Raw genomic sequence first — 57,671 nt, forward strand, 5'->3', positions numbered from 1 at the left:
ATGCGAGGCTCCTGTACCTGCAGGATGAAAAAGAAAGAGCCAGGGTATTAGTAGAACAACTGACTGAAGATTCGCTGGACACAGATGACTTCGAAGACTTACTCGATAAAGCCAAGGTATTCCATGCTCTGGGATTACATGAGCGCAGCCTTCAGGTTTTAGACGAGATAGAAGTGCGCTGTAAAAGAGACCCAGAGCAAGGCGATCTCTTTATGCGCTATATCAGGCAAGAGAAGAAAGAGAAAGCCTCGATAAAACAAACGCCGAAGGAGCTCAATAACAGCGCAGTAGATTACTATCAAAAAGGTGAACTGGACAGCGCCATGCGCAGTTTCCGACAGGCCTACACACTGATGCCCAAAAATGCCTCCATTGCCCTGAACCTGCTGCAGGCCATAGTCATGAAAGCGAAAGAACAAGGCATATCAGAACATGCCAATATGCTCGTCAAACGTTGTATTGGCACTGTTGAGAATGGTCAGCTCAATGAAGAGCAGGAACAACGTTATATTCGTGTTAAGTCCTTTTTAGAAGAAGTGGTTTAATGCCACTCTGCGTCAATTTTTCCAATGCGTCGTAATAAATTTCCTGTAGATCCGGACCAGCCTGTCCCGTGGGCTGTAATCTGGCAACTATTGCCTTACCTGCGTGAATTTAAAGGCAGAATTGTTCTCGCCCTGCTGTGTCTGGTTGGTGCTAAGCTGGCCAGCGTCGGCATGCCTTTTATTCTGAAGCACGTTGTCGATGATCTTAACCTTGAAAACACAACACAGGCGCTGCTCGCCATTCCGCTGTTTCTGATACTCGCCTATGGCCTGTTACGACTTTTTAATGTGCTCTTCGGTGAACTTCGGGACACTTTGTTTGGCCGGGTTACCGAGCGGGCCATGCGTCGTCTCGGATTAAAGGTCTTCGAACACCTGCACCGTCTGGATCTCGACTTTCACCTGAACCGCCAGACCGGCGGACTATCAAGGGATATTGAGCGGGGCACCACCGGCATCGGCTTTCTGATGCGCTTTATGGTGTTTAATATCGTACCCACTCTGCTAGAAATTGCCATGGTGGTAGGCCTGCTGTTTTATAATTACGGTGCGGGTTTTGCTGTGATTATCCTGGCTTCAGTAGTCTGCTATGTGGGTTTCTCCGTCAAGGCCACTCACTGGCGCACTCAATATGTGCGCGAAGTAAATCAGGCCGATTCCTCAACCAACTCCAGAGCCATAGACAGCCTGCTGAACTACGAAACGGTAAAGTACTTTAATAATGAGGACTATGAAGCCCACCGTTATGATCAAGATCTTGCCGGATGGGAAACCGCCCGCCGTAAAAACCGGCTGTCACTATTCGTACTCAATGGTGGCCAGGCCTTAGTCATAGCCAGTGCCATGACTGCTATGATGTTAATGGCAGCCAATGGAGTGGTAGTTGGGGAAATGACCATCGGTGATTTTGTCCTGATCAATGCTTTTACCATGCAGATATTTATGCCGCTGAATTTCCTCGGCTTTGTTTATCGTGAAATTCGAGGCGCGCTGGCCAATATCGAAAACCTGTTTAAGCTACTGGATAAACAACCGGCCATTGACGATGCCCCCGGCGCTCAGCAACTTAAGGTAAAAGGTGGTGAAATACGTTTTCAGCACGTCAATTTCAGCTATCAGCCCGACCGCCCTATTCTCAGACAGGTTGATTTTACTGTCAGCCCGGGCCAGAAAGTCGCCATTGTGGGTGAGTCCGGTGCCGGTAAGTCCACTCTGATCAAACTGCTGTTTCGCTTTTACGACACCATCGAGGGTAAGATTTTGATTGATGGTCAGGATATTGCCGCCGTTACCCAACAATCCCTGCGGCAGGCCATCGGCATCGTGCCACAGGACACCGTACTGTTTAATGAGAGTATTTATGAAAATGTCCGCTACGCCCGTCCCGATGCCAGCGAACAGGATGTGCTGGATGCCATACGCATGGCTCACCTCGATACCTTTATTCGTACTCTGCCAAAAGGGCATCATACCCTGGTCGGTGAACGGGGCCTGAAACTCTCAGGCGGAGAGAAACAACGGATCGCCATTGCCCGGGTGATCCTTAAAAAGCCCCCTATTCTGCTGTTTGACGAAGCGACTTCATCGCTCGATAGTCAATCAGAACAAGCCATACTTAAAGCATTCAGGGAAGTTTCCAGCGGCCATACCAGTTTAGTGATCGCCCACAGGCTCTCAACCGTAGTGGATGCAGACAACATTCTGGTAATGAGTGAAGGAAAACTGGTTGAACAGGGAAATCACGCCCAATTATTGCAAAAACAGGGGTACTACGCCCGACTCTGGTATGCTCAGCAGCATCAGCGTGAACATGACGGGTCTGGCCAGTAATGGATAACAAACATCTTGTAGATGCCATCAATCAAACCATGCCCTTTGGTAAGTATGCTGGCAGAAAACTGCTGGAGTTGCCGGAACCTTATCTTGTCTGGTTTGCGCAGCAGGGTTTTCCAGACGGCAAACTGGGCCAACAACTGGCGTTGATTCATGAAGTCAAAGTCAATGGGCTGGAAGGAATGCTTCGCCCACTGATGAAATAGATTCGTCATAGATTCTTGAGCTAAGCCAATGAAAAAAAGTCAGCAACGCTCCTATCACATCCGTAAAAGTGGAATTAAAGACAAGAATATTGATAAACAGATCCTGGTGTTGCATAAAGCCATGCTGGATAAACTTTGCAAACAGCCGGAATTAGTTATCCAGGTGCTGGAGACTCTTGAACAGCGCAGAGAAACCGGACGCCTTCGCCACGGGGCCTATCTGACATGGTACTGTGCTCTGGAGCAATTACATCACCAACCTGAAGTGATGTATCGCACCCTGCTCGAAGACAGCCCACGGATGCGAAAGCTCAGAAGGAATACACCACTCGCCGGAATCCTAAGCGAAGCGGAACGCCAACAGGCGCTGTTGGAAAGCGCCTGTGGAACACTCAACATAGAACAGCTGTTTAGTTAAGCCACTCGCTTAGCGACATCATTACATCCTGACACTTAATCCTCTGGCCAGAGCGCGGCGATATGACAACCAGGCAGGAAACAGCGCCAATACTCCCGCCAGAGACACGATAAGCGCCAGATACCCTAATGTAGATAACGATAAAGGAACAACGCCGATAAACAGCCCATACTCACTGGTGATCCACTCTCCTAATCCGGCAAGTACCCCCGTCAGAAGCAGGTATCCTAATACTGCACCGGCCAGAGCAATCAGAACGGCTTCCAGTTCAATGATCAACAGCACAAAACTGGCATGAGCACCGATTGCACGCAATACCGCAATTTCTCTTTCCCGCTCCCGCATGGATGCCAGTAACATGGTCGTCATACCCAGCATACTGGCAACCAGCACGAGTAAGGCAATCAGCGCCAGTGCCCGTTCAGCCATACCCATCATCTGCCACAGCTGTGATAACGCCACGCCCGGAATAATTCCCAGCAATGCTTCTTGCTGATATTGGTTAACCTTACGCTGAAAGGTCAGCACGCCGATTCTGGATTTCAGTCCCACCAACATAGCGCTGACCGAATCAGGAATTAGATTCTCATCAACCCTGTGCTCGCTTTGGTTATCACTATGCTGATGGCTGCCACTTTCCTCTTTCGGGTGCTGATGATCGGTGTCAGCAGATGAATGATCGTGCTTATGTTCTTGCTCGCTTTGTAAGGATTTTTGTGGACGGGATAACGCCGTTCGCTGAGGTTTCTCATGTATCACTTCAATCGAACTTAACGACACATGCACCGTCTGATCTACAGGCGTACCGGTCGGTGCCAGTATACCCGTGACCCTGAAAGGGTGCGCATCATGATGAGTGAAACTGACATCTCCGGTGCCATGGGAAATCACCACCTCACTGCCAACCTGGTAACCCAGTCGGTCCGCCACCTCAGCACCCACAACGGCCTGTAATGCCCCTTCAAATAGTTGACCTTCTTTCAGCACCAGGGACTGAGACTGGCCATATTTAAAATGCTCAAAATAGGCCGCTGTGGTACCCAACACCCGATAACCTTTATGGGAGTCGCCCAGCGAAATAGGTACTGTCCATGCCACTTCCGGCGACTGACTAAGCTGCTGATAACTCTGCCAGGAGATATTGTTGGTGGGATTGCCAATACGAAATACCGAATACAGTAACAGATTGGTTGGGCCGGTTCTGGCTCCTACTATCAGATCCACTCCCGATACGGTGCGACTGAAGCTGGATTTCATTTCATTTTTGAGATGATCTACGCCCAGAACAATAAAAGTACTTACGGCAATAGAGAGTACTGTCAGGATCACAGTCAGTTTGCGATTCCACAAACTTGCTCTGGCAAGACTAATCAGCATACCTGCTCCTTGGTGACACAATTGAGTTCAGAAAGGCTTTGTTGTTGATCGAAATGTCCCGCAAGTGACTTATCATGACTGACAAACACAACACTTGCCTGGTTTCGGTCACAGCATTGGAGTAGTAAATCCACGAACTGATCGCGCAACTCTGAGTCCAGTGCTGATGTGGGCTCATCGGCGATAATAATCTCAGGATGATTGAACAGTGCCCTCGCTACAGCAACCCGCTGTTGTTGTCCGACACTGAGTTCACCGGCTTTACGCTCCAGCATTGCAGAATTTAGCTGCAACTGATCAGTAATCTGTTGCAAATGATCAGGCTCAACAGACTCCGTTCGGCCAAAGTGCGCTGCCAGCAGAATATTTTGCCGCACACTGAGATAAGGTAATAAATTAAACTGCTGGAATATAACCCCAATATGCCTGGCCCGAAAACGATCCCGCGCACCGGCTCTGATACTGCTCAGCTCTTGTGAAAGCACTCTGATACTGCCCTCTTGTGGCGTAAGAATGCCACACAGCAGATTCAGCAACGTGGATTTTCCACTTCCTGATGGCCCGTACAAAAACACCTTCTGGCCTTTTTCAACCTGCCAGTGTTCAATATTCAGTACAGCCTTGTCTTGCCAGGCAAATTTTACCTTATCAAGCTGAATTACCGGGTCCATAGCACCTCGCCCTGAATTGATTTTGTTATAATATAACCTTTACTCGAATAGGTGTCAGCAAAGCGGGGAAGACTTATTTGGTTATAACCACGGAGGCACAGAGCGCACAGAGATTTGAATGATTAACCGCTTTGACCTTTTTCGTGTTTTTCGTGGCCAGAGGTCAGTTCCTGAAAACTGAAAGCTGATAAATTTTCTGACTCTGCGACCTCAGCGACTCTGCGAGATCTTAAGCTTTTATTCGTTTGATCTCGCTGAGGCGCGAAGGCGCAGAGATGTTAACACCCTTTCCACGCTCTGTGGCTCGATGGTGAAGTTCGCTTTTCGTGTGGTTGGTCATCAAGAACAAGGCGCTGGATTCCCGCTAACTACATGCGGGAAAGACGCCCGGTCATGCCCGAGTGCCGTTAGCGGGCATCCAGTGACCTTTACGAAAGACATGATTAACCACGGAGGCACACTGAGAACAGAGATTTGAATGATTAAGTGCTTTGACTTTTTCGTGTTTTTCGTGCCTTTCGTGGTCAAAAGCTTTTAAACCACAGAGACACGGAGGACACAGAGGTATCATAATTTAAGCCTTTAGTTCTCAGATCAAGCGCAGGGCAGAAACTAATTCGCCTGACAACGCAGCGTAGCCATACAAGTCCAATAAATTGGAATCTACATGGTATTGCTCTTCTCTGTGCTCTCTGTGCCTCTGTGGTTAAAATGGCGTTTGAGGAGTGTTTTCGTAGACCTTTACTGTCAAAACCCGACCTACATTGCGGGAGAATTTTAGAACAGCTTTAGCTGGCCTGCGCAGCAGGTTAACTACATGGATGTAGTTAACAAAAAAGCCGCTGAAATCAGCGGCTTTTAAAGAATTCGTCATTTGGCTTGTAAACAAGCCTGTCAGAATTTACTGGGGAACTACGTTAACGGCCTGAGGACCTTTTTGACCTTGTTCTACTTCAAAAGAAACAGATTGGCCTTCTACCAGTGTTTTGAATCCGTCACCAGAGATTGCGCGGAAGTGAACAAACACGTCCTTACTGCTGTCTGCAGGTGTAATGAAACCAAAACCTTTATCTTCGTTAAACCACTTAACGGTACCAGTTGTTTTTGACATTTAAGTCTCCAAAAAACATATATATATAACTAACGCTCAACACATAATGTGATGAGTAATAATGCCTGCGAATCTGATTAATTATTTGGGCAACACGCAAAGACTTAATGACAAAAACGTTTGAGGTAAATGTAGCAATAGATCTTAAAGCATAACTATGTTGTAAATAACGGGTCTGACGCTGCAGGCCGGGATCTACAATAACAGCTTTTCCCCCTTTGTACAGCTTTAAATAACAATTAAACGAATTACTTAGCGATTTCTCAGCGTATTTGCACCTGCTGCAAGGCCTGTTCCAGTGAGTCAAATTCATTTTCACTGTCGCTGATACACTCCAGGCGACTATCCAGGCCCTCAGTCAACTCACTGGTACTGAGAACACCGTCAACCTGATTAAACACAAACCAACCCTTGTCCGTGTACATAATGGCCTTAACACGCTGCATATCCAGTCCTAAAAGCAACGACATCAATGCAGTAAAATTAAAGCACGCAGAGGGCGCGAATACCCAGCCGCAGCTATAAAACCCATCAGCACGAGCCTGACGGCGAATAAAACCGGTATCAGGTGCACTGAGGGCCTCCAGTGCTTCGGTACTGTCTTCTGTCCGGTCTCGTTGTGCATTTATCAGCGACTGGCCAAATCCGGCCTTACCCTGTAACCAGTTCGGCTCCAGCTGTCCCTGAGTGACAGAAGTAATCTCCCCCTGATACCCCAGCTCCATTGCCAGTGCTTTTAGTGAATCAGGATCATCAGGCTGGTAAAGATCCGACTTATTGGCAACTAATCTGTCTGCCACCTGAATTTGCTGACGAAAAATCGGATGTTCACTGTAGCGCTTATCTTTGGCTTTGCGGGCATCCACCAGTGTCAGGGTCTGACGCAGATCAAGAATGCCGCGATAATGCTCTGCACTTAAGCTTTGCAGGACCTCAAGGGGATGACCCAGGCCTGTGGGTTCGATTAACAGGCGATCGGGCTTGCTCTGGGCCAGCAATAAATTCAGCGCTATTTGCATCGGCAGACCAGAGGTGCAACACATACATCCCCCCGGCACCTCTTTGATATACAACTGCTTGTTATCACCATTTTGTCTGAGCATATTGCCGTCGATGCCAACCTCACCGAATTCATTCACCAGCACCGCCCAGATTTCACCCTCTGGTTTGTGACTGAGTAAATGCTGTATGGCAGTAGATTTTCCAACGCCAAGAAAGCCGGTAATGATATTAGTAGGAACCGCCTGCTTAATTATCTTCACTTAATACCTCCTTGCGCGAAAACCTCATCCGCTCAGACCTGCTAATGCCAGCCCAAACCTGCGGCTACAGCACAAAACAGTACCACCAGGTAAGGCGGAACCTTCCAGAACATCAACATGGCAAAAGCCAGCAATGCCAGAGAAAAGTCCAGAGCAGTAAGGATTCCACTTTGCCAGACCGGTTGATAGAAAGCCGCCATCAGGATCCCCACCACGGCGGCATTGATACCTTTGAGTGCCTGCTGCACTGAAGAAAAACGCCGTAGTGATGACCAGAAAGGTAACGCCCCCATCACCAGTAAAAAGGCCGGCACAAATATCGCTATCAGCGCCACTGCAGCTCCTGAAACACCGCTAATCGGCCCCTGTGCTGACCCGCCAAGAAACGCTGCAAAGGTAAACAGCGGACCGGGCACCGCCTGCACCGCACCATATCCGGCCAGAAAAGTGTCATTACTGACCATTCCCGTTGGCACGACTTCGGCCTGTAACAGGGGCAGCACCACATGACCACCGCCAAACACCAGTGCCCCGGCCCGATAAAAGCGGTCAAAAAGTTCCAGCAGCGGATTGCCGGTACTGTTTGCCAGTAGCGGCAACAATGCCAGAAACAGGGCGAAAATAAGCAGCAGTAAACCACCGGTTCGTTTGCTCAGTGGTACTGTCATTGCATCATGCTGTGGATGATGCTCAGAGGTACCCAGCAGCCACCACCCCGCCAGACCGCCGGCAAGGATTAACGCCTTCTGAGCTCCCACACCCGGCAGCATCAACAACACCACGGCGGATAGCACCCCAATACTGATACGGGGCAGATCAGGGCATAAATTCCGCCCCATGCCCCAAAGGGCCTGCGCGACGACGGCCACCGCCACCACTTTCAGGCCATGCAGCCAGTCATTGCCAAAATATTGCGTTATTTCGCCGGAATACAGCGCAAATAGCAGCATGATAACCGCAGATGGCAAGGTAAAACCCAGCCAGGATGCCAGTGCACCGCGGATGCCGCCCCATTGCAAACCCAGACCGATCCCCACCTGGCTACTTGCGGGTCCTGGCATAAACTGACACACCGCCACCAGCTCAGCATAGGCCTGTTCACTCAACCATTTGCGCTTTTCGACAAATTCGTGCCGAAAATACCCCAGGTGTGCCACCGGGCCACCAAAGCTGGTTAACCCCAAGCGTAAAAATATGCCTAAAAGGGTAAAAAAGCCAAGTCTGGGGATTTTCTCTGAAGCCATCTCAAATATCGCTATATATCCGGATATAGTTAACAAAACAGACTAAACGATTAACCGCGTCCAATCACTAAAATTCCGGGAGAATTTTAGGACAGCTTTAGCTGGCCCTCTTAGAGGGTGAGTCTCAGGGAAGAGGTGAACAAAAAAGGTGACCTGCACCACCTTTTGTTATTCAACGTAAAGCAGGATCAGTGATCGTGCCCCTCTTCTTCTGCACCAATCCCCAACCAGAGGATCTTATCCGGGGTAAAATCCAGTTCCAGCTCGGCGGTGATTTCGGCACTGTCCAGATCCACGGTAACGATATGCCCGGCGATAAGATCTGAGATATAAATCACATCCTGGCTATGGGATATTGCCATTGAAAAGCCGCTGCCTTCAGGCATCGAATCCGCTTCCTCACTGACATGCACTTTGGCGCCAAATTCCCAGGGAGACGCTTCTTCGCCAGCATCATGGTCATGATCGTGATGCTCAAGGATACTAAGATGACCGCTGTCATCCAGCACCACAAAGCCTTCACCATGTTCGACAAAGCCATATCCTACAGGGCGCGCATTATCTTCATTCTGCCAATCGATGCTCAACATTTCTCCATCTTCAGGGTCAATGGAAAACAGCGTTGTACCTGCGATACCGATAAAAATCTCGTTATCATGATGGCCTGCGAGAGTACCAATCCGCATACCTTCCGCAAAGTCATCGGTATTAACAATTTTACTGGCGGTAAAATTATTGCCGCTTTGTTCGATCAACACTACGCCGTCTGTACAGGCAAAGCTGATAAAGTCATGATTCTGAGCACTACCATGTAATCCCGGGCAACTGACATCAAAGACCAGCTCTATATCGAAATGATCATCATGCTGATGATAAAGGGCAATCTTATCCGGTAGCGTACTATCGCTGTCTGCGTCACGAACAGTTGAGAGCAGATACTCACCGCGAACTTGTGCTGCACCATGCATATGGGTGTTGTAACTTAACAGCGGATATTCACCATCATCTTCGACAGTGTGTTCATCGAACACTGCAACCCCGGCGGGAATGCCCGTAACAGCGTTGCCATCAAAAAATACTGCGGTTTGTCCTTCGCCATAGGTAATATGGGTGGGGCGACTGTCATTAAGGGTAAAAGCGGCCAAGGCCGGATCCTGTTCAAACGCGTCAAAGTGGTCACCATGTTCTTCCTGCCAGAGTCCACCGTCCAGAAATTCCACCAGGTCCTGGTTACGTTGCACCAACATGGCATATCTTGAGCCTGAAGTGGCATATAAAGCACTAACCGGATTCACCGTAGTAAAGTCAGCCATCAGATCGTTATCATTTAGATCAAAAACACTAACCTGGTTGGCATCTTTTGCACTGACAATCAGGCGGCCGGCACTGCTATGTTCATCACCGTGATCATCGTCATGGTCGTCTTCAACGATTGGCTCTTTTTCCACTATTGTGGTGGTAGCATCACCACAACCACCCAGTAGTGCGGCAGATACCATCAGGGCCAATAAACTTACTTTGGATTGCATCATTCTTATTCCCTTGTATTTTCGACTGAATATTTTGACGCAGAGAGCATTGCACTCTCTGCCTGAACTAAATCAGAAGTAACCGCGCACGCCGACGGCCAGAGAACGGCCCGGTAACGGTGCGATGTCTTTTAAGAAAGAGGTATGTACCCTGGCCTCTTCATCGGTCAGGTTGCTGCCTTTAAGATAAAAAGCGAGCTCATTGCCGTTCAGCGGCAGGTGATAGGTGACACTGGCATCGAGCAGGGTATAACCGGCAGTTTCCGTTTCCAGCTCTGCTATCCTGTCCTGTTTAAAGTAGCGGGTCAGACCAATATCAGCGCTAATCTGATCCTGCTCGTATTTAAGGTTGGCACCCAGGCGAAGAGGTGGAGTTCTTGGCAGATCACCACCCTGCTTTAATCTGGCACGGATATAATCTCCCTGTACCACCAGCTTAAAGGGTGCATTAATCTGCCAGCTTAGCTGAGCCTCAAAGCCATGCAGGATGACGTCTTCCTGAGCGAAGATAAATACCGGCAATTCATCAGCATGCAACTCCTCTTCAGCGCCATGTTCTTCCTCGTCATGACCATGCTCATCTTCACCGTGATCATGTCCGTCGCCGGCAAAGAGTCCGGTTGCCTGCTGATAATAAAAGTCATCAGCCTGGTTATAAAAGGCATTGAGAATAAAACCAAAATCCCCGCTGATTTTGCGCAAACTGATGTCCAGATTAGTGGAAGACTCCAGATCCACCTGCTTATCGGTTATATCAAGATAGGGTTCGCCATGTTCATCTTCAAACAGTCCAAAAATAGCGCCCACTTCAAAACTGTTAGTGCCGATATGCGGGCCGAAAGAGAGTAACTCCGCCGCCGAAGGTGCCCGCTGAGACCGTGACAGTGATAACCCGAGGTTATATCCGGGATGAAAATCCCACACCAGCCCGGCGGACAAGCTGTAAGGCTCGAATTTATGTTCTGCGCTGAACACCCTGGTCAGTCCTTCAGAATGTTCCTCCTCATGAGCAGATTCATTACCATGGTCTTCTTCATGAACTTCATCACCATGCACCGCAGATTGGGGAAACATTACTCTGTCGGCACGGACTTCAACACGCTCTATACGGGCACCAAGCTGAACCAGTACATCACCAAAATGCCGTTCTTCCATCCAGCCAAGCGCCAGCATCTCGGTGTCGGAGGGCGGGGAAAAGGCTTCGGCGCCCTGCGCTTCAAAATCACTTTGCTTATAATGCAGACTCAGGCCACCACGCCAATCATGATAGTGCTGATGTAAAAGCTCAACCCGGGCTTCTTTGCTGGTATTCTTAAATAAAGTCCCTACCTCACCCGCTTCGATTTCTGCATGCTCATAATCGGTATAGGCAAACCTGGTATTAACGCCGCTGATAAAGGCATGATCGAAGCTTAGTTCGCTCAAAAGCTGAAATCTGTCCTGCTGCATATCGGCGTAAACGGCTTCCTCGCCCTCTGCTTCCTCATCATGGTCATGCTCCTCTTCATCGCCATGTGCATGACCGGGAATGCCATATTCGCGATCCATGCGGCCATAGGAGAATCCAACAAAGCCATTATCCAGCAGGTAACTGCTACCCAGAGTAAAACCCTGGGATTCCGATCCGGTATTCTCTACCCGCCCGTACCCTTCTTCTTCATGTTCATGAGCATGATCATCGTGCTCTGACTCTGTTTCTGCATGGCCGGGAATACGGTAATCATCACTCTCACGCCAAAAACCATCCACATACAGGCCAACGTTTCCACTGCCGGTATTCAACGATGCCGAAGCCAGTTTCTGGTTGTTGACCGAGTCTCGCTCCAGTGTTGTTTCCCCGCGGGTAACAGTGTCTTTGGGAACACGATTGTCCACCACATTCACCACGCCGCCTATGGCGCCACTGCCATAAAACAATGTGGAAGGACCACGCAGCACTTCAATTTGCGTAGCTGTGCTGGTTTCAGACGAAACCAGATGATCGGGCCCCACCCGGGAGGCATCACCGGCATCCAGGCCATTCTGGGTAATCATCACCCGCGGCCCGTCAAGGCCACGAATGATGGGGCTGCTGGCAACAGAAGCGTAAAAACTACTATGCACTCCCACTTCGTTTTTCAGGGTATCGCCTAAGGTTGAGGCCTGGCGCATTCTTAAAGAATCTCCTGCCAGAACGCTGACGGGTATGGAAGACTCCAATGCCGAGGAATGAAAAGGTGTGGCGGTAACATCCACCACTTCGATGCTGGTGTTAAGCATGGTCAGGTTCAGGTCTTTTAAGCCTTGTTCAGGAACCTGAACATCCTGATTCAGATGCGCAAAACGCCGGGCTGATAAGTGTAACTCCAGAATTCCGGTGCGAACCTTATCAAACTGGAATCTGCCTTGCTGATCAGACACTTGTGTCTGATTGGTACCCATAATCTGTACCCTGGCCCCTGCCACGGGTTCTCCGGCAGAATCTGTGATACGCCCCTGAAGAGACTGAGCCGCAGCAAGAGGTGAGAGCAAAGCTCCGATAGTGGCCGCCAATATTGTTAGTTGTTTCATTTCACTCCCGAATAATGTTATATCATAACCAAAGTAGTTGTGACGATGTTCTTCCCGTCAGCACAAATATAGAAATGGCTACGCACTTGTTCAATGTCATTATGTTATATTATAACATTTACAATGTTCAAGCCTTTTTATTAAAACGAGACAAACAGCACAATACCTTGGGTAAGTAACAGTTACCCGGTGAGTAATACCCCCTTCCGAATAGAGAAACAAAAACGGCGCCAGAAGGCGCCGTCAGGGAACTATTATCAAAGGAGTTAGTGGCTAAACATACTTCACATCAACAATTTCATATTCCACCACACCTGCCGGTGTATTAATGGGAACAACATCATCCACTTCTTTACCAATTAAACCGCGAGCAATGGGTGAGTTCACCGAAATCATATTCTGCTTCAGGTCAGCTTCGTCATCACCTACTACCCTGTAAGTCGTTTCCTCATCGGTTTCCAGATTGAGCAACGTCACCGTCGTACCGAAAATCACCTTACCATTATTGGGTAGTTTGGTGACATCGATGATCTGCGCATTTGAAAGCTTTGCCTCAATATCCTGGATTCGTCCTTCACAGAACCCTTGCTGCTCCCGGGCAGCATGATACTCAGCATTTTCTTTCAGATCTCCATGCTCACGTGCTTCCGCGATGGCCTGAATAATCTGCGGCCTTTTAACTGATTTAAGTTCATTCAGCTCTTTGCGCAGCATATCTGCACCTTTGGCTGTCATAGGAATTGATTGCATTAACGAGTCACTCTCTCATGTAGTTCTTGTAATGAATTTACGCGGGCCCTGTCGTCGGCCTCCTGCGCATTCATGGTTGCAAAGGCTGCATTCATTGTGGTGGTGTATGCCACCTTATTCAACAGGGCTTCCCGCCTTATATACACGGAATCATTAATAGCCTGTCGGCCTTCGGTTGTATTAATAATGTAGCAGTACTCACCATTTTTGATCGCATCGACAATATTTGGTCGTCCTTCGGCAAGTTTGTTCACCACGGCACAATCCAGGCCCGCTTCATTGAGTACCAGCGCCGTGCCTTTTGTGGCTTCGAGTTTAAAGCCCTTGGCCAACATCGCTTTGGCCAGCTCTATAACACGACGTTTATCGTTTCCACGCACAGATAACAGCGCCTTGCCCTGTCTGGGCAGGGGCGCACCCGCGCCCAGATTAGCTTTGGCGTAAGCTTCCTCAAAGCTCTCCCCTACCCCCATTACTTCGCCGGTACTGCGCATCTCAGGGCCAAGTAATGGATCCACACCCTGGAATTTGGCAAAGGGAATAACCACTTCTTTAACCGAGAAATATGGCGGGATCACTTCGCTGGAAAAACCCTGCTCAGTGAGTTTCTGACCCGCCATGGCCCGGGCGGCGATCTTTGCCAGTGGTACCCCGGTTGCTTTTGAAACAAAAGGAATGGTGCGCGCGGCGCGTGGGTTAACTTCAATCAGATAGACTTCACCATCTTTCACCGCAAACTGGGTATTCATCAGTCCGACAACACCAAGCTCCAGCGCCATGGCTCTGACCTGATCGCGCATCTTATCCTGAATATCCTGTGGCAGCGAGTAAGGTGGTAAGGAACAGGCCGAATCACCTGAATGCACTCCGGCCTGTTCAATATGCTCCATAATGCCACCCATGACCACGGTCTCACCATCACTGACAGCATCCACATCCACTTCGATAGCATCATCGAGGAAGCGATCCAGCAGTACCGGAGATTCGTTGGAAACCTTAACCGCTTCGTTCAGATAGCGTTTCAGGTCTTTAACATCATAGACAATTTCCATGGCCCGGCCACCCAGTACATAGGAGGGGCGCACCACCAGTGGAAAGCCGATACGCTTGGCCTGATCAATGGCCTCATCAATATTGCTGACCGTCGCATTAGCAGGTTGCTTCAGATCCAGCTTATGTACCATCTGCAGGAAGCGCTCTCTGTCTTCTGCCCTGTCGATGGCATCCGGCGTGGTACCGATAATGGGTACCCCATTGGCCTCCAACGCCCGGGCCAGTTTCAGTGGCGTCTGCCCACCGTATTGCACAATCACGCCTTTAGGCTTTTCAACCCGCACAATTTCCAACACATCTTCTAACGTCACCGGCTCGAAATACAGCCGGTCGGAGGTGTCATAATCGGTAGATACCGTCTCGGGGTTGCAGTTAACCATAATGGTTTCGTAACCGTCTTCGCGCATGGCAAGGGCTGCGTGTACGCAGCAATAGTCAAATTCTATGCCCTGCCCTATACGGTTAGGCCCGCCGCCCAGTACCATGATCTTATCGCGGTTACTGGGGTCTGCTTCACACTCTTCATCGTAGGTGGAATACATATAGGCGGTACTGGTAGCGAATTCCGCTGCGCAGGTATCCACCCGCTTGTAAACCGGTTTAATATCCATTTTATGACGCTGACTGCGCACATCGGCTTCCGCCACGCCCAGAATATCCGCCAGTCTGGCATCGGAGAAACCTTTGCGCTTAAGTGTGCGCATCAGCGTTGCATCGATACCGGCTAAGCCTAGTTTTTCGACCTTAGCTTCTAACTGCACCAGTTCTTCGATCTGAACCAGGAACCAGGAATCAATATTGGTTAGCTCAAACACCTCTTTTACACTCATGCCCAATCGAAACGCATCGGCCATATACCACAGACGTTCGGCTCCTGCTTCACGCAGTTCACGGACAATTTTGGTTCTGGCATCAGAGTCAGATAAGTCCACCACAGGATCAAAACCTGAGACATTCTGTTCCAGTCCGCGCATGGCTTTTTGCAAAGATTCCTGCTGATTACGACCGATGGCCATCACCTCACCCACAGACTTCATCTGCGTGGTTAAGCGATCGTTAGAACCGGCAAACTTTTCAAAATTAAAGCGCGGTATTTTGGTCACCACATAATCTATGGCCGGTTCAAAGGAGGCTGGTGTAAGGCCGCCGGTAATTTCATTGGAAAGTTCATCCAGGGTATATCCCACGGCCAGTTTGGCCGCAACTTTCGCAATCGGGAAGCCGGTGGCCTTGGATGCGAGTGCCGAAGAACGGGATACCCTGGGATTCATCTCAATAATCACCAGACGACCGGTTTCAGGATCGACACCAAACTGCACATTGGAGCCGCCGGTTTCCACACCGATTTCACGCAATACCGCCAGTGCCGCATTACGCATAATCTGGAATTCTTTATCGGTCAACGTCTGTGCCGGGGCTACAGTAATGGAGTCACCGGTATGAATACCCATAGGATCGATATTTTCAATGGTACAGACGATAATGCAATTATCGTTTTTATCCCGCACCACTTCCATTTCGTATTCTTTCCAGCCTATCAGAGACTCGTCAATCAACAGCTCTTTGGTGGGTGATAAGTCCAGGCCGCGGCGACAGATCTCCTCAAATTCTTCAACATTGTATGCGATGCCGCCACCGGAGCCGCCCATGGTAAAAGAAGGACGAATAATACAGGGAAAACCAATTCGACTTAGTACATCGTGGGCCTGGTCCATACTCTGGGCAATTTCGGCTCTGGGGCACTCCAGACCAATGGCTTTCATAGCCTGATCGAAACGGTCGCGATCTTCAGCTTTGTCGATAGCATCAGCCGTGGCTCCGATCATCTCTACGCCAAACTCTTCCAGTACACCGTATTTATCGAGTTCCAGCGCACAGTTAAGGGCTGTCTGCCCTCCCATGGTCGGCAATACTGCATCGGGGCGCTCTTTCTCGATAATTTTCTTTACCACTTCCCAGTGAATAGGCTCGATGTAGGTGGCATCGGCCATTTCCGGGTCGGTCATGATAGTGGCGGGATTTGAGTTCACCAGAATCACCCGGTAGCCTTCTTCGCGAAGCGCTTTACAGGCCTGCGCCCCGGAATAATCGAATTCACAGGCCTGGCCAATAACGATGGGGCCAGCGCCGATAATAAGAATACTTTGTATGTCTGTACGTTTTGGCATGCTCTTCCCCGTTACTTGTTTGCTTGGATAAGTTCGATGAAATGATCAAACAATGGTGCGGCGTCATGGGGACCCGGACTGGCTTCAGGGTGCCCCTGAAAACTGAATGCCGGCTTGTCAGTGCGATGAATACCCTGAATTGAATCATCAAATAACGAAATATGGGTCACGTCGAGGTTATCCGGCATGCTGTCTTTAGCCACCGCAAAACCATGGTTCTGACTGGTGATCATCACTCTGTTATTGGCGATATCTTTTACCGGATGGTTAGCACCATGATGACCGAACTTCATCTTTTCGGTTTTTGCGCCGCTGGCCAGGGCCAGAAGCTGATGACCCAGACAAATACCGAAAACCGGCAGATCATTTTCAAGCAGGGTTTTAATCGCTTCAATGGCATAAGTACAGGGCTCAGGATCACCCGGGCCGTTGGATAAGAAGACGCCATCAGGGTTCATCGACAGCACCTCTTCAGCAGAGGTTTGTGCCGGTACCAGCGTTAACTTGCAGCCTCTGTCTACCAACATACGCAATATATTGCGCTTGGCGCCAAAATCGTAAGCCACTACATGATAAGGCAGGTCCTGACGGTTTTCCTGATGACCTTGTTCTAATTGCCAACTGCCATGGTTCCACTCATAGGCCTTATCGGTACACACCACTTTAGCCAGATCCATACCTTTCAGACCGGGAAAAGCTTTCGCTTTTTCCAGCGCCTTAGCTTCATCCAGATTATCACCGGCCACAATACAGCCGTTTTGCGCGCCGGTTGTACGCAGAATTCGGGTCAGTCTGCGGGTATCAATATCGGCGATGCCGAGAATATTGTTCGTTTTAAGATAGTCAGACAAACATTGTTGATTACGAAAGTTACTGGCTATCAGGGGTAAATCGCGGATCACCAGCCCCCTAGCCATGATTTTGTCTGATTCAGTGTCTTCGTCGTTGGTACCGGTATTGCCGATGTGGGGATAAGTGAGGGTTACGATCTGTTCGGTGTATGAGGGGTCGGTTAGTATTTCCTGATAACCTGTCATGGCGGTATTGAACACCACCTCCCCAACTGCAACACCTTCAGCTCCAATGGCGGTACCTTTGAAAACTGAACCGTCTTCAAGGACCAAAAGGGCGGATTTAGTCAAGTCAACCTCCTATTCGCTGCCCCCGCGACTTATAAGCAGGGGTAGACTGGCAACTCAAAAAAAACGGGCGTAATCAGCTAAAAAATGAAAGCTGGCTACATCCCGTCTACTTGTTTTTGCTGACTATACAAGCCGGACACTCCGGTCAAATGCAAAAATTTGGCAAATTCTGGCTAGTCTATATTAAAACCCTTTTTACGTCCATTATGATTTATTAAACAATACAAAATAGAGCTTACTAACACATTTCACCCTCTAAGCGCTAAAACTCATTAACTTCTAATGCGCAGTTTCGTCATTCCTCTGTCACCACAGAGTCACGAATCAATTAGCAGCACACCTACAATCACACCTGAATACTAAATGGCCGTTTTGTCAACCTGGTGTGGCACATTTGAGTGAAACGTCAGTTTAAGCCTCGATGGTTCTGGCAGCCAACAGGATGCTCACAGTGCTGTCACAAGATCGCTGATAACGACCAGGTACAGGACAAAAAACACCTGCAAAACCCGGTGTTTAAAGCTGAGCTCGCCGAAGCGTTAAAGCTGCCAGAAAAGACCAGACAAAGCCATCAACTGGCCTGGCCCATTGCAAAACAATGTGCCACTCGCAGAAATATCACTAACGCTCCGAAACGATGGGGTGAAGAAAAAACAGCGCTCAAAGTTCGGGCCGTCCCTCATCAGCGGGTATGTTACTCCAGCCCCAACACCTGTTGCATTGAATAGAGTCCGGCAGGTTTGTCTTTTAACCATATGGCGGCTCTGACGGCGCCTTTGGCAAAGGTCAGACGGCTACTGGCTTTGTGGGTCAACTCAATGCGCTCACCGATATCGGCAAACATAGCAGTGTGTTCACCGACGATATCTCCGGCCCTGATGGTAGCAAAGCCAATTTGTTGTTGTGGCCGCTCGCCTGTATGCCCCTCTCGCCCATAGACAGCGTCTTTGCCCAGATCCCGCCCCAGTTCATCGGCAATCACCTCACCCATCGCCACGGCAGTGCCGGATGGCGCATCCAGCTTATGTCGGTGGTGAGCCTCCCAGATTTCAATATCACATTGCTGCCCCATGACTCTGGCGGTCTGTTTAAGCAGGTTCAGCAGCAGGTTAACGCCGACACTATAATTGGCCGCAAAGACAATGGGAATTTGTTCTGCTGCCCTTTCCAACTCGGCCTTTTGCTCATCATTCAGGCCTGTGGTTCCAATCACCACAGGCTTATTATGTGCCCGACACCAATCCAGATTCGTTTTCAGGGCTTCAGGCAAGGTGAAATCGATCATCACGTCCAGCTCATCTGCCTGTCGCTCCGGCCTGTCTGTTACTGTCAGCCCCTGCTCGCCAATACCGGCCAGTTGCCCAGCATCCATGCCCAACCAGTTCGAGCCTGAACGCACAATTGCGGCGCTAAGCTCAGCCTGCGGCTCCTGCGTCACAGCATCGATTAATACGCGGCCCATGCGGCCATTCGCACCAAAAATACCTGTTTTCATAGTTTTCCTGTGTGACTCATTTTATGTTGTCAATTCTGCACTAAATGGCCATAAATAATCAGCCCGTAATGGCCTGTATAAAAAGATCTGTTTAGGCTGTTTGGCTATAAACCATATCAACTGCGGGTTTTGCTGTGATACTTCTTCAACAGACCCGTTTTACGCATTTTAATCAGTATTTCATTGAATGCTTTTGCCAGTTCTGCGTCCCAGAACACGCCGGGATAATTGGTGTGTGGAAAAATTTCATGCACCTCTATACTGCCTTCTCCGTAATTCTTGGTGCTGAAATACTCCAGAACGCTGCGGTCACCGACTACCACATCAACTTTCAGATGTTTCAACAAATCCAATTGCCGCTCTCTGTCGGCCATTTCCATATAGGCACCTTTGGCAACAGCTGCAGCGAACTCCTGTCCCAGCACCTCGGTGGCTTTTTGATAGGCAACTACGGCTTTACCCTCCAGGTCTTCTATCTTTTCCAACTTGATCGCTGTTTTAACCGATGTCACCGCCACATCCTGAATTTCCAGATAGTCTTCGGTCAGATGTGCTCCGGGCAATTCAAACGCCATAGGGCTGATATAGTCCAGTTCCTTATCGCGAAACTTCTGCACCAGTCTTTCATAGGCAAACAGCTCGATATCCACTTCAAAACCCAGCTCGTTAAAAATATGGCGGACAATATCGTAATCAATACCCCGCAGCTCCCCCTCATCATTCGCGTATGCCCAGGGTGCAGAATAGTGCAGCCCGACTCTGACTGTTTCCGCCTGCACATTGGCAGCATTTAGTACTATCAGCGCTATGATAATTACAAACAGTCTCATCGGTCGTTATTCATCCAGTCGTTGTGTAAACAGCCATGGCAACAGGGCTGGCTCGGCAAAGGCCTTGTCCCAACTGTTGTGGTTGGTATCTTTGTACAGAGTCAGTCTGGCATTACCACCATGCTGGTTAATTGCCGCGACCATTTCTTCAGACAAGCTGGCATCCACCACCTTATCTTCAGTTCCGTGGAAAGCCCAGATGTGCAGCTCTTTTTGATAGTGAGCAGCATTGTTCACATTGCCACCGCCACATATCGCTATCGCGGCGGCAAATAAGTGAGGACGTCTGGCCAGTATTTCATAGGTTCCCATCGCCCCCATAGACAATCCCCCAACGTAAACCCGTTGTTTGTCGACAAATGGCTCTGCACTCAGCACATCAGTCAGTGCCAACACCAATTGCATGGCATCAGTAGGCTGCGCCGAAATATCAGCAAATTGTAACTGATAGGGCTGGCTTTCCCTCAACACATCAACATTCGCCCAATAGTCATTCTCAGGCGCCTGTGGAAAAACGACAATGGCCGGATATTCACGACGGACATCCTCACGGGCGAATAATTCTGCGCCATGAGTAAGCTGGGCAAGATTATCGTCCCCACGTTCACCAGCGCCATGCAGAAATAACACCAATGGGTACGTTTTTTGAGGCTCAAAATCAGCCGGATAAAGAATACGGTAGTTGAGGCTTTGACCACCATGAGAATACGTCTTCGCCTCAAACCCGAAAGAATCTCCGGCATGAACAGAAGTGCACAGACACAATAGCATTGCCAGAAGTAAAACTGACTTCATGATTTTACTCAGTTGCTTTAGATACAGATATTCCACCATACCATTGGGCAATATACCAATCCGTATAGATGATGCAGGCTAAAGAAGGAGCTGTTTCAGCGGTAAGTCAAAATTTCTGGCTGTTACTTTGTCGGGTTCCAGATTCAACTCAATAATAACTGGCCCCGTTTCACTGATAGCCATATCCAGTCCGGCAAAGCTTATGTGAGGATAGGTAAACCCCTTTTGATGATTAAAAAAGCCTACAAAAGCAGGGGTAGGAATTCCCGCCAGTTGAAGCAGAGCTTTCTCCGCCACTTTATGCTGAGACAGCTTTCGATAGGGAACAGGATTAAGCTGCGCAAGTCGTTGTTGATATTGTTCGGCATTCAGAAAGCCCAGCTTATCTTTAAAGGACAGCGAGGGCCTCCAAAGCTCAGCTTCATAATACATCAGGGGGCCAAGTCGTTTTACAATGAACAACATGAGTAACTCTGAATATTGCCTTACACGACTGACCCCGCTCTCCTGACTGATCTGCAGTGACGCTGAGGCGATCTGCGCAGCTATCCTGTACCGGAAGATTATCAAAATCACCAATTAACCGGGTACAATCATCTGACTCAGGGCAATGCTTTGCGAACTCAGACGTGGTTTCTATAAAAATAAGGTCTGTTGTGGGATCCTGAATATACTGTTTAAGATAGCCTCCTCCGGAAGGCATATCGACTATCGACTGCCCTGTTCCTGGCTGCAGATAATCCAGCGCAATCTCGAACTCCAGTCTGCGGGCATCTGGTGCAGATTGCATGGCCTGATGGTAACTCCACGCACGATTGTTGAATATCTCCTGATAAGTATTAAACATTTGCTTCCGGCCCCCCAATTTCCCGACCCAAAGTCATCTGGTTTTAAATTAACGCTATTGATGATTACGCGGAACTTAAAGAAGTAATGACTTTTAGCAAAGAATATCTGCCTGTTTTATGTAATTTTATACAATGCCAGATAACAAAAAGCCACGAAACTGTAATGTTTCATGGCTTTTTATAGCGGGAATCTAATGGAAAAGACTTAACCGGTCAGATCATCAAAGAACTTTTTCACTCCGTCGAAAAAGCCCTTTTCCTTGGGCCGATATTTGGCGGCTTCATCGCCGGTACCCATAGACTTGTCCAGCTCTTCAAGCATCTCTTTTTGCTTGCTGTTAAGGTTTACCGGCGTTTCCACCACCACCTTACACATCAGGTCACCAACGGCACCGTTACGCACCGACTTAACGCCTTTTCCACGCAGGCGAAACATACGTCCGGTCTGAGTTTCAGGGGATACCTTCAGTTTAACCTTGCCATCCAGGGTTGGAACATGCACATCACCACCAAGCGCTGCGCGGGTAAAGCTGATGGGTACTTCACAATAAAGATTATTACCATCACGGACAAAAATCGGATGTTCTTTAATATGCACCTGCACATAAAGGTCGCCCGCCGGGCCACCCATTTCACCCGCTTCACCTTCACCGGATAAGCGAATTCTGTCACCGGTATCTACGCCTGCAGGCACTTTGACAGACAGGGTTTTGCTCTTCTCTGTACGACCCTGACCATGACACTTGCGGCACGGATCGGAGATTATTTTACCGCGCCCGGAACAGGTGGGGCATGTCTGCTGTACAGCAAAAAAACCCTGACGCATCTGCACCTGCCCCTGGCCGTGACAGGTGGGGCATGTAGTGGGGCTGGACCCTTTCTTGGCGCCGGAACCATCACATTCCTCACACCCGACCAGAGTTGGAATACGAATCTCTACATTCTTACCACGAACGGCCTCTTCCAGGCTTAATTCAAGGTTATAACGTAAATCCGCCCCCTGACGTGCCCGTGACTGCTGACGGCGCCCACCGCCAAAAATATCACCAAACACATCGCCAAAAATATCGCCAAAATCAGCATGACCACCGCCATGACCGCCACCGCGATTAGGATCCACCCCTGCATGGCCATATTGATCATAGGCCGCACGTTTCTGGGGATCGGTTAAGACTTCGTAGGCTTCCTGCGCTTCCTTAAACTTTTCTTCCAATGCCTTATCGCCCTGATTACGATCAGGGTGATATTTCATTGCCAGGCGTTTATAGGCCTTTTTTATATCGCGCTCAGAGGCATCTTTGGCTACCCCTAACGCTTCATAATAGTCTCGCTTCGACATACTGTTTGCTTGCTCCCGAATACAAATTCGGGCGCAAAAGAATTGATCCTCTGCGCCCGACGTGATCGGCAATCACACTGTGACCGCGCTAAAGATGACTTAAGAGGACTTTTTATCGTCGTCTTTGACTTCTTCAAACTCGGCGTCCACCACATCATCATCCGCTTTAGATGAAGAAGATTGTGCATCACCGTCAGCGGCACCTTCAGCACCTTCTGCAGCCGCTTTCGCCTGGGCAACTTCCATCAGCTTGGAGGAAGCCTGAATCAACTCCTGAGTTTTAGCCTCAATCTCTGCCTTGTCGTCACCTTTAATGGCGGTCTCCAGCGCAGACACTGCCGTTTCAATCTGAGTCTTGTCTTCTTCACTCAGCGCATCACCGGCTTCTTCAATCTGCTTACGGGTGGAATGTACCAGTCCGTCAGCCTGGTTGCGGGCCTGCACCATTTCCTCAAACTTCTTATCTTCTTCAGCGTTCGCCTCAGCATCCTGCACCATCTTGTTGACTTCATCTTCGGATAAACCCGATGAGGCCTGGATGGTGATTTTCTGTTCTTTGCCGGTGTCTTTATCTTTGGCAGACACATGCAAAATACCGTCGGCATCCAAATCGAAGGTCACTTCAATCTGAGGTGCACCGCGCATCGCCGGGCGAATACCTTCAAGGTTAAACTGCCCCAGTGACTTGTTACCGGCAGACTGCTTACGTTCCCCCTGCATCACATGCACAGTTACCGCAGACTGATTATCTTCTGCCGTTGAGAACACCTGCGACTTTTTGGTCGGAATAGTGGTATTTTTCTCAATCAGCTTGGTCATCACACCGCCCATGGTTTCGATACCCAGAGACAATGGTGTCACATCCAGCAGCAGTACGTCTTTTACATCACCGGCCAGTACACCACCCTGGATGGCAGCACCAACAGCAACCGCTTCATCAGGGTTAACGTCTTTACGTGGTGCCTTACCAAAGAAGTCGGTTACATATTTTTGCACCAATGGCATACGGGTCTGACCGCCCACCATGATGATGTCCTGAATATCAGACACTGACAGATCGGCATCAGCCAAAGCTTGCTTAACCGGGCCCAGTGAATCCTTCACCATGTCTTCTACCAGAGACTCCAGTTTGGCACGGGTCACTTTAATAGTCAGGTGCTTAGGACCTGAACCGTCAGCGGTAATATAAGGCAGGTTCACTTCGGTCTGCTGAGCGGAAGACAATTCAATCTTCGCCTTCTCTGCCGCTTCTTTGAGTCGTTGCATGGCCAGCGGATCTTTACGCAGATCCATACCCTGATCTTTCTTAAACTCATCAACCAGATAGGTGATCAGGCGATTGTCAAAGTCTTCCCCACCTAAGTGGGTGTCACCATTGGTAGCCAGTACTTCGAAGGTGTGCTCGCCTTCCACTTCATCAATTTCGATAATGGAAATATCAAAGGTACCACCACCGAGGTCATAAACGGCAACCACGTTGTCGCCTTTTTTCTTGTCCATGCCATAAGCAAGGGCTGCAGCTGTGGGTTCGTTGATAATACGTTTTACTTCCAGACCAGCGATACGGCCTGCATCTTTAGTGGCCTGACGCTGAGAGTCATTAAAGTAAGCCGGCACGGTAATAACCGCTGCAGTGACTTCTTCACCGAGGTAATCTTCAGCGGTTTTCTTCATCTTTTTCAGCACTTCGGCCGAAACCTGCGGCGGTGCCATCTTTTTGTCGTTCACTTCAACCCAGGCATCGCCATTATCGGCTTTGATAATTCCAAAGGGCATGATGTCGATATCTCGCTGCACTTCTTTATCTTCCCAGCGACGACCGATCAACCGCTTGATGGCAAACAGGGTGTTTTTCGGGTTAGTAACCGCCTGACGTTTAGCCGGCTGTCCTACCAGTGTTTCACCGTCTTTCGTGAATGCAATAATCGAGGGGGTGGTACGATCCCCTTCTGCATTTTCGATTACACGAGGTTTATCACCATCAAGTACGGCGACACATGAATTTGTTGTACCTAAGTCAATACCAATGATTCTGCCCATTAGTCCACTCCAAAAATTTCGTTAATACCAGTTGCTACTTTTGTGGGGATGCCCGAGCTTGTTTTCAATAACAAGGGCAAAAAAATCCCCAGTAAATTTGTGTCTATTAGGCTTCTGTATCCACTCCGGCTTCCGGAGCACGGGAAACCATCACCATGGCCGGGCGTAACAGACGTCCGTTTAGCTGATAACCTTTTTGCATGACTGCAATAACGGAATTCGGCTCCACTTCATCGCTTTCCTGCATCGACATGGCCTGATGCAGATCGGGGTTAAAGCTCTCTCCCTGCGGATCGATGACCTGCATGCCGAATTTCTCGATGGTGGAGATAAATGACTTATGTGTCAGTTCCACACCTTCGATTAATGGCTTCACGGCTTCATTGCTGGCATCAGCCACCTGCAATGCGCGCTCAAGGTTATCGATCACGTTCAGCAGTTCACCGGCAAAGCGTTCAAGTGCAAACTTTCTGGCCTTATCAATTTCAGCTTCGGCTCGTTTGCGCGCATTCTCCATATCGGCCCGAGCCCTGAGCACAGAGTCTTTCTGATCCCTGACTGTGGTTTCCGCTTTTTCAAGGGCCAATTCCAGTTCAGCGATTCGTTGCTCCTCCGGGCTCAGCTTCTGCTCTTGCTGAGCATCTTGCTCAGCCTGAACATCCTGTTGTTTTTCAGTCTCCGGCTGCTGCTCGTCTTGTTGTGGCTGCTGCTCGTTGCTCATTCGGCTCTCCGTCTAACTAAGTCTGTAAATCAGGTTGCAGCAGTAAATGGGGTTGGTTTACAGCGATTCAAGGGGTTTTTCCAACTTTCCATCACAGCAATGGCTATTGCATTATTTACCGCGACAGTTACTCTCTTTGTGATTAGGATAAACAGATACTCTATTCGCCTCAGATGCCCCGCATCTGACCGCGTTTACGATTACCAAGCCGCAACTGATAATGGGCCTGTAGCCATGCAAGAACGCTTTAAAACCATAGGGTTGATTGGTAAACCCGATCATCAGGGAGCGAATGAGAGCCTCAGGGCAATCTATGAATACCTGATACAGAACGGCTATCGTGTACTGGTTGAAGAACAGGTTGCTACCCGATTCGATAACGACAACCTTGAAGCAATGGATATTGTCGGCATTGGTAAAGTCGCCGATCTGGCTATTGTGGTAGGCGGCGACGGCAATATGCTGGGCGCGGCGCGGGTACTATCGCGCTTTAATGTCGGCGTGGTTGGCGTCAACCGGGGTAACCTGGGCTTTTTAACCGACATCCATCCGGATAATATTGAAGCCCAGTTAGACGATATTTTTGCCGGTAACTATGTGACTGAGCAACGTTTTTTACTTGAAGTAGAAGTTTACCGACATGATCAGCTAAAAAGCAGCAATGCCGCAGTTAATGAAGCCGTAGTGCATCACAGCGAAGTAGCACATATGATGGAATTTGAAGTGCATGTTGATGCTCAGTTTGTGTTCAGCCAGCGCTCTGATGGCCTGATTATCGCCACGCCAACAGGCTCAACCGCCTACTCCCTCTCCGGTGGTGGTCCCATACTGATGCCCAATCTCGATGCGCTGACGCTGGTGCCCATGTTTCCTCATACCCTGAGTAGCCGCCCTATTGTATTGGATGCCAACAGTGAGATCCGGCTGGTGATCTCCCAGGACAACACCGAAACCCTGCAGGTCAGTTGTGATGGCCATGTAGTATTAAGTGTATTGCCCGGCGATGAAATTCGTATTCGCAAAAACCCCTACACCCTGCGTCTTATCCACCCTAAAAGCTATAACTATTTCAGCGTATTACGGGCCAAACTGGGCTGGGGTAGCAAGCTTTATTAGTGAAGTGTGAGGAATTGTAGGGCCGAATTTATGCGGACGATCGCGTCAGCCGGTTAAATTCAACTCTGTATCAGTAAGGGGTGAGGAGATAGGAGAGAAGGATCAGGAAAAATTTTTATCAGATGCTGGACAGAAATATTTAACTGTATATAGTTACAGCGACCTGTATAAATAAACAGAGGTTTACAATGCTGGTACAACTTTCTATCCGACATTTTGCAATTGTTCAGTCCCTCGATATCGACCTGGCGAAGGGGATGACCGCGGTCACCGGGGAAACCGGTGCGGGGAAATCGATCGCCATCGATGCTCTGGGCCTGTGTTTAGGTGACCGGGCCGAAGCCAGCATGGTGCGAAAAGGGGCTAAGAAAGCCGAGATCACTGCCAGTTTCACTCTGGATGATTTACCGGCGGCAACACGCTGGCTCACTGAGCAGGATATGGATACTGAAGAATGTATCATCCGGCGGGTGATCTCCGCAGAAGGCCGCTCTAAAGCTTATATAAACGGTATACCCGCTTCACTTCAGCAGTTAAAGATACTGGGTAACCTGCTTATCAGTATCCATGGCCAGCATGCCCATCAACAATTACTCAAAGCAGACAATCAGCGCCGCATTGTCGATGACTTTGCTAAACACTCGCCGTTACTGGACAAGGTCAGGCAGGCCTTTAATATATTGCAGGAAAGTAAGCAGGACTATCAGGCCCTGTTGCAAAACCAGGAGCAGCGTGAGGCCCGGCGTCAGTTGCTGGAGTATCAGGTACAGGAGCTGAATGACTTTGCCATTGAGGAAGAGGAGTTTGCCAGCCTTGAGAAAGAACATAAACGCCTGAGTCACAGCCAGAGCCTGCTGGAACAGTCACAACTGAGTTTTCATCAGCTTTATGATGACGACGATATCAATGCCCTGTCATTGATCCAGCATGCCGTAGACAGGCTTTCTGAGTTACGTGAGCAGGATGCCAGCCTGGTGCCGATTATTGAGCTGCTGTCTGAAGCCACCATTCAGGTTGATGAAGCTGCCGTGCAGTTACGTGACTATGTAGAAGGGCTGGAGATCGATCCATTGCGAATGCAGCAGGTTGAAGAGCGCTTCTCCAAAGCCATGGAACTGGCACGCAAACATCAGGTAGTACCGGAAAACCTGTATCAGCACCACCAGCAGTTGCTGCATGAATATGCACAGTTGCAACAGGATGATGATCGTCTTGAGCAGCTCGCCGATAAACTGGACAATCTTAAGCAGGATTATGTGCATCATGCACAGGCACTGAGTCAATCCAGACAACAGGCCGGTAACAAACTGGCCCGCGAAATAGAACAGCGTATTCGCAAAATGAATATGGCCCAGGCTAAAGTTGAGGTGCAGGTAGCGTTCGACCCCAGTGCTACTATCAGCCGCTATGGCCTGGATCAGATTCACCTGCTGGTTGCCACTAACCCAGGACAACCACCAGAGGTACTCGAGAAAGTCGCTTCAGGCGGTGAACTGTCTCGAATCGGCCTCGCCGTTCAGGTCATTACCAGCCATCAGGTACCCACCTTGATATTTGATGAAGTCGATTCAGGCATCAGCGGGCCTACCGCTTCTGTTGTCGGCCAGTTATTGCGTAAACTCGGCGAAAAGGCCCAGGTACTTTGTGTAACGCATCTGCCACAGGTAGCCGCCAGTGCCCACAATCAGATGTTGGTGACCAAATTCAGTGACGGCACAACTACCGAAACCCATATGCAGACACTTGAGCAGGAACAACGAGTGGAAGAGCTGGCACGTTTGCTCACCGGTGACAAACTCACCGAAACGGCTATGGCGAATGCCAGGGAACTTCTCGCTCATTAGAGGCTCTTAGCAGCGGCCTGTCAGATGACAACGTTCTGGATGAAGGCCGCCGATTTCCTGACTTATTGTCACCCTGCTTAGATCTGCCATAGACAGTTCTACGGCAAACAGTTAGGATGCAGCCACTCAGTGAAGACCGAATAACTATGACCTATAAAAAACTCTTAATCAGCCTCATTATTCTTACAAGCTTGCAAGCCTGCCAAAGCTGGATTTACCGTATTGATATTCCTCAGGGCAACTACCTGGATCAGGATGATATCGACAAGTTACGGGTACAAATGAGCAGGGAACAGGTAGCTTTTATTCTTGGCAAGCCTGTAATTGAAGATACCTTTAGTGATGACAAATGGTATTACGTTTACACCATGAAACGTGGCATGGGTGGTAAGGATGTGCGTAAAGATCTTGTGCTTGAGTTTAAAGACGACGCACTGGCGACCATGCAGGGCGATTTTGAGCAGCCAGAAAACTTCAATACGCCTTTAAATCAACAGCCAGAATAATATTTATCAGAATCAATGCAGGCGGAATTACACTCCGCCTGTATTTAATCACTGCCTTGTTCTGGTGCTTTGCGTTTTAACGAATTCACCCGCCCCCCGGTGACTTTGTCGGCACGGCCTTCTTGTTTTGCTTTTTCGGCCCGGCGCCGTCTGACTTCTTTCGGGTCTGCAATTAATGGCCTGTAGATAGCGATTCTGTCACCTTCTTTGGGCTGATCATCAAGCTTACAGGTTTTGTACCAAATACCGACCTTACTGTTTGCAAGATCAATGTGCTCAAAGCGGCGCAGAATACCTGAGGCTTTAATGGCCTGTTCTACCGTGGCGCCCTGCTCCACTACCACTTCCATCAGTGCCTGTTGATCCGGCAATGCATAGGTCACTTCAAGACGAATCTGCTTATCGGTCACCGTACACCTCCCTGGCCCGCTGCGTAAAAGCTGACACCATATTGCTGGCAATACTGCTGAATATTTTTCCAAAGGCCGCCTGTGCCAGGCGACTGGCAAATTCAAACTTCAGATCTAATTCAATTTTACAGGCATCGGCAGACAACGGCGTAAACCGCCAGCCACCGCTTAAATGACTGAAAGGCCCTTCAATCAACTCCATCTGAATATACTCTCCCCGCTTCAGCTGGTTCTGGGTAGTAAACCACTGACGTAAACCGCCTTTACTGATCAGAATTGAGGCCTTCATGCGGTCTTCATCGGCGTTATGCACCTGTGTCTCGGCGCAGCCAGGAAGGAACTGGGGATAGGCATCAACATCGTTAACCAAATCAAACATGGATTCAGCACTGTAACTGACCAGTGCACTGCGATTCACATTCGCCATCAAGACTCCTTCATTGTGCCCCACCAGTACAGGGACATTACGGATATGGCGGCATGTTTGCCAGCCGCCATGAAAAATTCGTTGCAGTATACCCCCAAGTCACCTTAAAGTGCAGGCCCGTCACCCTTTTACGGGTGTGCAAAGCGCTGCAATAAGACAACCTGAGCATATATTGACCAGGTAACCTGAAACTCGCATATTAAGGCCATTTGGGTATAATACCGCCGATGAATAAGAAGACGAACAAATCTAAACAAAGCAGCACTATTGCGCTGAATAAGAAGGCCCGCCACGAGTACTTTCTCGAAGACAAATTCGAAGCAGGATTGTCACTACAGGGGTGGGAAGTCAAAAGCATCCGTGCCGGTAAGGTTAATCTCTCAGACAGCTATGTGATCATTCACAACGGCGAAGCTTATCTGCTTGGCTGCAGTATTCAGCCAATGAAAGAGGCCTCGAGCCACGTGGTGTGCGACCCGGACCGCTCCCGCAAACTATTATTAAAGCAAAGAGAAATAAATCGCCTGATCGGTGCCCGCGAACGCCAGGGCTATTCGATTGTGGCCACCGCCATGTACTGGAAAAAGTGCTGGGTCAAAGTTGAGGTTTACCTGGCTAAAGGTAAACACAATCAGGACAAGCGGGATACAGTGAAAAACCGCGACTGGGAACGTCAGAAAGAACGGATTATGAAGCACAGTGCCTGACAGAACCTGAAAACTGATTTCTGTCACCCACAACACTGGCAACCATCTCAGATTATCAGGAAAGATTAAATTTTTACTGCGCAGCTCTTGAATATGGTACACTTGAGGCGCATATAGAGATTGTGTGAACGATTTCGGGGCTGATTTTGGATTCGACAGGATTCTGGACGCCTGAGGTGCATGCAGAGGAGCGGTTGGCCTCTTTAAAAAGCCGCACTTAAAGTAGTCGCAAACGACGAAAACTACGCTCTCGCCGCTTAATAACCGGCCGTGAGCCCTTCCACTCAGACTTCGTTCATGGGTAGAGGTTCGGAAGGTCATCCACATGAACTAGCGAGGGAAACCCGCCTGGGGTTGAACCGCGAAATATAAGCAGGACCGCTATGAGAAATCCTGTTTGTCGGAGTTCGAAATAGTTAAATAAAAGACAAAATAAGCATGTAGTACCAACGGTAGACGCTTTCTGGACGCGGGTTCGAGTCCCGCCAGCTCCACCAATTCTAAGAGGCCACCCTGCAGGGTGGCCTTTTTTATTTGTGTTCGGGACGAGAACCCGCAGGGTTCGACAAATTTGTCGGGAGCGAATTTGAACATAGGAGGCACGACGATGGCCCTTAGGGCGGAGGACAGAATGTCCGGAATAATCCCGCCAGCTCCACCAATACAAACCCTGTGCCGCAAGGCATGGGGTTTTTTATTGGCCGCTTTATACCACCTGCCTGTTTGTTGCTTAGCTGATTCACATTGACAAGCATCCCATTTTGGGACTATTCTCGTTTTATGAGAATAATAGCCTTGTCCACACTGAAAGCATTCTGGGAAAATAATCCTGAGTATCTGGATGCTAAAGAGCCAGCACTGGCCTGGTATCGTCATACACTGGCTGCTGACTGGAGTACACCGGCCGAGGTGAAACAGGACTTTAGAAATGCCAGTATCCTCAAAGATGGGCGTGTAGTTTTCAATATTGCAGGCAATAAGTACCGACTGGTCGTTTGGATCAACTACGCCTATCGAGTCGTATACATCCGTTTTATTGGCACTCATGTGCAGTACGATAAAATAGATGCGCAAACAATTTAGCCTGGCACCTCGCAGTTAACAGGGGTTGGAGAGCGTTAATTATGAACATTAAACCAATTAGAACTGATGCCGACTATCATGCGGCATTAAAAGAGATTGAGGGCCTGATGATGGCCAAAACGGATACGCCGGAAGGTGAAAAGCTTGATGTCATGGTCACATTGATCGAGGCTTATGAAGCGAGGCATTTTCCTATGGAATTGCCAGATCCTGTTGAGGCCATAAAATTCGAAATGGAACGCAAAGGCCTAACCGTAAAAGATCTTGAGCCAATGATCGGCAAAAGCAATCGCGTTTATGAGATCCTGAATCATAAGCGTTCACTGACCTTAAAAATGATCTGGAGACTTCATCAAGGCTTGGGTATTCCTGCTGAATCACTGATCAAACCACCTCAGACATATCTTTGACCCGTTCTCATAGAAAATAATTTATCTAATCCAAACCGCATAAAAAATAGTCATTGTTGAAGGTAACGATTGCCACTACAATCCGCGCCGATTCGCTCAGGCATGGGCACAACAACCAAAAGAGACAGCAAGGTGGATAAGGCAGAATTCGTACAGATCCGTAAATTTATCGTCAAACTTGGCAAGATGTTGCACAAGTACGGCACACCTGCGTTTCGTCAGGAAGCCCATCTGACCGAAGTGGCCACCTATCTGGGCGTGCATGCTTCTTTTATCTCCACCCCCACTTCCATGACCTTTGTGATCTGGAGTGACAAGCACGAGGACGAATATACCCATGCCGCACGGGTTCAGCCCGGTGATCTGGACTTAGGTTCACTGGCCCGCACCGATGAACTGGTCACTCAGCTATTGGAAGGTAAGCTGACATTAACTGAAGCCGACAGACTATTGAACGAAATAGACGCACTACCCAATCCCTATGGCAAACTGGCCACCGGTGGTGCTTTTTGTCTCTCCACTGGTGCTTTTGCCATGCTGCTGGGTTCTAGCTGGAATGACGTACTCTGGTCCGGCGCCATTGGCCTGGTGGTGTATTTTTGGGTACTTTGGGCCGCTAAATCTAAACGAGTAACCCATATGCTGGAGCCGGTAGTGGCAATGGTGGCGGGCCTGTTGGCATGTGCCATCAGCAGTTATGTGGATAGCAGCATCAATATCCGTCTGGTGGTGTTGTCGTCGATTATCGTGTTTATTCCCGGGTTGGCTCTGGCGCTGGGGCTTGCTGAATTGTCTGCCCGGCATCTGGTGTCCGGTACTGCCAGGGTAATGGACTCGCTGATGTTGCTGTTCAAACTGTATTTTGGTGCTTTCCTGGGTGTATCACTGGGTCTGGGATTATTCGGACAAAGCGAGTTTGTTCCACCCGAGCCCTTAGCCAGGTGGACTGCCTGGTTAGCGATACTGTTGCTGTGTACTGCTCTGGTTGTCATATTGCGTATGCGCCTCAAACATGCCCCCTGGGCTTTACTGTCCGGATTTATTGCCTATGGCACCAGTATTATCAGCGCGCCTTATCTGGAATTAGGCCTGGCCACATTTGTCGGTGCCTTCGCTGTAGGTGTTTATTCAAATCTTTTTGCCAGGCTGGCCAACTCACCGGCCAGTATCGTGGTTATGCAGGGGGTTATCGTACTTGTACCCGGCTCCAAAACCTATATTGGTCTGAATTCTTTTGTCTCCGGGCAGGATTTTGTCCAGACTGAACATATAGGGCAGGAAACCTTTCTGATCTTTATGTCACTGGTAGCGGGCCTGATCTTTGCCAATGCCGTAATGCCTACCAAAAAGGCTCTTTAGCTCAAGACTTTAAGGCTGTGGCTTTAGGTCCACTTGCCTATGAACACCTGCCCAAAACTGGTATTCGTGATCACTGCCCTGCCCCTGGTAGTTTGTGAAAGCACAGAATGTGGCGTAGCATCGCTATACACTCGCTTTAAAGGGGACTAACTATGTCGCGGGAATATCAGTGCTGGCATTGCGGAGAAGCTTTAACCGACCTTATTCTGCCGCTGTCGCGAAGAGAAACCTGTGCCCACTGCCAGGCTGATCAGCATGTGTGCAAAATGTGTGAGCATTTTGGCCCCAGAGGCTGCGAAGAGGAACGAGCAGAGTCACCATCTGATACAGAAAAGGCGAATTTCTGCGACTACTTTAAACCCACCACTGATGCCTATAAAGGTGGCTATGTGGACAAGTCACGCCAGGCCAAAGCCGAACTGGCCGCTTTGTTCGGTGATGAGCCGCCACAAGAAACAGATAAACAACAACCAGCGAACATGACCCCGGCAGAAATAGCAGAAGAAAAGCTGCGAAAAATGCTCGGCGGCGGTGATTAACCAAAACACCGGAACAATAAAATTCACCAGGAAAGGCACACCGCCTCGCTGTTCAACCTTTATTATCCCCCTATAAACCGCTTCTTACTTCGTGGTTTAGTAAGGCTCTCCCTTTCGTTATGGTTTGAAAATTGCATTTTATGGTTTAAAAATTGAAAAACAGATAAAGGAATGACCGGTGGCTAGCTGCAGCAGGTGGTTGATTGAGCGTCTCCATGCCAGCCACGAACCAATTTGACCGGTTTGCCGTTCCCCCCGGCAAAACATTGCCGCCCGTTACCCGTTAAAGCAACAGGTTATCGACGCATTGCAAAAGGAGAGTAGCATGATTGACAGTATTCAGTTCAGCAACAGGTCTATCACCCTGTTGAACAGACGTCAGCTTAGTCAGGATGAAATTCAGCAGTTTGGTACATTGCTGGATCAGGCCAAAGCTCAGTCAGGCAGCGCTAAACAGCGCCTACTGGCACTATCCCCCGAACAACTGGCATTACTGCAAAAAGCCAATTCACTGGCAGATCCGATAAATCCTCGAGGGTTGTCCGAAGAGGGAGCCGCTAACCTTCTGAGTCAGCCGGACCATTCAGATAAGGTCGACCTGAATAATGATGGCATTGTAGAGGTGGGCCTGGCGAGATCGATCATTTTCCCGCCGGTCAATGCCCCCGAGCATGTCAAAGCCGCATGGGATAAGGCCACCGAAGGCATGGGGGAGATGGAAAAGGCATTACAGGGATTTCATATGCACCTTACTATCTATGGGATCCAGGTCGAAGGCATGCCTCAGAAACCGGTACTGCCACCAGAGCAACAGTGGGGCCAACAAGGTGTGGCACAATTTTTCGGTCTGTTACGCGGTAACCTTGAGTTTCGGGTCAGCCGCGAAGGCTGGACTGAGCAAAACCGCGAACTTAAAGGGCTTTATGACCGTTTTGAAGATCAGCTTAGTTCCGCTTCAGGCAACCCGACACAGATTGCTGCAACTCAGGGACAGAGTCCTGGACAGGCGGCTAATCAGGAGCAGGCAAAGCAGAGCACTGCAACCACTGACAAAACGTACGAAGACATTATGCAACTGCTCATTGACGCCAGAATGGGAATTGATCGCGAAAAACTCAACGAAATTGAAGAGCGTATTCAGACGGTCAGTAATGATGATAGTTTAAGCAGTGAGCAGAAGAAGCAACTGATCAGCATGCTTGAAAAGCAAAAAGAAGCCCTGTTAGAAGAGGCGCAACGTAACACCGTAGAAAACGAAAAGCGCAAAGCCCTGTTATCCGCCAACGGGGCGATGTATGAGCAACTAAAAGAAAACGCCCTGTATCAAATCCGATAGAAACAGAATCTTGCTATTGGAGAGCTGACGGTAATCAAAATAGGGGCAGACGATCAATCTGTGCTCACGGTCTATAGCAAACTCAGGGTTAATCCACTCGAGACCATCGCCAAGCATCAGGGATTTAGCATAAGTGCGGCCCATAACAATATGCAGGCCAGCCGGATCGCTGACATCGGGCGCATTAAAGCACAATGCGGTATCACTTCCTGCTTGCAACAGATATGAGTCCCGATATTGTTGCCAGCTTTGAGCATCCTGCCTGAAGCCAGATGCGTGGGGTAATGTAAACACTAATTTGGCATATACGTTAAACACCTTACGCCAGCCATTACCGCACGCCCGCCCAATATAGGCGATCTCCTGCCCCGCCAGCACGCGCATTCCATATTTATTATCCGCAAATCCATAGTCAGGGCGATTGGCGATATAGACTTTTAATCTGGCGTTACGCTCTCCTAACCCGCTAAGCAAATTTTTTGTCATTGTCTTTTCCGGCCTTACAGATGCTTGTTGGTCTATCGGGCAGATCGCAATGCCTCACCCGCCTGAGCATACAGTTCCTGTTGCAGGGCCGGATCCAGTCTCATTTGTCGGGCCAGTTCCTGCAGGTAGGTGCGTTCCATATAGTTTTGCTCATCAACCACCAGCAAACTGGCCAGATACATTTCTGCAGCGATTTCCGGGGTACTGGCAGCACTGGCGATTTCGGCCGGATCAAGGGGTTTAGCCAGCTCCAGTTGCAGCCATTGGCGGGTATCCTGCTGGTTATCGAGTTTGGCCATTTCTTCATTGATTAGCTGCCGCTCACGTTCATCGATATGTCCGTCTGATTTGGCCGCACCAATCAGTGCGCGTAAAATTGCCAGTGAATGTTGTTCGGCCTGCGCATCGGGCAGGCGATCAATAGTTTGTGGTTCAGCAGCCGGGTTATTCTGTTTCTGCTGGTAAGCAGAATAAGCTTTGTAAGCCACAACACCGAGCGCGGCGAGTCCGCCATAGGTAAGTACCTTACCACCCATTTTTCGCCCCTTTTTACTGCCCAGCAACAATCCCAGCGCGCCTCCCGTGACAGCGCCGCCGCCAAATCCGGACATCAGCCCCGATAACCCGCTTCCCTGCCCCTTCGTTGAGGTCTTCTGATCTTTCACCTGGCCAAGTAACTGGTCACCGGATTTCATTAACTGATCGAGCAATCCTTTTGTATTCATGAGTACCTCGCAGAACGTCTTTAATTAATGACAGAATAATTATGCCGCCGAACATTATCGTTTTCATGTCAATACGCCGGTATTTTGTAAAAGTTCTTTTTCGCTCCGACACTTATCATCGTGGCCTTTCTTTAAGGTCGCTGGTAAACTTTTACTCCCATTCAGCAGCAGTTGGCATCGATGACTTTTCATTCCCCTCCCAAACAATATTTATGGATATGGCTACTATGCTTAGGCGCTTTTTTCTGTGTCTGGCTGTATTTAGTTATCGGTCAGAATCTGTGGTCAGAGGCTGTGGCCCACTGGCCAATGGCCCTGGCGATGGCCATTGGCAGCTATGCGGCAGGATCCACGCCTATGGGGGGCGGCACCGTAGGTTTCCCGGTACTGGTATTATTATTCGACCTGCCTGCCAGCCTGGGGCGGGATTTCAGTTTCGCGATTCAGTCCATCGGTATGATCAGCGCCAGTATTTTTATTCTGTGCCGGCGCCAGCCGCTGGCCTGGGCTATTTTACAGGGTGCCATGTTGGGTGCCCTTATCGGTACGCCACTGGGAATATTCTTTATCGCTCCATATATTCCTGAGCTTTGGATCAAACTCACCTTTGCGGTGGTTTGGGCAAGTTTTGGTCTGCTGCATTTATACCGGCTAAGTGAAATAGCCGGGCATAGTGGTATGACGGAATTTGATGAGAACTGGGATTTTCGTCTTGGCCTGTGGGTAGGTCTGCTGGCCGGGGCCACCGTCGTCGCCGTCACCGGAGTAGGTATCGATATGGTGTTGTATACGGCGCTGGTATTGTTATGCCGCGCTGACCTGAAAATAGCCATCCCCTCTTCTGTGGTGATTATGGCCTATACCTCTGTGCTGGGCGTACTGGTGAAAACCACGCTGGGCGAGGGATTGCAGGCCGGCACCTTTGAAAACTGGCTGGCAGCAGCCCCGGTGGTGGCAATAGGTGCGCCGCTGGGTGTCTTTATTGTCGCCCGTATTGGTCGAAAACCCACACTGTTAGTGGTAGCAACGCTCTGCGTTGGCCAGTTTGTGTGGACTTTGTTTAACGAACAAAAAGTTCTTGGCATTCCCGGCATGCTGATATCACTGCTGGCTGTGGCAGTTTGTTTATGGGGCTTTGAGGGCCTGAGGCGCTGGGGCGCGAGGTTAGTTGGTGAGCAAACTGAAGAAAAAAGCCTTAAAAACCAACTCATTCCGGGCAAGCCCGAATCCGCAAATCCCCCCGGTAATAAGAGCTCAGCCCTTTAACCTAAAGGGCTGAGCGTATGCCACATTATTCCCTCACCGCATTATAAGTATTATTTCTTATACCAGGGTACAAAACTGCCCCCTGTTTGCCGCCGCTGCTTTTTCATACGATAGATTCCGTCAAGACAGTTACACTTTAAAAACTTAAGAGGCAATATTATGAAAAAGTCAGCAATCGCAATTATCACTACCCTTTCAGCTTTGGTTTTCGCTCCTGCAAGCTTTGCAGATATCAACGACGACCTGGCTAACATCTGCACTATCGTTAAAAACGATGACAAATCTGAACTGCGTAAAAAACTGCGTCAGGTTCAGAACGACTACAGACTGCGCCTGGGTGACTACTACACCGGCATCAGCTGTGGCGGTAGCAGCTTAATTCGTTACTCAATGGAGAACAGCTCTGTTGAGACTGGCACCTACATGATCAAGCGCATGAGCAAAACAGATCTGACCGGTGCCGAGAAAGACGGTATGGAACTGAAGCAATGGGCCGAGACCAACGGCCACCTGAGCACCGAAATCGGTCAGGAATTGTTATCACGTATCAGCTAAGTATTTGAAGCTTCTCCCTTTTTCCCAATCCCGCCACATGGCGGGATTTTTTTTATTCCGGGGTATCGTTGAGCTGATACTTCTCTGCCAATCTCTCTATGGTTAAATTCTGTTCCACCAAAAACAAGTCAAACTCTGCCAGCATTTCCAGCGCTTCAAGGGTGGATACGTGGTACCAGACACTGGACTGAGGCAAGTGTTCTGCCACCACCAGCATGTTTTCTAAGCCCAGCTCAGTAAGGTGATGCATGGCGACATGATATTCCACTTCAGCGGCATCAACCCTGCCTTTTAACGCCATCATCGCTGCAACACGGGTATTCTGTACTTCCACAAACTGATAATTATGCTGAGACTGGAGTGCCATCCATTTCGTTGGCGTAAAACCGCGGACAATTGACACGGATTTCACCTGCTCAAGACGGATTGTCTGAGCAGCCGGTAACACCAGCGCCACTCCTCTGTTCAATACCACAGGCTGGCTATAGTGACGCCCGTCATCTCCCTCACGTAATGCCTGCCATTTCGGGTTGTCAGGATAAACAAAGTCCACCGAACGATGAATTTCTCTCGATAAACGCTTTACCGGCAGGGGCACAAATTCCAGTTCAATCTGATTTGCCTCAGCGAAGAGTCTGAACAGGTCACCGGCAAAACCGCGCAAGGTACCACTGGTGATGTCGTAGTGAGGGTAATGATTAATCGCCTGAACACCAATGGTCAGTTTCGGCTTTGTGACCGGTGGCGCAGCGAAAGACAGCCAGCTAACAGTAAGCAGTCCTGCCAGACAAATCACCTGGCGCAAATTTTTCTCCTGCAGTGGTCACAACACTAAAAACTATGCGACATTAAACAACACCATACCAATACAGTAAGTTACGCTGAGTATATTGCAACTTTAGGGAGCAGATATGGGCAAAGGTACACACGAATATCAGGATGATCCCAGAAATGAGAATATTCTGATCAATATCAATGGCGAGTTGCTACCGCGTCAGGAAGCCAAAATATCGGTGTTTGACAGTGGCTTTATTCTTGGTGACGGGGTCTGGGAAGGGATCCGGTTACATCAGGGAAATCTGGCTTTTATCAACCAGCATATGAAAAGACTTTATGACGGTGCCAAAGCGCTGGATATGGACATTGGCATCAGCCAGCAAGAGATGGTCGAACGTATTAAACGCACCTGCGATGCCAACGACATGCATGATGGTGTTCATATTCGTTTAATGGTCACCCGGGGTATTAAAGCCACTCCTTATCAGGATCCACGGATGACCGTCGGCGGAGCAACCATCGTCATTATTGCCGAATTTAAAACACCGCTGGTACAGCCTGATTTTGCCGGAATTCGTTTATTTACCAGCCACGTGCGCCGCGGGTATCCCGATGTTCAGGATCCCAAACTCAATACGCACTCCAAACTGAATTGCATCTTTGCCTGCATTCAGGCCGCGAAAGCCGGTGCTGACGAGTCATTGATGCTGGATCCTCACGGTTTTGTAGCCACCTGCAATTCCACACACTTCTTTATCATCCGTGAAGGTGAAGTGTGGACCTCAAGTGGCGACTATTGTCTGGATGGCATTACCCGGCGCAATGTCATCAACCTGTGCAAACAACACCAGATACCGGTGTATGAGAAAAACTTTAGCCTGTCTGAAGTGTATGGCGCGGAAGAAGCCTTTGTCACAGGCACGTTCGCCGGATTGACGCCAGTGCGTGAAGTAGACGGGCGTCAGATTGGTAATCGGCAGTACCCCCTTATAAAACAGTTACAGCAGCATTATCTGAGTATGATCGAACAACAACATGGGAGCAGCCTATGACAATACGGATCGCCATGTGGTCAGGACCACGCAACATCTCTACCGCCATGATGAGAAGCTGGGAGAACCGTCCGGATACAGAAGTGGTGGATGAACCCTTTTATGCCAGCTTTTTAAATCAGACCGGGGCCGTTCACCCTCACCAGGATGAAATACTGGCGGCACAGAGCAGCGATTTCGATGCCGTTGCCCGCGAATTAAGTCAGGGGCCGGTATCTTCGGCGCTGCAATATCAAAAGCAAATGACCCATCATATTCCCGGGCAGGCAGATATGAGCTGGTGTGCTTCGTTACGCCATTGTTTTCTGATTCGTCATCCGGACAAAGTGGTAGACTCGTATTCCCGCAGCATGGGCCAGTGCAACGCAGCCGATATTGGTATCGAACGTCAGTACACTCTGTATCAACAACTATGTGAAATCAGCGCTCAGAAAATTCCGGTAGTGGACTCAGATGCACTCCTTCGCTCACCAGAACCCATGTTAAAAGCGATTTGTACGGCGCTTGGCGTTACCTTCTACCCGCAAATGCTCAAATGGCCAAAAGGAAAACGTGACGCAGACGGTGTTTGGGCACCTCACTGGTATCACTCTGTAGAAGACTCTGAAGGTTTCTCCCCGCCACGTGATAGCCTGCCAGAGCTGACTGAGCAACAAAAAGCCGTCGCTGAAAGTTGCATGCCGTATTACCTGAAAATGAAACAACGGGCACTGGAGCCGGAGTAGGGTTTTAGTACACAGAATCCGGACGCAGGGACGCTAATCCAGATCCTTAAGAGGCCAACTGACGATATAGTCTTCAAAATCGTCCAGCGAGTACTCGTCATCGGGCACCGTTTTTCCGCGCACCGAGATGCCAGCCTTGTGCATGGCTGATTTCTTGTTTTTATGCAACAACGGATGCCATGAGGGCAGCCCACGGCCTTCATAAATGCGCCGATAACTGCAACTTGGTGGCATAAAAAAGATGTCTTTGAGGTTCTCTTTGGTCAACTTGACGCAGTCCGGAACCAGTTGGGTGCGCTTTTCATACTGCGTGCACTGGCAGGTTTTGGTATTCAGTAAATGGCAGACAATATTGGTGTAATGCACTTCCTCACCAGGCTTAATTTCGGCTGTAGGCTCGCCCTCCCCCTCATCGTCTTCGATGAATTTCTGCAGACAGCACTTACCACACCCATCACACAGGGCTTCCCATTCCCTGTCGTTCATTTGCTCCAGCGTCTTATGTTCCCAGAACTTATCTTCAGTCACCATTAACCACCCTGGCTTTTGCCTCAATCACGCCTTCCAGCGTAGCCTCGAGCCGGTCTCCTGCATTTAAAGGGCCGACACCCTTTGGTGTGCCGGTAAGTACCAGGTCGCCGGGCAATAACGTAAAGCTCCGTGAAATCTCACAAATCAGCTCCAGAATCGGATGGATCATCATTTTTGTATTACCCTGCTGACGCACAGACTGATTAACCCGCAGAGTAAAATCGATATTCGTGCTGTCAGTGATGCCAGGGGCGGGCACAAATCCACTGACCGGACAACTGCCATCAAAAGCTTTGGCTCGTTCCCAAGGCTGCCCTTTAGCTTTAAGGTCACTCTGCACCTCGCGCAGAGTCAGATCCAGTGCCACCCCATATCCCCAGATAGCCGCCTGAGCCTGTTCAGCAGAAGCCTGGCTAAGGCGCTCTTTAATGAGCACCGCCACCTCTAATTCATTGTGGCACTCCCCCTGATCAGCAGGAATGACAATCTCTCCGGCAAAAGGCTGAAGCGAAGTTGAAGGTTTAATAAAAAGCAATGGCTTATCAGGTACTTCGTTATTCAGCTCGCGGATATGATCCATATAATTCCGCCCGACACAGACCACTTTACCTGCAGGCAAAGAAACAGGCTGCCCCTGATGATCCCGGTGCACATACTCTGCCATCAGTTCATCTCATTTTTGATGCGATCAGACAGATAGCCCACGGCACTGCCGAAATAAGTCGAACGATTCCAGTTCATCAGACTGTGAAAGTTTTTATATACGAGGAAAATACGGCCCTTTTCATCATCCGGCATGATCAGGCTGGCCTTGACATCACGTCCAGGCAGGTCGCTGCCATCATAGCGACGCACGCCAAGTGCCTGCCATTCAGACAATCTTTTCATCTTGCCTTTGTCCAGACCAGCAAGTGCATAATCGAATTCTTCAGGCAACGTCACCTGACGCCCCCAGGTGAGGCTGTCATCCCACCCCGCTGATTTGAGGTAGTTAGCGATAGAGGCAAAAACATCTGCCGGGTTCTGCCAGATATCTTTTTTACCGTCGCCGTCAAAATCATACGCATAGGCATTAAACGACGTCGGCATAAACTGGCTTTGCCCCATTGCGCCAGCCCAGGAGCCAAGAAACTGCTCTTTGCTGATGTGCCCCTCATCGAGGATTTTCAACGCTGCAAAAAGTTGCTTTTTGAATAGGGTTTCGCGGCGGCCTTCATAGGCCAGCGTTGCCAGTGCCGAGACAACCGGATAGTCACCCTGGATTCGGCCAAAATTACTCTCATTGCCCCACAGCGCTACGATAAACCGCGGTTGTACGCCAAACTTCTCACCGACCTGCTCCAGTACCTGCTGATGTTCCCGGTACTTCTCTGCGGCCTGCTTTACTTTCCAGTCCGGCACCCGGGTCGAAAGATACTTATCCAATGTCAGTTTAAACTCCGGCTGATTTTTATCAGAACTGACTGCCCGCTCATAAAATTTAATATCTGCAAATGCCTGTTCAACAAAGTCTGCTGTGTAGCCTTTCTCGATGGCCTCCTGTTTCAGTGACGCCACGTACTCGTCAAAACTGGGTTTAGCGGCGACACCGGTACTGAGGATGAGGGCCAGTACGCATAAGACTCTAGTCATTGAGGGGCTCCTGTTGCTGTTTATATTGCGCCAACAGGTTTTCCTGTGGCGGCGGAAGTTGTAAATAATAACCCTGGCCCTGCAGCGCTTCCATCACCTTCTGAGGATTGCTGATGGCCAGTTTAGTTTCGGCTTTGAGTTCAATGATCATAGCAAGCTGAGGCTGACCAAAGCTTTGCATTAACGGCTCTGGTACAGAGGAAAAGTCATCTCGTTTACCGACAAACAGATAGGTCTGCTCTTTTCTGTTGCTTTTGTAAATGGCGCACAACATGCTGGGTGGGGATCTCCGGTTTGGTTGGTTAGTGTTTTACCATCAGTTAGCAGGTAAAATACGGTCAATGCCATCCTTCAGTAAAGGCGCTCGCCAACCACTAATCAAATCTGGTTTCAGGCCCATTAGTTTACTCTCATCTAACTCAAACCACAGCCACTTGAGCAATTGATTGATCTGTTTTTTTGACCCTAACATCTCAACCGGCAGGCCATTTTGCTGTGCGACTTTCACACACAGATCACGCAAGGCTTTACTGGTTTTCTTGTAGGCGGGAAAATCGACTAGCCTCTCCACGTGAGCAGGATAGTGCTCTGGCGGTAATGACAAGGCCTGACTGATAACGTTTATCAGGCTATCGCCATGGCGGCGAATATCCTGAGGCATCAGATCAGTGATGCCATGTAGCGCATTTTTTGAGCCCGGCTGACGCCTGGCCAGTTCCAACATGGCTTGCTCTTTGAGCACAAAGTTCAGGGCGATATCCCGCTCTCTTGCGGTCTGTAGCCGCCAACTGGCGAGACGCTTCAGCACCAGCAATGCCCTGCCCTTTAATTGCCAGTTATTTTTGACCGTCAGATAAGCGCATTCCAATGGCAGTACAGCCTGCTTTTTAGCGATAACCTGCAACACCTCGGCAAACACCCAGGCCGTTTTCTGTTGCTGCTCTATTTGCTCCGCCAGTTGCGGATAAAGGTTAAACAGATACAACACATCATTGGCCGCATAGTGCAGCTGCTGCTGGCTCAAAGGTCTGGCTAACCAGTCGGTACGAGACTCCCCTTTGTCCAGTATTACCCCTGACATCTCCTCCACCAGCTTTGCATAGCCCAGCGAAGAGCCCATATTCAGCATGGCTGCCGCCACCTGGGTATCAAAAACCCGGGTTGGAACAATCCCCATTGCAGACCAGAAGGTTTCCAAATCTTCAGAGCAGGCATGCAATACCGTAATGATGCTCTCATTGGTCAGCAAATTCTTGAGTGGCGTAAGATCGCTAATCGCCACAGGGTCCACCAGTGCCAATTGCTCACCATCATACAGCTGAACCAGCCCGAGTCTGGGGTACAGGGTGCGTGTTCGCACAAACTCCGTATCAACAGCAATGAAGGACTTCAGCGAAGCCTGACGGCAGTAATCCGCCAGCTCCTGTTCACTCTCGATAAACTGATACTGCATCTGTTTAAAATGAAAAAACCGGCGGGTGCCGGCTTTTCGACTACTCCCTTAATTCTCTTCTGAGGATTTTGCCTACGTTTGTTTTTGGCAACTCATCACGAAACTCAACCTGTTTAGGTACTTTATACCCGGTGAGATGCTTACGGCAATGGGCAATCAACGTTTCTTCGGTCAGTGATGCGTCTTTTTTTACCACAAAGAGTTTAACTGCTTCACCAGTAGCCTCGTTGGGCACACCCACTGCGGCAACTTCAGTAACGCCATCGTGCATAGCCGCCACTTCTTCAATTTCATTAGGGAAAACATTAAACCCGGACACCAGAATCATGTCTTTTTTACGGTCAACAATAAAGAAACACCCTTTTTCGTCCATGCGGGCAATATCCCCGGTGGCCAGCCAGCCGTCATTCAGTACTTCCTTTGTCGCCTCTTCACGGTTGAGATACCCTTTCATTACCTGAGGCCCTTTGACATACAGTTCGCCCGGCTCACCGGGTGGCACGACATTGCCGTCTTCATCCACCAGCTTAACATCCGTAGAAGGGACCGGCATACCGATAGAGCCAGTGTATTCAGGGGTTATAGTTGGGTAATTGATACTGACCACCGGGCAACATTCAGTAAGACCGTAACCTTCCAGCAGAACATGGCCGGTAACCTTCTGCCATTTTTCTGCAACCGGCCGCTGTACAGCCATACCGCCGCCCAGAGCAAACTTGAAATTACTGAAGTCGAGATCTTTAAACCCGGGGGTATTGAGCAAACCATTAAACAGAGTATTAACGCCGGTTAGCACCGTGAACGGGTATTTCGCCAGCTCTTTAACAAAACCCGGCATATCACGGGGGTTGGTAATCAGCAGATTTTTACACCCATATTTCACAAAGGTCAGGCAATTCGCGGTCAGGGCGAAGATATGATAGAGCGGCAGCGCCGTAACCACCAGCTCTTCTGAATCAGTCATGACCGGTTCCAGAATCACCGAAATCTGCTCAAGATTCGCCACCATATTACGGTGTGTCAGCATGGCCCCTTTGGAAACGCCCGTGGTTCCTCCGGTATACTGCAAAAAGGCGATAGACTCACCACTCACATCAGGGCGGCTGTATTGCATGGATTTACCAGCGTGGATAGCCTCCATAAACCCCATGGTATTTGTCAGAGAAAAAGCGGGCACCATCTTCTTAACGTGCTTGATAACAAAGTTCACCAGCCAACGTTTAGGTGCCGACAGCATATCGCCCACCTGAGTCAGGAAGACTTTGTTAATTTTGGTTTCGCTAATCACTTTAGCCAGCGTATGGGCAAAGTTTTCAACAATCACGATGGCCTTAGCGTCAGAGTCATTTAACTGATGCTTGAGTTCCCTTGCAGTATAAAGAGGGTTTACATTAACCACCGTCAGGCCCGCCCTCAGAACACCGAAGATGGCAACGGGGTTTTGCAACAAATTGGGCATCATGATGGCAACCGAATCACCTTTTTTCAGCCCCATATTCTGCAGATAGGCGGCAAACTGGAGAGTATAACTATCTAGTTCGGCATAGGTGATCTCTTTGCCCATATTGATAAAGGCGACTTTATCGGCATATTTTTTCACTGATTGTTCAAAAATATCAATGATCGACGAATAGTGATCTGCATCGATGTCGGCAGGGATATCAGCAGGATAATGCTCTAGCCAAGTCTTTTCCACAATGCCTCCTGAGGGCTCTTATCGTTATTATGGTGAACCTGTTGTTATTTTAACCACTTTTTAACAAGGGGTCTGACCACTATAGTAGCCAAAGCCTTAGCAAAGATAAATGACTAATCTAATGCACCATGCTCCCGCAGGAATGAAAGAAACTGTTGCGCCACCGGCTGCGGATTATCCATATGCAAATGGTGGCCACCTTCGCATTCAGCCACCTGCAGTTTTTCAACCAGTGATGCACGGCGCTGTTGATTAAGCCTGACTTTTTCAAAGCCTTTGCTGCCGGTAATCGACAGCACCGGGCAGACAATTTCACGGATAAAGGCAGTGGCCTGCTCTTCTGTCATTCTCAGCGATGAGATGGTTCTTAGCCTGCGGTCGGTTCGCCACTTCAGTTGTTGCCCATCCTCTGCCAGATTGCGTTGCACCAGTAATCTTGCCGACTCGCGCGCCAAATCACCGGCCATCATGCGGGCCGTCGTAGCGCGTTCCAGTGATGGCGGGTGTCTGGCTTCTTTATTGTCGATTTCGATGCGACTGATGACCGACTCACGCAGCTGGGTGGCGCTGCTTGTTGCCTCGCGGCTCAAAGGCCCAAAGGCTTCAATCGTCGTCAGCGTTTTAATGTGTTCCGGAAATGTAGCGGCATACAATGAACTGATAATTCCGCCAAGAGAATGCCCCAGCAGATGAAACTCATTCCAGCCCAGAGATTGAGTAAGCTCATAAATATCCTGGATCCAGTCAGGAAGATGATAGTGCGCATCGGCGCTGCGATGGGCTGAATGGCCATGACCGGTTAAATCTACTGCGACTAAATCGATACATTCAAGGTGCTCAGCTAATGGAATGAAGCTCGCACTATTATCAAGCCACCCATGTAACGCCAGGACTTTGGCCCCTTGTGGATCACCAAATCGCTGACCACTGAGACGCAAATGGCGTAATTGAAAGGAAAGCTCAGTCATCAGAACCCCGTTTGAAGATAAAAACTGACCATAAGGATTTCCTCTGACAGATGCAACTGGGTTTAGCCCTCTACCAGCCCCCATAACAGAAACAAAAAAGCGGCAATTAATTGCCGCTTTTTATCACCACTTTGCCTTGCTGGCTTATTTGAACGGCAATTTTTTGCCTCAGTGGCGCTGTATATTACCCATATCTCTGTTGGTATTTTGCCTCGGCTGCGGCCTTGCAGGCCTTTGCGCGCGCGCCGGAGATGGAGAGCGATTCGCTTTGGGTCTGCTGTTATTCACTGAACCCGATGAAGGCACAATGTTCCCTTTTGAGTTTTTAGAGCGAATGATCACTCGCTGGTGATAGGGCCATAAATGCCAACCGTACCAGGAAGAGTAATAGCCGGGCCAGGTTCCCATACCCACTCCGAAACCAGAGACACTGACTCGGTCAATGTTCTTCCACATGTGATATCCGCTGGCATTGACTACGGGAAAAACATATTCATGTTCACCCACCGAACCTGATTCGCTGCCACCTGCTTCACCAATTACGGTCAGTAAACGGCCCGCTTTGTACACCATAGGATCAACAAAGCCATCGATATAAACCCTGAACCGACCAGCACTGTCATCACTGGTTATGGGACGGCCATAGCTTTTGAGGGGGTAAGACAATACCTCCAGACGGGTATTTTGTTTCAGATTATCCACTCTGGCAATTACGCCGCCCCAGCGCACCTTGGCGCCGCGAGTCTGCTCAGGGCTGGCTGACACTTGCTGATAGCTCAGCAAATTACTCTCATCTTCAAGCTGTATGGGCTCGGGAATCGTAGAGCACCCCGCCATTCCCAGCACCATAGCTACAATTAAAAGTCGCTTCATACTTACTCCTTAAAACTTCCATTCCCCGGAATTTAGATTAACACAATCGTTAAGGATCATTATGTGCGTTTAAACTGAATCTATACTGAATTAGATCAGATGAAGTCCATTAACGAATAGCCAGTGAAGTCATATCTTTAAACATATGTGTCGATGCCCATAGACTGCTGAATCTGTTCTCTGGCCTGCAACCTGGAAAGGCTCTGGTAGGCATCAATGGCCTGGCGATTGCGGGGTTCTGGCTGATCATAAAACTGCTTTTGCTGATCACGATATCGGTCTGCCTGAACCTGAGACTCTTCACTACCCTGGCGGATAACGGTTTGTGAACGGGGAAGTTCTGTTGGGGCATTGTCCTGCTGCTGGCGCGGGTTGGCCTCCCGCGGTGTTTCTTTAATCGCAGGATTAACAATCAGACCTTGTTGTGATGCAACTAAGGAAGATTCTATTTCCACTGTATTTCCATCAAGAGGACCAGCCAACTACAACAGCATAGCTTATCAAAAACCCTGCAAAAATCGATCCTGTTATCTGCCGGGCAACTTTTTCCAGGTAACCTTATCACGCAGGTAAACGGGTTGTGCCTTATCAGCTGCTACCGCTTCCCCTCTGCTAAATGCAGCCTGAGCCAGGGGCAGCATATAGCGGGCTTTTGGGTACAATATGTCGTTATCCGGGTGCACATTCTGCAACTCGGCAAGTTCAGGATAAGCCGACCAGCCGGTACCCACACCACACCACCTTTTGCTGTCATCCTTTAGCAGTTCAATCGCCTCAGCGGGGGGCAACACCCGTTCCTGATGGTGCAGCTGTGCTATGCCCTCACTGGCCTGGTAGCATCCCAGATAGATTTCCCCCATACGTGCATCAATAGCCGTAGCGATACACTCCTGATTATTGTCCATCAATGCTTGTTGTGCCATGGCCGCCAACGTGGAAATTCCGACAACCGGCAACCCGGCACCCAAAGCCAGGCCCTGCACCATTCCCGTGGCGATACGCACGCCGGTGAAGCTACCGGGGCCACGGCCAAAGGCCAGAAGATTAAAGTCCTTAAGGCTCATCTGCGCCTGGGACAATAACTGCTCGACCATGGGCAATAATCTCTGGCTGTGCTGCTGCGGGCAAAACTCAAACAGTTCAGCAATTTCTTCCTGTTCGGTTCCACTATTGACACTTAGGGCAACAGAGCAGCCTTCGGTGGCCGTATCAATAACCAGAATATTCATAATTTGTGAGTCTCTTGTTGTGCAGTTTTTTTAACAGACGGAGATTGTGGTGGTTGATTCTGCAGCTGCTGCAAAAACGATACGGCCTTCTCCAGAGTCCGGGTTCGTTGCATAGGCGGTAAACTGGCGAGAAAAATTCGTCCGTAATCACGGGTGACCAGACGATTATCGCAAATTACCAATACACCTTTATCTGACATGTCACGAATCAGTCGGCCGGCCCCCTGTTTCAGAGCAATAACAGCCCTGGGGATCTGAATCTGCGCGAAGGGGTTACCGCCATGTTTCTTACAATCGTTAATTTTTGCCTCCAGCAACGGATCATCCGGGGCGGCAAAGGGTAGCTTGTCGATCAATACACATGTCAGATCGCTCCCTCTTACATCCACCCCCTCCCAAAAGGCACTGGTACCGAGCAGCACACCATTGCCAGAAGAAAGGTATTCTTCAAGCAGGGCACCTTTGCTGGTGCTGCCTTGCACCAGTATTGGATTGTCAATCTGCTGCTCCAGTATCTGAGCCACCTGGCGCAACATAAAATGGCTGGTAAACAGTAAAAAGCAGCGGCCTTGACTGGCTTTGATCAACTCCAGTGACACGTTAACCAGCGCCTCACTGCGATCCTTAGCCGTCGGCTCAGGTAAGTATCGGGGTACACACAACAGCGCCTGCTGCTGATAATCAAAGGGGCTCTCCAGTCCCAGTGTACGCGCCTGCTTTAATCCCATCTGGCCGGTAAAGTGCTCAAAGCCACCATCCACCATCAAAGTGGCCGAGGTAAATATCCAGCTGCGTTTCGGGGTTTCAATATAATCAGCAAAGCGCTGGGCAATAGATAGCGGTGTAAGATGCAAAATAATATGCCTGGGTGTCGTTTCATACCAAAGGCTGACCCCTTGCTGCCCGGTATCAGTCAGTCTCGCCAGACGCCCTCTGGCCTGTACACAACGTTCATAGACACTGTCGAGATCTTTATCCCGGCCGAGATGCACTTTTAACACCTCATACACCAGGTTCAATGCATCGCTTAACCGGCTAATCTGGTTCTGCACCGTATCTGTCATCAGGGCCTGTTGCCAGTTGCCCTTTTGTGGTTGCTGCGGAAACTGCAGGCGTAAATCCATAGCGCTGACCCGCAGTTTTTCTGCTGCTTTGCTAAGCTGTCCGGCATCTTTGAGCTTGGTACGGTAGACCATCTCCATATCAGATCCCATATCGGCCAGTTGACGGCTGGACAGCGCTTCACCGAAATATTCACTGGCAATATCCGGTATCTGATGCGCCTCATCAAACAGCACCACATGCGCCTCCGGAATCAGTTCACCAAAACCGGTATCTTTAAGCGCCATATCAGCGAAAAACAAATGATGATTGACCACCACCATATCTGCATCCAGTGCGTTGCGCCTGGCTTTTACCAGATAACAATCATCGTAGTCAGGACAGTCTTTACCCAGACAGTTATCTACGGTAGACGTTACAAAGGGCAGTACCTTGGCATCTTCTGGCAGGCTCTTGAGTTCACCCATGTCACCGCTTTTTGTACTGTTTGCCCAGTCTCTGACCTGGCTTAGCTGATGCAGGGTTTGCTTTTCAAACACGGTGGAATTTCCGCCATGCTGAGCCAGGCGATGCAAACACAGATAATTAGCGCGGCCTTTCAATAAAACCGATTTTTTGTTGCTGCCCAGAGCCTGTTTAACAATGGGAAGGTCGCGATGAAACAATTGTTCCTGAAGGTTTTTGGTACCGGTAGAAACAATAACCTTTTTATCACTGGCCAGTGCCGGTACCAGATAAGCAAAGGTCTTACCCGTTCCGGTGCCCGCCTCGACCACAAGTTGTGCCTTATCCTTTATCGCCTTTTCGACTGAGCTCGCCATTTCAGTTTGCTCCGCTCTTGGAACAAAGCCGCTGACCCGCTGAGACAGAGCTCCGTCGCTGGCAAAAATCTGTTTAACTGATGGCACGGGCTCTCCTGACTCGCCTTAATAACCGACGCAGTATAACAAAAGCGGATTCAACTGACTGCAATCCGGTAGCGAAAAGTAAGCGCAGAAACAGGTTCGTTGTCTATAAAGCCAACGAACTGGCAAGGTTATTGATTTTTTGCTTGATTAAGACGAATGAATTCCATACCATACGCGGCGCTCAAACGGCTCCATTAGAGACACAACGGAGCAACGAGCACGCCGCAGTGCTCCTGAAGACACTAAATAAATGTGACTTCAGTAAAATACGGCAGACAATAAGATTTAGGAGAGGTGTCCGAGTGGCTGACAAATTTGTCAGGAACAAATTTGGACATCCGCAGGATGGCCCGAAGGGCGCAGGGCAGGATGCCCGGAGCAACGAGCACGCCGTAGTGCTCCTGAAGACACTAAACAATGTGAATTCAGTAAAATACGGCAGACAATAAGATTTAGGAGAGGTGTCCGAGTGGCTGAAGGAGCACGCCTGGAAAGTGTGTATACGGCAACGTATCGAGGGTTCGAATCCCTCTCTCTCCGCCATATCAAATAAAAAAGCCCCAGCGCAGTTTGCTGGGGCTTTTTTGTTTGACCCGGTGACAGGAGGACCTGGTTCGAACCCTTCGGTTCGACCAAAATGTCGGGAACATTTTAGAACAGCCAAAGGCTGGCCCCGAAGGGGTGGAGGGCAGGGTGAGTCTGGATCGATGCGTAGCATCGCAGCCTGACGAACGCGAAGCCAGGATGGCGCAGCTGGACCAGAGAGCGAAGCAGGGATAGCGCAGCTGTATGGCCCGGAGTAATCCCTCCCGCAAGTTCAACCTCCACTGAATACAAACTACGCCGGGTTTTCTGCTTTTTGGCGTCCGGTCGCCAGCGTCCAGGGCTATCGCCAGTTTAATCACCAAAGTAGACTAATCCCCCGAATACTTTGCAAACTTTCGTCCAAATAATATACCAAGCACTATTCCCGCTGCCGCCCCAATCAACATTCCAATCAGTCCGAAATAAGCCACCTGCCCATAGATTACGCCTGTGACTGTGCCAATAGCTATTCCGGCAGCAAGACCGTAGCAACTAACCAGGGCAACTCCCTTACTTCGATGGTTTTTCCTTCCGCTCATTTTTCTCTCCCTGGCAGGTTCTTTATATACCGCTAATTTCGATATTGAACAGCAAACATAAAGTATAGTTGCCTGCATAAAGATCACCGATTTGCTCTGGGTCAGAAGCTCTCAGAACGGACTGAATAATTCTTTATATATTTCGTATATTCATCAAAGTCTATATACAACTCTAACATCATCCGACGGGCTTAGAATGCTATGACACTTTTGCAGGCAAACCACTTGAGTAAAGTCAGCAGTATCACGCTGCCTTGCTGTTCCCAATAAAGTCTTCCAGAAACCAGGCCGCCAGTTCATGACGCCCGTCTAATCCGGATTTGGCATACACAGAAGAGGCCTGCTGGCGCACAGTTTTCTCTTTGGTACTGCGAACAACAGAAATTTCCTGAAAATTCAGCCCTTTTAACATCAGCAATGCCACTTCTTTTTCGCTGTTAGTCAATTGCCACTGATGAAGTTGCTGTTGCACTGACTCACTGTACTGCTGGCGGGCTTTTTTCATGTCATCGGTCAGTTGCCCTATTTTCTGGTTTGACAGGGTCAATTCTTGTTTCAGCCGAAGCAAACGGCGTGAGCGATTATGCATTTCATAAATCAGATACAATGCCATTGCCCCTGAAATCAACACTATCAGCCCCTCAGAGACAATATGCCAGGTGGGCACGCCCAACTGGATATCAGTAAATACATCCATGGTATTCAGACCCATGATAATCAGTAAGACGGTCGCTACCACTTTATCTTTCACGCTTAACTTACCTATAAAATATGATTTACATAAAAAAAGTCATTGTTAGGACATCTGCCCGATGACGCTCCTTCGCCACATCTATAGGGTTAGAGGACAAATCACTTCCCGGTGGCAATAATGAAAAGACCTATTTTAGCGGTTTTGCTAGTAACCGCCTATTGGACTCTGGTCCCATTTTGTGGCGCCGCTAATACGACGCCCTCTCCTACCCTGTATGAGCTGCTTGATATTGTCTTGGAGCGAGCCGATAAGGACAACGTCAACAACGCCGCTACATTGCGCGCTTCTTCCTGGCTCGACGGTGCCCCCAGCGTCAGCATGAATTATCTCCGGAGTCAGGAAGACCAGGGCTCAGACGAGGCTGAACTGCGACTGAACTTACCCATCAAATCTTTCGCAAGGCGCAATGCAGATGCCCAAGTCCGGCAGAATGATGCCCGTTTACACAGTGCGAATCAACGCATTGCTGCGCTTTTTTATTCGGGTCTTATCCGTGAAAGTATCTGGTCTTACAAGGTAGCGATGACCCGACTTGAGGGATTAAACAAAAAGCACCGGTTGCTGCTCGAATTGGAACAGCAATTTACCCAGCAGGTAGATGCCGGCATCACTACCACCTATGGCTTACTTGCCGCCAAACAAACCCGCTTGTCCATTGAAATAGAGCAATTGGAACAGCAACAGGTTGCACAACGATGGCTGGATCAATTTCAGCAGCTGACCGGCACAGCACATCTACCGGACAAAGTTGTTGAACCGCCCCCGGATGATGGCCTGATGGCGATGAATAACCACCCTCATCTGGCGCTACTGGAAAGTGAACGGCGTCAGGCCAGGCTTACCCTGTTAAATAGCCGCCACGGCAACGAGGCCTGGAACCTGTCGGTAACCGCTAAACAAGTTGATAGTCCCGGTTTCACCGATAATCAGATTGGTTTAGGCGTAGAAGTGCCCCTGTCAATGGGCGAACGCGTATCACAGTCAGATTACAGTGCCTGGCAACAAGCCAGCAGGGCCTTTGATGCACAACTTCAACAAGCCCATCAGACATTACTCAATGAATGGAAGGCAGTACAGCAGCATTGGCAGTATTTAAACACCAAAAAGCGTGTGCTGACACAACAACAACTGCTGAGCAGTGAGATCCTCGCGCAAATAAAAACCCTGAAAAACCTCAATGAAATCGAACAGGAGCTGTTCTTAAAACGGGCTATCGATTCGATTGATATGCAGCAAGCAGGGACCCTCAATCAAACCCTTATCGAGCAACAACAGGCCAGAATGAACCAGGCTGCAGGAGTGTCCTTATGATCAACCTACCCCGTTTCCTTATTATCCTTTGCAGTCTTCCTTTAGCCCTGCAGGCAGCCACACTGAAGGTTGCCGATTTGGGCGAATTGGATTTGCGCTACAGCCAGGTTCAGGCAATCGCAAACTACACAGGCCCCTCAATGGCGGCCCATGTAGAGAGTGAAGAAGGACAGGCTTATCAGTTATTCAGTCCATTTATGGTGCAACAACTGGCCTATCAGGTCGAAAACGGTGCCTGGGTCGAACAAGGCCAAACCGTATTGCGCATGACCGGCAGTGAAGTGCATCACTTTATAGAGCGTATTGAGGCTGCGCAGAGTATTTTGTCATTAGCCAAACATCGCTATGATAACAATCAGTCACTGTATCGTCAGCAGGCCATCAGTGAAAGTACCTGGCAGGATATCGTCAGTCAGTATCAGCAGGCCCGCCTGGCCTTTGGCCATCTGGGCCACTTTCAGGAGTTGATTGCAGCGGTATCTGAATCCGGGGACAGTATTGTTCTCAAGGCTCCCTCAGCAGGATTTATTCGCTATAGCACCGAAAACGAACGCAGCGGCAGTGAGCCCTTGTTGGCCCGGTTCATTGACCGCCAGGCGCTGCGTGTTAGCGTCAATATCCCAGTTGTAAATGCGTCCACACTGAGCCACTTGTCGACACCAGAGTGTAACCTGCAGATCGAACATCTCGGACAATCGGCGAACGGACTTTTTGTAAAGGCCTGGAGTGAAGCGGTTCCACAAGGCTGCAAGCTGCTCCCCGGCCAGCAGCTGAGTATCAAACCCGGTTACACAACACAGGCTTATCTGGTGCCCCGGCAATCGGTCTTTCGCTTTGAGCAACGACAACAGGTAATGCTGCACGATGGCCAACAGTTAATCAGTCAGCCCGTGCAAATTGTGGCCTCTCAGGGCAAGCATTATGTGATTACCAGCGACACGTCTTTATCACAATATGAAGTACTGGCCTCATCTGTCGGCGCCGTCAAAGGCTTGCTGCTGGGTATGGGGGGCGAATAAGTGTTACATCAATTACTGCGTTTTTCCCTGACCCAACGGGTTTTTGTGGTAGTGATGCTCGGGGTACTCTTCGCCCTCGGCATCAGAGCCTGGTTTGGGCTGCCTATCGACGCCTTTCCCGATATTTCTCCTACGCAGGTCAAAGTGATCCTTAAAGTACCGGGGATGACGGCAGAAGAGATTGAGTCTCAGGTCACCCGTCCTCTGGAGGCCGAGCTGCTGGGGATCCCCAAACAGGCAATTCTTCGCTCCAGTACAAAATATGCGATTACCTCCATTACCCTGGATTTTCAGGAAGGCACCGATATCTACTGGGCACGGCAACAAGTCAACAAGCGTTTATCCGGTATTCGTGGGGATTTCCCCGCCGGCACTGCGGGGGGTGTTGCCCCTATGAGTACGCCGCTGAGTGAGATGTTTATGTTCAGCCTGGAAAACCCCTCTCTATCGCTGACTGAACGCCGTCATCTGCTGGACTGGGAGATCCGCCCACTGCTGCGAACCGTTCCCGGAGTGGCCGAAGTCAACAGCCTTGGGGGCTATGTTCAGACCCTGCAATTCAGCCCTGACAACAGCTTGATGGCAGTGGCAGGCATTGGCATGGAACAGGTTCAACAAGCCATTCAATCGAGCAATATCAACGGCAGTGTCGGGCGCATGAATGTCGGCACAGAGTCGCTGATCATTCGCACTCAGGGCCGTTTTGCTACTCAGCAAGACCTCGCCGGGCTGATTGTAAAAGCCGATGATAACGGTATTGTGCGGTTATCGGATTTGGGTGATATCAGTACCGGTCATCTGGCCCGCTACGGTGCGGTCACAAAAGACGGGCAGGAAACCGCCCAGGCGCTGATTATTGCCCTTAAAAATTCCAATACCGCCGACGTGGTCAAAGGGGTGAAAGAGAAGCTGGCACAGATCGCACCCACCCTGCCCGAAGGTACCGATCTGAATGTATTTTATGATCGCAAGACCCTTATCGATACTGCGGTAGGCACCATTACCAACGCCCTGGTGGAAGCCGTTATTCTGGTAATCATTATTCTGGCATTGTTTCTGGGCAATCTCAGGGCAGCATTTCTGGTATCCTTGTCGATTCCTTTTGCCGCATTGTTAACCTTTTTGATGATGTCCTATACCAACCTGTCCGCCAACCTTATGAGTTTGGGTGGCGTGGTTATCGCCATCGGCATGATTGTAGATTCATCGGTTGTGGTAGTGGAAAACATTGTTTCTCAGTTAAACCGCAAACTCCCCCTTCCGCGCCTACATTTGATTTACCGGGCCAGCAAGGCCGTTGCCACACCGGTGTTAGCCGGCACCGCCATCGTCATTATTGTATTTGTGCCACTCTTAACGCTGACCGGTCTGGAAGGCAAGCTGTTTTCACCAGTGGCACTGACCATTGTGTTCGCCATGCTAAGCGCCCTGCTGATCTCTCTGACCATTGTACCTGTGATAGCCTCTTTTCTGATTAAAGGTGAAAATCTGGCGCCACCCAAGTTTATCCGTTCTCTGCAGCGCATCTACCAGGCCAGCCTGATAAAACTGTTAGCACGACCCGGCCCCTTCGTGGGCGGCGCCATCGTGGCAGTCATCATCAGTCTTTTTCTGTTTACTCAGTTGGGTAAAACCTTTATGCCGGTACTGGATGAAGGAGACATTATCGTACAACTGGAAAAGTCACCCACCATCTCTTTGGCCGACTCCGTGGAGCTCGACCGACAAGTCAGCGAAGCATTGCTAAAGCAAGTGCCTGAAATAAAACAAATTGTCGCCCGTACCGGTGCCGATGAGCTCGGCCTGGATCCAATGGGACTCAATGAAACCGACATGTTTATGGAGCTTCAGCCCACCGAAC

At 49.4% G+C, this 57,671-nt stretch carries 55 protein-coding genes, 1 tRNA gene and 1 other RNA gene (2 of these 57 cut by a window edge); 22 read left to right on the forward strand and 35 right to left on the reverse strand.

Annotated elements, in window-relative coordinates:
- The 4 genes in view from CDA54_RS06255 to CDA54_RS06270 are tightly spaced (at most 28 nt apart) and all read left to right on the forward strand, a layout consistent with a single transcriptional unit that may run on beyond the window.
- A protein-coding gene (locus tag CDA54_RS06255) for a response regulator (protein ID WP_099034139.1) crosses the window boundary here: on the forward strand, positions 1 to 545 show its 3' end. The gene continues 1,078 nt to the left of window position 1, outside the view; only the last 545 of its 1,623 coding nucleotides appear in the window; its start codon lies beyond the left edge, outside the window; its stop codon occupies positions 543 to 545.
- A 24-nt stretch (positions 546 to 569) separates the two neighbouring features.
- On the forward strand, positions 570 to 2,375 hold the full coding sequence (locus CDA54_RS06260) for an ABCB family ABC transporter ATP-binding protein/permease (protein ID WP_099034140.1): 1,806 nt from the start codon (positions 570 to 572) through the stop codon (positions 2,373 to 2,375).
- The gene (locus CDA54_RS06265; protein ID WP_099034141.1) at positions 2,375 to 2,584 is read left to right on the forward strand and encodes a DUF3820 family protein; all 210 of its coding nucleotides are present in this window, start codon (positions 2,375 to 2,377) and stop codon (positions 2,582 to 2,584) included. Before CDA54_RS06260 ends, CDA54_RS06265 begins: the two co-directional genes overlap by 1 nt.
- Positions 2,585 to 2,612: 28 nt before the next feature.
- Positions 2,613 to 3,002, forward strand: a complete 390-nt coding sequence (locus tag CDA54_RS06270; protein WP_099034142.1) for a hypothetical protein — start codon at positions 2,613 to 2,615, stop codon at positions 3,000 to 3,002.
- Between the two features lie 21 nt (positions 3,003 to 3,023).
- Here CDA54_RS06270 and CDA54_RS06275 read toward each other — a convergent pair whose 3' ends face one another.
- The 18 genes from CDA54_RS06275 to grpE all read right to left on the reverse strand — a co-directional run bounded on the left by CDA54_RS06275 (position 3,024) and on the right by grpE (position 25,927).
- Positions 3,024 to 4,379: an ABC transporter permease gene (locus CDA54_RS06275; protein WP_099034143.1), complete on the reverse strand. Its 1,356-nt coding sequence runs from the start codon at positions 4,377 to 4,379 to the stop codon at positions 3,024 to 3,026.
- Positions 4,373 to 5,050, reverse strand: a complete 678-nt coding sequence (locus CDA54_RS06280; protein ID WP_099034144.1) for an ABC transporter ATP-binding protein — start codon at positions 5,048 to 5,050, stop codon at positions 4,373 to 4,375. Before CDA54_RS06280 ends, CDA54_RS06275 begins: the two co-directional genes overlap by 7 nt.
- A 901-nt stretch (positions 5,051 to 5,951) precedes the next feature.
- Entirely contained in the window at positions 5,952 to 6,161 is a 210-nt protein-coding gene (gene cspE, locus CDA54_RS06285) for a transcription antiterminator/RNA stability regulator CspE (RefSeq protein WP_062478776.1), read from the reverse strand.
- A gap of 263 nt (positions 6,162 to 6,424) precedes the next feature.
- Complete coding sequence (locus CDA54_RS06290) at positions 6,425 to 7,423, reverse strand: CobW family GTP-binding protein (RefSeq protein WP_099034145.1); 999 nt, start codon at positions 7,421 to 7,423, stop codon at positions 6,425 to 6,427.
- 41 nt (positions 7,424 to 7,464) lie between these two features.
- The gene (gene chrA, locus CDA54_RS06295) at positions 7,465 to 8,667 is read right to left on the reverse strand and encodes a chromate efflux transporter (RefSeq protein WP_099034146.1); all 1,203 of its coding nucleotides are present in this window, start codon (positions 8,665 to 8,667) and stop codon (positions 7,465 to 7,467) included.
- A gap of 188 nt (positions 8,668 to 8,855) precedes the next feature.
- A complete protein-coding gene (locus tag CDA54_RS06300) occupies positions 8,856 to 10,199 on the reverse strand; it encodes a 5-methyltetrahydrofolate--homocysteine methyltransferase (protein WP_099034147.1) in 1,344 nt (447 codons plus the stop codon).
- Between the two features lie 69 nt (positions 10,200 to 10,268).
- Positions 10,269 to 12,746, reverse strand: a complete 2,478-nt coding sequence (locus CDA54_RS06305; RefSeq protein ID WP_099034148.1) for a TonB-dependent receptor — start codon at positions 12,744 to 12,746, stop codon at positions 10,269 to 10,271.
- A 273-nt stretch (positions 12,747 to 13,019) separates the two neighbouring features.
- The gene (greA, locus tag CDA54_RS06310) at positions 13,020 to 13,496 is read right to left on the reverse strand and encodes a transcription elongation factor GreA (protein WP_099034149.1); all 477 of its coding nucleotides are present in this window, start codon (positions 13,494 to 13,496) and stop codon (positions 13,020 to 13,022) included.
- Entirely contained in the window at positions 13,496 to 16,717 is a 3,222-nt protein-coding gene (carB, locus tag CDA54_RS06315; protein WP_099034150.1) for a carbamoyl-phosphate synthase large subunit, read from the reverse strand. Before carB ends, greA begins: the two co-directional genes overlap by 1 nt.
- 11 nt (positions 16,718 to 16,728) lie before the next feature.
- The gene (gene carA, locus CDA54_RS06320) at positions 16,729 to 17,859 is read right to left on the reverse strand and encodes a glutamine-hydrolyzing carbamoyl-phosphate synthase small subunit (protein WP_099034151.1); all 1,131 of its coding nucleotides are present in this window, start codon (positions 17,857 to 17,859) and stop codon (positions 16,729 to 16,731) included.
- Between the two features lie 694 nt (positions 17,860 to 18,553).
- The gene (gene dapB / locus CDA54_RS06330) at positions 18,554 to 19,354 is read right to left on the reverse strand and encodes a 4-hydroxy-tetrahydrodipicolinate reductase (RefSeq protein WP_099034153.1); all 801 of its coding nucleotides are present in this window, start codon (positions 19,352 to 19,354) and stop codon (positions 18,554 to 18,556) included.
- A 116-nt stretch (positions 19,355 to 19,470) separates the two neighbouring features.
- On the reverse strand, positions 19,471 to 20,184 hold the full coding sequence (locus tag CDA54_RS06335) for a substrate-binding periplasmic protein (RefSeq protein ID WP_099034154.1): 714 nt from the start codon (positions 20,182 to 20,184) through the stop codon (positions 19,471 to 19,473).
- Between the two features lie 6 nt (positions 20,185 to 20,190).
- The gene (locus CDA54_RS06340) at positions 20,191 to 20,979 is read right to left on the reverse strand and encodes a carboxylesterase family protein (RefSeq protein WP_099034300.1); all 789 of its coding nucleotides are present in this window, start codon (positions 20,977 to 20,979) and stop codon (positions 20,191 to 20,193) included.
- A 78-nt stretch (positions 20,980 to 21,057) separates the two neighbouring features.
- Positions 21,058 to 21,444: a hypothetical protein gene (locus tag CDA54_RS06345; RefSeq protein WP_143452267.1), complete on the reverse strand. Its 387-nt coding sequence runs from the start codon at positions 21,442 to 21,444 to the stop codon at positions 21,058 to 21,060.
- Complete coding sequence (locus CDA54_RS06350; RefSeq protein ID WP_099034156.1) at positions 21,401 to 21,826, reverse strand: hypothetical protein; 426 nt, start codon at positions 21,824 to 21,826, stop codon at positions 21,401 to 21,403. The genes CDA54_RS06345 and CDA54_RS06350 overlap by 44 nt, the downstream gene beginning before the upstream one ends.
- 206 nt (positions 21,827 to 22,032) lie before the next feature.
- Positions 22,033 to 23,166, reverse strand: coding sequence for a molecular chaperone DnaJ (dnaJ, locus tag CDA54_RS06355; protein ID WP_099034157.1), 1,134 nt, complete (start codon positions 23,164 to 23,166; stop codon positions 22,033 to 22,035).
- 99 nt (positions 23,167 to 23,265) lie between these two features.
- Positions 23,266 to 25,206 (reverse strand): molecular chaperone DnaK, encoded by a 1,941-nt coding sequence (gene dnaK / locus CDA54_RS06360; protein WP_099034158.1) that lies wholly within the window; start codon positions 25,204 to 25,206, stop codon positions 23,266 to 23,268.
- Positions 25,207 to 25,312: 106 nt separating this feature from the next.
- Positions 25,313 to 25,927 (reverse strand): nucleotide exchange factor GrpE, encoded by a 615-nt coding sequence (grpE, locus tag CDA54_RS06365; RefSeq protein WP_099034159.1) that lies wholly within the window; start codon positions 25,925 to 25,927, stop codon positions 25,313 to 25,315.
- A 234-nt stretch (positions 25,928 to 26,161) separates the two neighbouring features.
- On the opposite strand from grpE, the gene nadK reads away from it, so the two are divergent.
- From nadK to CDA54_RS06380, 3 genes are all read left to right on the forward strand, one after another.
- Positions 26,162 to 27,043, forward strand: coding sequence for an NAD(+) kinase (gene nadK, locus CDA54_RS06370; protein ID WP_099034160.1), 882 nt, complete (start codon positions 26,162 to 26,164; stop codon positions 27,041 to 27,043).
- Between the two features lie 188 nt (positions 27,044 to 27,231).
- Positions 27,232 to 28,887, forward strand: a complete 1,656-nt coding sequence (gene recN, locus CDA54_RS06375; RefSeq protein ID WP_099034161.1) for a DNA repair protein RecN — start codon at positions 27,232 to 27,234, stop codon at positions 28,885 to 28,887.
- A 146-nt stretch (positions 28,888 to 29,033) separates the two neighbouring features.
- On the forward strand, positions 29,034 to 29,393 hold the full coding sequence (locus CDA54_RS06380) for an outer membrane protein assembly factor BamE (protein ID WP_099034301.1): 360 nt from the start codon (positions 29,034 to 29,036) through the stop codon (positions 29,391 to 29,393).
- A 44-nt stretch (positions 29,394 to 29,437) separates the two neighbouring features.
- Here CDA54_RS06380 and CDA54_RS06385 read toward each other — a convergent pair whose 3' ends face one another.
- Positions 29,438 to 29,803, reverse strand: coding sequence for an RnfH family protein (locus CDA54_RS06385; RefSeq protein ID WP_099034162.1), 366 nt, complete (start codon positions 29,801 to 29,803; stop codon positions 29,438 to 29,440).
- Positions 29,793 to 30,230, reverse strand: a complete 438-nt coding sequence (locus tag CDA54_RS06390) for a type II toxin-antitoxin system RatA family toxin (RefSeq protein WP_099034163.1) — start codon at positions 30,228 to 30,230, stop codon at positions 29,793 to 29,795. The genes CDA54_RS06385 and CDA54_RS06390 overlap by 11 nt, the downstream gene beginning before the upstream one ends.
- Before the next feature lie 227 nt (positions 30,231 to 30,457).
- On the opposite strand from CDA54_RS06390, the gene smpB reads away from it, so the two are divergent.
- The 7 genes from smpB (at position 30,458) to CDA54_RS06425 (ending at position 35,664) form a co-directional block, all read left to right on the forward strand.
- Positions 30,458 to 30,937 carry an SsrA-binding protein SmpB gene (smpB, locus tag CDA54_RS06395; RefSeq protein WP_099034164.1) on the forward strand — a complete coding sequence of 160 codons (480 nt, stop codon included), beginning with the start codon at positions 30,458 to 30,460 and terminating at the stop codon, positions 30,935 to 30,937.
- Positions 30,938 to 31,073: 136 nt separating this feature from the next.
- Positions 31,074 to 31,434: a transfer-messenger RNA gene (gene ssrA / locus CDA54_RS06400) on the forward strand.
- Between the two features lie 283 nt (positions 31,435 to 31,717).
- On the forward strand, positions 31,718 to 32,020 hold the full coding sequence (locus CDA54_RS06405) for a type II toxin-antitoxin system HigB family toxin (RefSeq protein WP_099034165.1): 303 nt from the start codon (positions 31,718 to 31,720) through the stop codon (positions 32,018 to 32,020).
- A gap of 41 nt (positions 32,021 to 32,061) precedes the next feature.
- Entirely contained in the window at positions 32,062 to 32,430 is a 369-nt protein-coding gene (locus tag CDA54_RS06410; protein ID WP_099034166.1) for a helix-turn-helix domain-containing protein, read from the forward strand.
- A 132-nt stretch (positions 32,431 to 32,562) separates the two neighbouring features.
- Entirely contained in the window at positions 32,563 to 33,789 is a 1,227-nt protein-coding gene (locus CDA54_RS06415) for a threonine/serine exporter family protein (RefSeq protein WP_099034302.1), read from the forward strand.
- Positions 33,790 to 33,941: 152 nt separating this feature from the next.
- Complete coding sequence (locus tag CDA54_RS06420) at positions 33,942 to 34,328, forward strand: hypothetical protein (RefSeq protein ID WP_180237128.1); 387 nt, start codon at positions 33,942 to 33,944, stop codon at positions 34,326 to 34,328.
- A 325-nt stretch (positions 34,329 to 34,653) separates the two neighbouring features.
- Positions 34,654 to 35,664 (forward strand): hypothetical protein, encoded by a 1,011-nt coding sequence (locus tag CDA54_RS06425; protein ID WP_099034167.1) that lies wholly within the window; start codon positions 34,654 to 34,656, stop codon positions 35,662 to 35,664.
- On the opposite strand, the gene CDA54_RS06430 is transcribed toward CDA54_RS06425, so the two are convergent.
- Positions 35,632 to 36,150, reverse strand: coding sequence for a DUF6942 family protein (locus CDA54_RS06430; RefSeq protein ID WP_099034168.1), 519 nt, complete (start codon positions 36,148 to 36,150; stop codon positions 35,632 to 35,634). The genes CDA54_RS06425 and CDA54_RS06430 overlap by 33 nt on opposite strands.
- 32 nt (positions 36,151 to 36,182) lie before the next feature.
- A complete protein-coding gene (locus CDA54_RS06435) occupies positions 36,183 to 36,875 on the reverse strand; it encodes a tellurite resistance TerB family protein (RefSeq protein WP_099034169.1) in 693 nt (230 codons plus the stop codon).
- Between the two features lie 180 nt (positions 36,876 to 37,055).
- Between CDA54_RS06435 and CDA54_RS06440 the strand changes: the two genes are divergently transcribed.
- Positions 37,056 to 38,141, forward strand: a complete 1,086-nt coding sequence (locus tag CDA54_RS06440; protein WP_099034170.1) for a sulfite exporter TauE/SafE family protein — start codon at positions 37,056 to 37,058, stop codon at positions 38,139 to 38,141.
- Positions 38,142 to 38,300: 159 nt separating this feature from the next.
- Positions 38,301 to 38,696, forward strand: coding sequence for a DUF3718 domain-containing protein (locus CDA54_RS06445; RefSeq protein ID WP_229748103.1), 396 nt, complete (start codon positions 38,301 to 38,303; stop codon positions 38,694 to 38,696).
- A 52-nt stretch (positions 38,697 to 38,748) separates the two neighbouring features.
- Here CDA54_RS06445 and CDA54_RS06450 read toward each other — a convergent pair whose 3' ends face one another.
- Positions 38,749 to 39,501, reverse strand: a complete 753-nt coding sequence (locus tag CDA54_RS06450) for a substrate-binding periplasmic protein (protein WP_180237130.1) — start codon at positions 39,499 to 39,501, stop codon at positions 38,749 to 38,751.
- Between the two features lie 106 nt (positions 39,502 to 39,607).
- Between CDA54_RS06450 and CDA54_RS06455 the strand changes: the two genes are divergently transcribed.
- Positions 39,608 to 40,525 carry an aminotransferase class IV gene (locus tag CDA54_RS06455; protein ID WP_099034173.1) on the forward strand — a complete coding sequence of 306 codons (918 nt, stop codon included), beginning with the start codon at positions 39,608 to 39,610 and terminating at the stop codon, positions 40,523 to 40,525.
- Positions 40,522 to 41,250: a sulfotransferase-like domain-containing protein gene (locus CDA54_RS06460; RefSeq protein ID WP_099034174.1), complete on the forward strand. Its 729-nt coding sequence runs from the start codon at positions 40,522 to 40,524 to the stop codon at positions 41,248 to 41,250. The genes CDA54_RS06455 and CDA54_RS06460 overlap by 4 nt, the downstream gene beginning before the upstream one ends.
- Before the next feature lie 33 nt (positions 41,251 to 41,283).
- Here the strand turns inward: CDA54_RS06460 and CDA54_RS06465 are convergent, their stop codons facing one another.
- The 11 genes from CDA54_RS06465 to yoaA form a co-directional block, all read right to left on the reverse strand.
- On the reverse strand, positions 41,284 to 41,781 hold the full coding sequence (locus CDA54_RS06465; protein ID WP_099034175.1) for a YcgN family cysteine cluster protein: 498 nt from the start codon (positions 41,779 to 41,781) through the stop codon (positions 41,284 to 41,286).
- Complete coding sequence (locus tag CDA54_RS06470; RefSeq protein WP_099034176.1) at positions 41,771 to 42,445, reverse strand: fumarylacetoacetate hydrolase family protein; 675 nt, start codon at positions 42,443 to 42,445, stop codon at positions 41,771 to 41,773. Before CDA54_RS06470 ends, CDA54_RS06465 begins: the two co-directional genes overlap by 11 nt.
- Complete coding sequence (locus CDA54_RS06475) at positions 42,445 to 43,413, reverse strand: lytic murein transglycosylase (protein WP_099034177.1); 969 nt, start codon at positions 43,411 to 43,413, stop codon at positions 42,445 to 42,447. Before CDA54_RS06475 ends, CDA54_RS06470 begins: the two co-directional genes overlap by 1 nt.
- Positions 43,406 to 43,687, reverse strand: a complete 282-nt coding sequence (locus CDA54_RS06480; RefSeq protein ID WP_099034178.1) for a YcgL domain-containing protein — start codon at positions 43,685 to 43,687, stop codon at positions 43,406 to 43,408. Before CDA54_RS06480 ends, CDA54_RS06475 begins: the two co-directional genes overlap by 8 nt.
- Before the next feature lie 42 nt (positions 43,688 to 43,729).
- Positions 43,730 to 44,866: a ribonuclease D gene (gene rnd / locus CDA54_RS06485; RefSeq protein ID WP_099034179.1), complete on the reverse strand. Its 1,137-nt coding sequence runs from the start codon at positions 44,864 to 44,866 to the stop codon at positions 43,730 to 43,732.
- A 40-nt stretch (positions 44,867 to 44,906) separates the two neighbouring features.
- Positions 44,907 to 46,562 carry a long-chain-fatty-acid--CoA ligase FadD gene (gene fadD / locus CDA54_RS06490; RefSeq protein ID WP_099034180.1) on the reverse strand — a complete coding sequence of 552 codons (1,656 nt, stop codon included), beginning with the start codon at positions 46,560 to 46,562 and terminating at the stop codon, positions 44,907 to 44,909.
- Between the two features lie 113 nt (positions 46,563 to 46,675).
- A complete protein-coding gene (locus CDA54_RS06495; RefSeq protein WP_229748102.1) occupies positions 46,676 to 47,530 on the reverse strand; it encodes an alpha/beta fold hydrolase in 855 nt (284 codons plus the stop codon).
- Positions 47,531 to 47,698: 168 nt separating this feature from the next.
- Positions 47,699 to 48,403, reverse strand: a complete 705-nt coding sequence (locus CDA54_RS06500; protein WP_099034181.1) for a Slp family lipoprotein — start codon at positions 48,401 to 48,403, stop codon at positions 47,699 to 47,701.
- A gap of 137 nt (positions 48,404 to 48,540) precedes the next feature.
- Positions 48,541 to 48,858 carry a hypothetical protein gene (locus CDA54_RS06505; RefSeq protein WP_099034182.1) on the reverse strand — a complete coding sequence of 106 codons (318 nt, stop codon included), beginning with the start codon at positions 48,856 to 48,858 and terminating at the stop codon, positions 48,541 to 48,543.
- 72 nt (positions 48,859 to 48,930) lie between these two features.
- Entirely contained in the window at positions 48,931 to 49,632 is a 702-nt protein-coding gene (gene tsaB, locus CDA54_RS06510) for a tRNA (adenosine(37)-N6)-threonylcarbamoyltransferase complex dimerization subunit type 1 TsaB (protein ID WP_099034183.1), read from the reverse strand.
- Positions 49,629 to 51,602, reverse strand: a complete 1,974-nt coding sequence (gene yoaA / locus CDA54_RS06515; protein ID WP_229748101.1) for a DNA repair helicase YoaA — start codon at positions 51,600 to 51,602, stop codon at positions 49,629 to 49,631. Before yoaA ends, tsaB begins: the two co-directional genes overlap by 4 nt.
- A 455-nt stretch (positions 51,603 to 52,057) precedes the next feature.
- On the opposite strand from yoaA, the gene CDA54_RS06525 reads away from it, so the two are divergent.
- Positions 52,058 to 52,145: transfer RNA gene (locus CDA54_RS06525), tRNA-Ser, on the forward strand.
- 825 nt (positions 52,146 to 52,970) lie between these two features.
- Here CDA54_RS06525 and CDA54_RS06535 read toward each other — a convergent pair.
- Complete coding sequence (locus CDA54_RS06535) at positions 52,971 to 53,477, reverse strand: helix-turn-helix transcriptional regulator (RefSeq protein ID WP_099034186.1); 507 nt, start codon at positions 53,475 to 53,477, stop codon at positions 52,971 to 52,973.
- A gap of 120 nt (positions 53,478 to 53,597) precedes the next feature.
- On the opposite strand from CDA54_RS06535, the gene CDA54_RS06540 reads away from it, so the two are divergent.
- The 3 genes in view from CDA54_RS06540 to CDA54_RS06550 are tightly spaced (each overlapping or abutting the next) and all read left to right on the forward strand, a layout consistent with a single transcriptional unit that may run on beyond the window.
- Positions 53,598 to 54,791 carry a TolC family protein gene (locus CDA54_RS06540; RefSeq protein WP_099034187.1) on the forward strand — a complete coding sequence of 398 codons (1,194 nt, stop codon included), beginning with the start codon at positions 53,598 to 53,600 and terminating at the stop codon, positions 54,789 to 54,791.
- Complete coding sequence (locus tag CDA54_RS06545) at positions 54,788 to 55,810, forward strand: efflux RND transporter periplasmic adaptor subunit (protein ID WP_099034188.1); 1,023 nt, start codon at positions 54,788 to 54,790, stop codon at positions 55,808 to 55,810. Before CDA54_RS06540 ends, CDA54_RS06545 begins: the two co-directional genes overlap by 4 nt.
- Positions 55,811 to 57,671: the 5' portion of an efflux RND transporter permease subunit gene (locus CDA54_RS06550; RefSeq protein WP_099034189.1), read on the forward strand. The gene runs 1,208 nt beyond the window's last position; the window shows 1,861 of its 3,069 coding nt (coding positions 1-1,861); the start codon lies at positions 55,811 to 55,813; its stop codon lies beyond the right edge, outside the window.

This window comes from Lacimicrobium alkaliphilum, assembly GCF_002591895.1.
GTDB classification, from domain to species: Bacteria; Pseudomonadota; Gammaproteobacteria; order Enterobacterales; family Alteromonadaceae; genus Lacimicrobium; species Lacimicrobium alkaliphilum.

Bases quoted from the DNA above. Each gene is read 5' to 3' on its own strand.
- CDA54_RS06260 (WP_099034140.1), top strand. From the start codon at position 570: ATGCGTCGTAATAAATTTCCTGTAGATCCGGACCAGCCTGTCCCGTGG.
- CDA54_RS06265 (WP_099034141.1), top strand. From the start codon at position 2,375: ATGGATAACAAACATCTTGTAGATGCCATCAATCAAACCATGCCCTTT.
- CDA54_RS06270 (WP_099034142.1), top strand. From the start codon at position 2,613: ATGAAAAAAAGTCAGCAACGCTCCTATCACATCCGTAAAAGTGGAATT.
- CDA54_RS06275 (WP_099034143.1), bottom strand. From the start codon at position 4,379: ATGCTGATTAGTCTTGCCAGAGCAAGTTTGTGGAATCGCAAACTGACT.
- CDA54_RS06280 (WP_099034144.1), bottom strand. From the start codon at position 5,050: ATGGACCCGGTAATTCAGCTTGATAAGGTAAAATTTGCCTGGCAAGAC.
- cspE (WP_062478776.1), bottom strand. From the start codon at position 6,161: ATGTCAAAAACAACTGGTACCGTTAAGTGGTTTAACGAAGATAAAGGT.
- chrA (WP_099034146.1), bottom strand. From the start codon at position 8,667: ATGGCTTCAGAGAAAATCCCCAGACTTGGCTTTTTTACCCTTTTAGGC.
- CDA54_RS06300 (WP_099034147.1), bottom strand. From the start codon at position 10,199: ATGATGCAATCCAAAGTAAGTTTATTGGCCCTGATGGTATCTGCCGCA.
- CDA54_RS06305 (WP_099034148.1), bottom strand. From the start codon at position 12,746: ATGAAACAACTAACAATATTGGCGGCCACTATCGGAGCTTTGCTCTCA.
- greA (WP_099034149.1), bottom strand. From the start codon at position 13,496: ATGCAATCAATTCCTATGACAGCCAAAGGTGCAGATATGCTGCGCAAA.
- carB (WP_099034150.1), bottom strand. From the start codon at position 16,717: ATGCCAAAACGTACAGACATACAAAGTATTCTTATTATCGGCGCTGGC.
- dapB (WP_099034153.1), bottom strand. From the start codon at position 19,354: ATGAAAACAGGTATTTTTGGTGCGAATGGCCGCATGGGCCGCGTATTA.
- CDA54_RS06335 (WP_099034154.1), bottom strand. From the start codon at position 20,184: ATGAGACTGTTTGTAATTATCATAGCGCTGATAGTACTAAATGCTGCC.
- CDA54_RS06340 (WP_099034300.1), bottom strand. From the start codon at position 20,979: ATGAAGTCAGTTTTACTTCTGGCAATGCTATTGTGTCTGTGCACTTCT.
- CDA54_RS06345 (WP_143452267.1), bottom strand. From the start codon at position 21,444: ATGTTGTTCATTGTAAAACGACTTGGCCCCCTGATGTATTATGAAGCT.
- CDA54_RS06350 (WP_099034156.1), bottom strand. From the start codon at position 21,826: ATGTTTAATACTTATCAGGAGATATTCAACAATCGTGCGTGGAGTTAC.
- dnaJ (WP_099034157.1), bottom strand. From the start codon at position 23,166: ATGTCGAAGCGAGACTATTATGAAGCGTTAGGGGTAGCCAAAGATGCC.
- dnaK (WP_099034158.1), bottom strand. From the start codon at position 25,206: ATGGGCAGAATCATTGGTATTGACTTAGGTACAACAAATTCATGTGTC.
- grpE (WP_099034159.1), bottom strand. From the start codon at position 25,927: ATGAGCAACGAGCAGCAGCCACAACAAGACGAGCAGCAGCCGGAGACT.
- nadK (WP_099034160.1), top strand. From the start codon at position 26,162: ATGCAAGAACGCTTTAAAACCATAGGGTTGATTGGTAAACCCGATCAT.
- recN (WP_099034161.1), top strand. From the start codon at position 27,232: ATGCTGGTACAACTTTCTATCCGACATTTTGCAATTGTTCAGTCCCTC.
- CDA54_RS06380 (WP_099034301.1), top strand. From the start codon at position 29,034: ATGACCTATAAAAAACTCTTAATCAGCCTCATTATTCTTACAAGCTTG.
- CDA54_RS06390 (WP_099034163.1), bottom strand. From the start codon at position 30,230: ATGGCGAATGTGAATCGCAGTGCACTGGTCAGTTACAGTGCTGAATCC.
- smpB (WP_099034164.1), top strand. From the start codon at position 30,458: ATGAATAAGAAGACGAACAAATCTAAACAAAGCAGCACTATTGCGCTG.
- CDA54_RS06405 (WP_099034165.1), top strand. From the start codon at position 31,718: ATGAGAATAATAGCCTTGTCCACACTGAAAGCATTCTGGGAAAATAAT.
- CDA54_RS06410 (WP_099034166.1), top strand. From the start codon at position 32,062: ATGAACATTAAACCAATTAGAACTGATGCCGACTATCATGCGGCATTA.
- CDA54_RS06420 (WP_180237128.1), top strand. From the start codon at position 33,942: ATGTCGCGGGAATATCAGTGCTGGCATTGCGGAGAAGCTTTAACCGAC.
- CDA54_RS06425 (WP_099034167.1), top strand. From the start codon at position 34,654: ATGATTGACAGTATTCAGTTCAGCAACAGGTCTATCACCCTGTTGAAC.
- CDA54_RS06430 (WP_099034168.1), bottom strand. From the start codon at position 36,150: ATGACAAAAAATTTGCTTAGCGGGTTAGGAGAGCGTAACGCCAGATTA.
- CDA54_RS06435 (WP_099034169.1), bottom strand. From the start codon at position 36,875: ATGAATACAAAAGGATTGCTCGATCAGTTAATGAAATCCGGTGACCAG.
- CDA54_RS06440 (WP_099034170.1), top strand. From the start codon at position 37,056: ATGACTTTTCATTCCCCTCCCAAACAATATTTATGGATATGGCTACTA.
- CDA54_RS06445 (WP_229748103.1), top strand. From the start codon at position 38,301: ATGAAAAAGTCAGCAATCGCAATTATCACTACCCTTTCAGCTTTGGTT.
- CDA54_RS06455 (WP_099034173.1), top strand. From the start codon at position 39,608: ATGGGCAAAGGTACACACGAATATCAGGATGATCCCAGAAATGAGAAT.
- CDA54_RS06460 (WP_099034174.1), top strand. From the start codon at position 40,522: ATGACAATACGGATCGCCATGTGGTCAGGACCACGCAACATCTCTACC.
- CDA54_RS06465 (WP_099034175.1), bottom strand. From the start codon at position 41,781: ATGGTGACTGAAGATAAGTTCTGGGAACATAAGACGCTGGAGCAAATG.
- CDA54_RS06470 (WP_099034176.1), bottom strand. From the start codon at position 42,445: ATGGCAGAGTATGTGCACCGGGATCATCAGGGGCAGCCTGTTTCTTTG.
- CDA54_RS06475 (WP_099034177.1), bottom strand. From the start codon at position 43,413: ATGACTAGAGTCTTATGCGTACTGGCCCTCATCCTCAGTACCGGTGTC.
- CDA54_RS06480 (WP_099034178.1), bottom strand. From the start codon at position 43,687: ATGTTGTGCGCCATTTACAAAAGCAACAGAAAAGAGCAGACCTATCTG.
- rnd (WP_099034179.1), bottom strand. From the start codon at position 44,866: ATGCAGTATCAGTTTATCGAGAGTGAACAGGAGCTGGCGGATTACTGC.
- CDA54_RS06495 (WP_229748102.1), bottom strand. From the start codon at position 47,530: ATGACTGAGCTTTCCTTTCAATTACGCCATTTGCGTCTCAGTGGTCAG.
- CDA54_RS06500 (WP_099034181.1), bottom strand. From the start codon at position 48,403: ATGAAGCGACTTTTAATTGTAGCTATGGTGCTGGGAATGGCGGGGTGC.
- tsaB (WP_099034183.1), bottom strand. From the start codon at position 49,632: ATGAATATTCTGGTTATTGATACGGCCACCGAAGGCTGCTCTGTTGCC.
- CDA54_RS06540 (WP_099034187.1), top strand. From the start codon at position 53,598: ATGAAAAGACCTATTTTAGCGGTTTTGCTAGTAACCGCCTATTGGACT.
- CDA54_RS06545 (WP_099034188.1), top strand. From the start codon at position 54,788: ATGATCAACCTACCCCGTTTCCTTATTATCCTTTGCAGTCTTCCTTTA.